Annotated in this window: 49 protein-coding genes (1 of these 49 running past the window's edge); 29 read left to right on the forward strand and 20 right to left on the reverse strand. The window is 71.7% G+C overall.

The features are described from left to right. The 4 genes in view from JK364_RS17390 to JK364_RS17405 are tightly spaced (at most 12 nt apart) and all read left to right on the forward strand, a layout consistent with a single transcriptional unit that may run on beyond the window. On the forward strand, nt 1-1002 hold the 3' portion of the coding sequence (locus tag JK364_RS17390) for an ABC transporter substrate-binding protein (protein WP_201852006.1). The gene continues 312 nt to the left of window position 1, outside the view; only the last 1002 of its 1314 coding nucleotides appear in the window; its start codon lies off the left edge, out of view; its stop codon occupies nt 1000-1002. A gap of 12 nt (nt 1003-1014) precedes the next feature. After that, nucleotides 1015-1968 (forward strand): carbohydrate ABC transporter permease, encoded by a 954-nt coding sequence (locus JK364_RS17395; RefSeq protein ID WP_201852007.1) that lies wholly within the window; start codon nt 1015-1017, stop codon nt 1966-1968. Next, nucleotides 1958-2818: a carbohydrate ABC transporter permease gene (locus tag JK364_RS17400; RefSeq protein ID WP_201852008.1), complete on the forward strand. Its 861-nt coding sequence runs from the start codon at nt 1958-1960 to the stop codon at nt 2816-2818. Before JK364_RS17395 ends, JK364_RS17400 begins: the two co-directional genes overlap by 11 nt. Before the next feature lie 4 nt (nt 2819-2822). Further along, nucleotides 2823-3617 (forward strand): sugar phosphate isomerase/epimerase family protein, encoded by a 795-nt coding sequence (locus JK364_RS17405; RefSeq protein ID WP_201852009.1) that lies wholly within the window; start codon nt 2823-2825, stop codon nt 3615-3617. A 100-nt stretch (nt 3618-3717) separates the two neighbouring features. Here the strand turns inward: JK364_RS17405 and JK364_RS17410 are convergent, their stop codons facing one another. Continuing rightward, complete coding sequence (locus JK364_RS17410) at nt 3718-4647, reverse strand: right-handed parallel beta-helix repeat-containing protein (protein WP_201852010.1); 930 nt, start codon at nt 4645-4647, stop codon at nt 3718-3720. 130 nt (nt 4648-4777) lie between these two features. Between JK364_RS17410 and JK364_RS17415 the strand changes: the two genes are divergently transcribed. After that, nucleotides 4778-7234, forward strand: coding sequence for a GH92 family glycosyl hydrolase (locus tag JK364_RS17415; protein WP_201852011.1), 2457 nt, complete (start codon nt 4778-4780; stop codon nt 7232-7234). 41 nt (nt 7235-7275) lie between these two features. On the opposite strand, the gene JK364_RS17420 is transcribed toward JK364_RS17415, so the two are convergent. Together JK364_RS17420 and JK364_RS17425 are read right to left on the reverse strand one after the other, a co-directional pair. Continuing rightward, complete coding sequence (locus tag JK364_RS17420) at nt 7276-7431, reverse strand: hypothetical protein (protein ID WP_372461956.1); 156 nt, start codon at nt 7429-7431, stop codon at nt 7276-7278. Further along, nucleotides 7428-9092, reverse strand: a complete 1665-nt coding sequence (locus JK364_RS17425) for a purple acid phosphatase family protein (RefSeq protein WP_230992095.1) — start codon at nt 9090-9092, stop codon at nt 7428-7430. The genes JK364_RS17420 and JK364_RS17425 overlap by 4 nt, the downstream gene beginning before the upstream one ends. A gap of 169 nt (nt 9093-9261) precedes the next feature. Between JK364_RS17425 and JK364_RS17430 the strand changes: the two genes are divergently transcribed. After that, nucleotides 9262-9765, forward strand: a complete 504-nt coding sequence (locus JK364_RS17430) for a MarR family winged helix-turn-helix transcriptional regulator (protein ID WP_201852012.1) — start codon at nt 9262-9264, stop codon at nt 9763-9765. Nucleotides 9766-9771: 6 nt separating this feature from the next. Here JK364_RS17430 and JK364_RS17435 read toward each other — a convergent pair whose 3' ends face one another. After that, nucleotides 9772-10620: a hypothetical protein gene (locus JK364_RS17435; RefSeq protein ID WP_201852013.1), complete on the reverse strand. Its 849-nt coding sequence runs from the start codon at nt 10618-10620 to the stop codon at nt 9772-9774. Between the two features lie 247 nt (nt 10621-10867). Here JK364_RS17435 and JK364_RS17440 point away from each other — a divergent pair, with 247 nt between their 5' ends. Together JK364_RS17440 and JK364_RS17445 are read left to right on the forward strand one after the other, a co-directional pair. Continuing rightward, nucleotides 10868-11458, forward strand: a complete 591-nt coding sequence (locus tag JK364_RS17440) for a TetR/AcrR family transcriptional regulator (protein ID WP_201852014.1) — start codon at nt 10868-10870, stop codon at nt 11456-11458. Continuing rightward, a complete protein-coding gene (locus JK364_RS17445; protein ID WP_201852015.1) occupies nt 11455-13011 on the forward strand; it encodes an MFS transporter in 1557 nt (518 codons plus the stop codon). The genes JK364_RS17440 and JK364_RS17445 overlap by 4 nt, the downstream gene beginning before the upstream one ends. 50 nt (nt 13012-13061) lie before the next feature. Here the strand turns inward: JK364_RS17445 and JK364_RS17450 are convergent, their stop codons facing one another. Together JK364_RS17450 and dgoD are read right to left on the reverse strand one after the other, a co-directional pair. After that, the gene (locus tag JK364_RS17450; RefSeq protein WP_201852016.1) at nt 13062-16439 is read right to left on the reverse strand and encodes a pyruvate carboxylase; all 3378 of its coding nucleotides are present in this window, start codon (nt 16437-16439) and stop codon (nt 13062-13064) included. 245 nt (nt 16440-16684) lie between these two features. After that, nucleotides 16685-17830: a galactonate dehydratase gene (dgoD, locus tag JK364_RS17455; RefSeq protein WP_201852017.1), complete on the reverse strand. Its 1146-nt coding sequence runs from the start codon at nt 17828-17830 to the stop codon at nt 16685-16687. A 136-nt stretch (nt 17831-17966) separates the two neighbouring features. On the opposite strand from dgoD, the gene JK364_RS17460 reads away from it, so the two are divergent. Next, a complete protein-coding gene (locus JK364_RS17460; RefSeq protein ID WP_201852018.1) occupies nt 17967-19586 on the forward strand; it encodes a GMC oxidoreductase in 1620 nt (539 codons plus the stop codon). Between the two features lie 25 nt (nt 19587-19611). Here JK364_RS17460 and JK364_RS17465 read toward each other — a convergent pair whose 3' ends face one another. The 4 genes from JK364_RS17465 to JK364_RS17480 all read right to left on the reverse strand — a co-directional run bounded on the left by JK364_RS17465 (nt 19612) and on the right by JK364_RS17480 (nt 23844). Continuing rightward, nucleotides 19612-21444, reverse strand: coding sequence for a glycoside hydrolase family 15 protein (locus JK364_RS17465; protein WP_201852019.1), 1833 nt, complete (start codon nt 21442-21444; stop codon nt 19612-19614). A gap of 208 nt (nt 21445-21652) precedes the next feature. Beyond that, entirely contained in the window at nt 21653-22591 is a 939-nt protein-coding gene (tgmB, locus tag JK364_RS17470; protein WP_201852020.1) for an ATP-grasp ribosomal peptide maturase, read from the reverse strand. Nucleotides 22592-22606: 15 nt separating this feature from the next. Further along, nucleotides 22607-22798, reverse strand: a complete 192-nt coding sequence (gene tgmA, locus JK364_RS17475; RefSeq protein ID WP_020874241.1) for a putative ATP-grasp-modified RiPP — start codon at nt 22796-22798, stop codon at nt 22607-22609. Nucleotides 22799-23052: 254 nt separating this feature from the next. Next, nucleotides 23053-23844 (reverse strand): class I SAM-dependent methyltransferase, encoded by a 792-nt coding sequence (locus JK364_RS17480; protein ID WP_201852021.1) that lies wholly within the window; start codon nt 23842-23844, stop codon nt 23053-23055. Between the two features lie 289 nt (nt 23845-24133). Here JK364_RS17480 and JK364_RS17485 point away from each other — a divergent pair, with 289 nt between their 5' ends. Together JK364_RS17485 and JK364_RS17490 are read left to right on the forward strand one after the other, a co-directional pair. After that, nucleotides 24134-25399 (forward strand): sensor histidine kinase, encoded by a 1266-nt coding sequence (locus JK364_RS17485; RefSeq protein ID WP_201852235.1) that lies wholly within the window; start codon nt 24134-24136, stop codon nt 25397-25399. After that, nucleotides 25396-26064, forward strand: a complete 669-nt coding sequence (locus tag JK364_RS17490; RefSeq protein WP_201852022.1) for a response regulator — start codon at nt 25396-25398, stop codon at nt 26062-26064. Before JK364_RS17485 ends, JK364_RS17490 begins: the two co-directional genes overlap by 4 nt. 19 nt (nt 26065-26083) lie before the next feature. Here JK364_RS17490 and JK364_RS17495 read toward each other — a convergent pair whose 3' ends face one another. After that, nucleotides 26084-27145: a mechanosensitive ion channel family protein gene (locus JK364_RS17495; protein ID WP_201852023.1), complete on the reverse strand. Its 1062-nt coding sequence runs from the start codon at nt 27143-27145 to the stop codon at nt 26084-26086. Between the two features lie 292 nt (nt 27146-27437). Between JK364_RS17495 and JK364_RS17500 the strand changes: the two genes are divergently transcribed. Next, a complete protein-coding gene (locus JK364_RS17500) occupies nt 27438-28646 on the forward strand; it encodes an MFS transporter (RefSeq protein WP_201852024.1) in 1209 nt (402 codons plus the stop codon). Between the two features lie 39 nt (nt 28647-28685). Here JK364_RS17500 and JK364_RS17505 read toward each other — a convergent pair whose 3' ends face one another. Next, complete coding sequence (locus JK364_RS17505; RefSeq protein ID WP_201852025.1) at nt 28686-29597, reverse strand: endonuclease/exonuclease/phosphatase family protein; 912 nt, start codon at nt 29595-29597, stop codon at nt 28686-28688. Between the two features lie 240 nt (nt 29598-29837). On the opposite strand from JK364_RS17505, the gene JK364_RS17510 reads away from it, so the two are divergent. Continuing rightward, nucleotides 29838-30845 carry a sulfotransferase gene (locus JK364_RS17510; protein WP_201852026.1) on the forward strand — a complete coding sequence of 336 codons (1008 nt, stop codon included), beginning with the start codon at nt 29838-29840 and terminating at the stop codon, nt 30843-30845. A gap of 129 nt (nt 30846-30974) precedes the next feature. Here JK364_RS17510 and JK364_RS17515 read toward each other — a convergent pair whose 3' ends face one another. Further along, entirely contained in the window at nt 30975-31901 is a 927-nt protein-coding gene (locus JK364_RS17515) for a LysR family transcriptional regulator (protein WP_201852027.1), read from the reverse strand. Nucleotides 31902-32237: 336 nt separating this feature from the next. Between JK364_RS17515 and JK364_RS17520 the strand changes: the two genes are divergently transcribed. Genes JK364_RS17520 through JK364_RS17545 form a run of 6 tightly spaced genes read left to right on the forward strand, consistent with a single transcriptional unit; the run spans nt 32238 to nt 39304 of the window. Next, entirely contained in the window at nt 32238-33218 is a 981-nt protein-coding gene (locus JK364_RS17520; protein ID WP_230992097.1) for an aminotransferase class I/II-fold pyridoxal phosphate-dependent enzyme, read from the forward strand. Next, entirely contained in the window at nt 33215-34243 is a 1029-nt protein-coding gene (locus JK364_RS17525) for a polyprenyl synthetase family protein (protein WP_201852029.1), read from the forward strand. The genes JK364_RS17520 and JK364_RS17525 overlap by 4 nt, the downstream gene beginning before the upstream one ends. A gap of 4 nt (nt 34244-34247) precedes the next feature. After that, nucleotides 34248-35249 (forward strand): UbiA family prenyltransferase, encoded by a 1002-nt coding sequence (locus JK364_RS17530; RefSeq protein ID WP_201852030.1) that lies wholly within the window; start codon nt 34248-34250, stop codon nt 35247-35249. 33 nt (nt 35250-35282) lie between these two features. Further along, the gene (locus JK364_RS17535; RefSeq protein WP_230992098.1) at nt 35283-37127 is read left to right on the forward strand and encodes a prenyltransferase/squalene oxidase repeat-containing protein; all 1845 of its coding nucleotides are present in this window, start codon (nt 35283-35285) and stop codon (nt 37125-37127) included. Beyond that, nucleotides 37124-38428: an FAD-dependent oxidoreductase gene (locus JK364_RS17540; protein WP_201852031.1), complete on the forward strand. Its 1305-nt coding sequence runs from the start codon at nt 37124-37126 to the stop codon at nt 38426-38428. The genes JK364_RS17535 and JK364_RS17540 overlap by 4 nt, the downstream gene beginning before the upstream one ends. A 12-nt stretch (nt 38429-38440) precedes the next feature. After that, nucleotides 38441-39304 (forward strand): TauD/TfdA dioxygenase family protein, encoded by an 864-nt coding sequence (locus tag JK364_RS17545; protein WP_201852032.1) that lies wholly within the window; start codon nt 38441-38443, stop codon nt 39302-39304. A 25-nt stretch (nt 39305-39329) separates the two neighbouring features. Here JK364_RS17545 and JK364_RS17550 read toward each other — a convergent pair whose 3' ends face one another. Continuing rightward, nucleotides 39330-40205, reverse strand: a complete 876-nt coding sequence (locus tag JK364_RS17550) for a lytic polysaccharide monooxygenase auxiliary activity family 9 protein (protein WP_201852033.1) — start codon at nt 40203-40205, stop codon at nt 39330-39332. A gap of 195 nt (nt 40206-40400) precedes the next feature. On the opposite strand from JK364_RS17550, the gene JK364_RS17555 reads away from it, so the two are divergent. Further along, complete coding sequence (locus JK364_RS17555; protein ID WP_201852034.1) at nt 40401-40850, forward strand: spore-associated protein A; 450 nt, start codon at nt 40401-40403, stop codon at nt 40848-40850. A 127-nt stretch (nt 40851-40977) separates the two neighbouring features. On the opposite strand, the gene JK364_RS17560 is transcribed toward JK364_RS17555, so the two are convergent. Beyond that, nucleotides 40978-41427 (reverse strand): nuclear transport factor 2 family protein, encoded by a 450-nt coding sequence (locus tag JK364_RS17560; RefSeq protein ID WP_201852035.1) that lies wholly within the window; start codon nt 41425-41427, stop codon nt 40978-40980. 324 nt (nt 41428-41751) lie between these two features. Between JK364_RS17560 and JK364_RS17565 the strand changes: the two genes are divergently transcribed. The 3 genes from JK364_RS17565 (at nt 41752) to JK364_RS17575 (ending at nt 45188) form a co-directional block, all read left to right on the forward strand. Next, nucleotides 41752-43080: a PucR family transcriptional regulator gene (locus JK364_RS17565; protein WP_201852036.1), complete on the forward strand. Its 1329-nt coding sequence runs from the start codon at nt 41752-41754 to the stop codon at nt 43078-43080. Nucleotides 43081-43248: 168 nt separating this feature from the next. After that, nucleotides 43249-43593 (forward strand): hypothetical protein, encoded by a 345-nt coding sequence (locus tag JK364_RS17570; RefSeq protein WP_201852037.1) that lies wholly within the window; start codon nt 43249-43251, stop codon nt 43591-43593. Continuing rightward, on the forward strand, nt 43590-45188 hold the full coding sequence (locus tag JK364_RS17575) for a sodium/solute symporter (RefSeq protein WP_201852038.1): 1599 nt from the start codon (nt 43590-43592) through the stop codon (nt 45186-45188). The genes JK364_RS17570 and JK364_RS17575 overlap by 4 nt, the downstream gene beginning before the upstream one ends. Nucleotides 45189-45200: 12 nt before the next feature. On the opposite strand, the gene JK364_RS17580 is transcribed toward JK364_RS17575, so the two are convergent. Next, on the reverse strand, nt 45201-45782 hold the full coding sequence (locus tag JK364_RS17580) for a CGNR zinc finger domain-containing protein (RefSeq protein ID WP_307841312.1): 582 nt from the start codon (nt 45780-45782) through the stop codon (nt 45201-45203). A 56-nt stretch (nt 45783-45838) separates the two neighbouring features. Here JK364_RS17580 and JK364_RS17585 point away from each other — a divergent pair, with 56 nt between their 5' ends. The 3 genes from JK364_RS17585 to ulaA are packed head-to-tail and all read left to right on the forward strand — an operon-like array spanning nt 45839 to nt 49459. Beyond that, nucleotides 45839-47050: an MFS transporter gene (locus tag JK364_RS17585; protein WP_230992099.1), complete on the forward strand. Its 1212-nt coding sequence runs from the start codon at nt 45839-45841 to the stop codon at nt 47048-47050. A gap of 28 nt (nt 47051-47078) precedes the next feature. Next, complete coding sequence (locus JK364_RS17590; protein ID WP_201852039.1) at nt 47079-47879, forward strand: PTS sugar transporter subunit IIAB; 801 nt, start codon at nt 47079-47081, stop codon at nt 47877-47879. A 23-nt stretch (nt 47880-47902) separates the two neighbouring features. Beyond that, entirely contained in the window at nt 47903-49459 is a 1557-nt protein-coding gene (ulaA, locus tag JK364_RS17595; RefSeq protein WP_201852040.1) for a PTS ascorbate transporter subunit IIC, read from the forward strand. Nucleotides 49460-49510: 51 nt separating this feature from the next. On the opposite strand, the gene JK364_RS17600 is transcribed toward ulaA, so the two are convergent. Beyond that, nucleotides 49511-51760 (reverse strand): ATP-binding cassette domain-containing protein, encoded by a 2250-nt coding sequence (locus JK364_RS17600; protein WP_201852041.1) that lies wholly within the window; start codon nt 51758-51760, stop codon nt 49511-49513. 135 nt (nt 51761-51895) lie between these two features. On the opposite strand from JK364_RS17600, the gene JK364_RS17605 reads away from it, so the two are divergent. Continuing rightward, nucleotides 51896-52630: a MerR family transcriptional regulator gene (locus JK364_RS17605; protein ID WP_201852042.1), complete on the forward strand. Its 735-nt coding sequence runs from the start codon at nt 51896-51898 to the stop codon at nt 52628-52630. A 57-nt stretch (nt 52631-52687) separates the two neighbouring features. Beyond that, nucleotides 52688-53170: a VOC family protein gene (locus JK364_RS17610; protein WP_201852043.1), complete on the forward strand. Its 483-nt coding sequence runs from the start codon at nt 52688-52690 to the stop codon at nt 53168-53170. 385 nt (nt 53171-53555) lie between these two features. Here the strand turns inward: JK364_RS17610 and JK364_RS17615 are convergent, their stop codons facing one another. Then, complete coding sequence (locus tag JK364_RS17615) at nt 53556-54506, reverse strand: serine/threonine dehydratase (RefSeq protein ID WP_201852044.1); 951 nt, start codon at nt 54504-54506, stop codon at nt 53556-53558. A 35-nt stretch (nt 54507-54541) separates the two neighbouring features. On the opposite strand from JK364_RS17615, the gene JK364_RS17620 reads away from it, so the two are divergent. Continuing rightward, entirely contained in the window at nt 54542-55192 is a 651-nt protein-coding gene (locus JK364_RS17620) for a TetR/AcrR family transcriptional regulator (RefSeq protein ID WP_201852045.1), read from the forward strand. Between the two features lie 58 nt (nt 55193-55250). Here the strand turns inward: JK364_RS17620 and htpG are convergent, their stop codons facing one another. Both htpG and JK364_RS17630 read right to left on the reverse strand, forming a co-directional pair. After that, entirely contained in the window at nt 55251-57209 is a 1959-nt protein-coding gene (htpG, locus tag JK364_RS17625; protein ID WP_201852046.1) for a molecular chaperone HtpG, read from the reverse strand. Between the two features lie 158 nt (nt 57210-57367). After that, the gene (locus tag JK364_RS17630) at nt 57368-57523 is read right to left on the reverse strand and encodes a hypothetical protein (RefSeq protein ID WP_201852047.1); all 156 of its coding nucleotides are present in this window, start codon (nt 57521-57523) and stop codon (nt 57368-57370) included. Nucleotides 57524-57671 lie beyond the last annotated feature (148 nt).

The following is a 57671-nucleotide window of genomic DNA, read 5'->3' on the forward strand; positions in this document are numbered from 1 at the left end:
GCCTCACGCGGCGCACACCGGCCGCTGGACGATCTCATCGCCGCGGACCCCGACTTCGACCTCGACGACTTCTACCCCGCCATCCGGTCCATCTCCTCGTTCGCCGGCCACACCTACGCCATCGGCTTCGACGTGGCACCGACCGTGCTCTACTACAACAGGACACTGCTGGAGCGGAACGGCGTCGATCCGCCGTCCCCGACCGAGCCCATGAGCTGGGACACCTTCCGGGATCTGGCCATCGAGCTGAGCAAGCCGAAGGACCAGTACGGCTTCACCTGCGCGCCGACCATCGACGACCTGGTGTCCTGGATCTACTGCGCCGGTGGCGATGTCCTCGACGGGGACCGTGACACCAGCCCCCTGGACGCCCCCGAGGCCCTGGCGGCGATCCACTACGTGGTCGGCCTGTTCGTCAAGGACCGGGTCACCCCGCCGATCGACAATCTGGTCGCCCAGAACGCCTCCGGCGCATCCCTGGCCAACTTCCTCCAGGGCAACGTGGCCTTCATGCAGAACGGCCCCTGGCAGGTGCTCAATGTCCGCAAGGCCCCCTTCACATGGGACATCGTGCCCTTCCCCGCCGGGCCGGCCGGATCCACACCGCGGGTGTCGGGCTCCAGCTTCGCCATTCCCTCCGGGGTCAAGGACGACGACCTCGACCTGGCGTGGCGACTGCTGAAGACCCTCACCAGCACGGGCGCGCTGAACATCTACGCACGGGCCGGGCGCAACAACCCCGCGCGGCTCTCCGCCGCGAGCGCCTTCGAACCGCCGCCCGCCAACCTCGGCATCGTCCAGCGGATCCTGAAGGGCGAGGTCGCCGGCGGCCATCCCTTCAACGTCACCACCAACTGGAACCGCGTCCGGCTGCTGCTGGGCCAGGACCTGCCCCGGGCCTTCCTCGGCCAGGTGAGCGTCCGCGACGCGATCGACGGTGTGATGCCACGGCTGAACGCCCTGATGCGCCAGCACCGGGACGCCGTCCGCCAGGCCACCTGAGGAAGGATCACGATGGCTGTCGAAACCCCCGCCGCGGCGACCGCGGCCCCACGGCGCCCCCCGCGTGGCCCGCTGCGCCGCCCCCGGTTCTGGCGGAACGGCTCGGAGACGCTCGCCGCCTGGCTGTTCCTCCTGCCCAGCCTGGCCGGATTCCTGGTCTTCACCGCCGGACCGGTGGTCGCGGCCGGGGTGATCTCGCTGCTGGACTGGAACCTGTTCAGCCCGCCCCACTTCATCGGGCTGGACAACTTCGCCCGGCTCGGCCCGGACACCACCTTCTGGTCGGCGCTCGGCAACACCGCGTACTTCACCTTCGTCAGTGTGCCGCTGACACTGCTGGTCAGCCTGGGCCTGGCGCTGCTGCTCAACCAGGGGCTGCGGCGCATGGCGGTGTTCCGGTCGCTGCTCCTGCTGCCCTACGCGACGATCACCGTGGCGGTGGCCTTCGTCTGGGTCTGGCTCTACATCCCGCACGACGGGCTGATCAACGCGGTGCTCGGTGTCTTCGGAATCGACGGCCCGGCCTGGCTGATCTCGGACGACTGGGCCATGCCCGCCCTCATCCTGATGAGCGTCTGGAAGAGCTTCGGCTTCGGCATGGTGATCTTCCTCGCCGGGCTGCAGGCCATTCCACAGCAGCTCTACGAGGCGGCCAGGGTGGACGGTGCCTCGCCCTGGCGGACCTTCCGGGCGGTGACGCTGCCCCTGCTGTCGCCCTCGGTGTTCTTCACCGTGGTCACCTCGGTCATCGGCTCCTTCCAGGTCTTCGACCAGGCGCTGGTGATGACGGACGGCGGGCCGGGATCCAGCACCACCACGCTCGTGATGTACATCTACCGGACCGGATTCCAGAACTACGAGCAGGGCTACGCGGCCGCGCAGTCGATGGTGTTGTTCGCCTTCATCGTCGTCATCACCGCGGCGCAGTTCCTGCTCCAGCGGAGGCTGGTGCACTATGACCTCTGACGTGCCCGCGCTCGCGGCCCTCCGCCGCTCGCCCGCGGCGGCCCGGCGGCTGCTGGTGTTCACCTGCTTCCTGGTCACCGCGGTCACCCTCACCCCCATCGTGATGATGGTGCTGGTGGCCTTCCAGTCCGACGCCGAGTCGATGGCGGCACGGCCGTCGTTCTGGCCCGGCAGCTGGCATCCGGAGAACATCGGCCGGGCCTTCGACCTCGTCCCGCTGGGCCGCTATCTGCTGAACACCGTCTTCTTCGCCGGGGGTACGGCGCTCCTGGAGACGGTCACCGCGGCCCTGGCCGCGTACGCCTTCGCCCGGCTGCGCTTCCGGGGCCGGAGCGTGCTGTTCGGCGTCTATCTGACCACCTTGATGATCCCCTCGCAGGTCACGCTGATCCCGCAGTTCATCCTGGTGGCGAAGTTGCACGGGGTGGACACCTGGCCCGGGATGATCCTGCCGCACGCCTTCACCGCGCTCGGGGTGTTCCTGCTCCGCCAGTTCTTCCTGGGCGTGCCCCGCGACTACGAGGAGGCCGCCCGTCTCGACGGCGCGAACCGCTGGCAGACGTTCATCCGGGTGATCGTCCCGCTGGCCATCCCGGCCATCGCCACGCTCGCGGTGTTCAAGTTCATCAGCCAGTGGAACAACCTGCTCTGGCCGCTGGTGATATCCAACAGCGACTCCACCAGGACCGCGGCGGTCGGCCTCCAGGTGTTCCAGTCCACCAACGGCACCCAGTGGAATCTGCTGCTGATGGCCGCCGCCATCACCACCGTGCCGCTCATCGTGCTCTTCTTCCTCACCCAGCGCTGGTTCGTCAAAGGCATCACCATGAGCGGGCTCGGAGGCCGCTGACACCATGACATTTATCTGGTCCGTGTTCACCAAACCGTGGTCCACGCTGCCCGGCGACACCCTGGGCGGGCTGGTGTCCGGCCTCGGCTTCACCGGTGCCGAGATCCCGGTCCGGGACACCGCGTACGTCACCCCGGGCGAAGCCGGACGGCTGCTGCCGGAGTTCACCGCGCGGCTGCGGGCGGAGGGCGTCGAGGTGATCAGCGTCGCGAGCGATCTCCGCGAACCCGTCTTCGCGGCGTGCCGGGAGGCGGGCGTGCCGATGATCCGGGTCATGGCCGAGCTGGGCCCCGACGGCTACGCCGCCTCGGTCCGGCGGGCACGGCAACGGCTGGCGGACGCGGCGCCGCTCGCCGAGGGATATGGCGTCCAGGTCGGGGTGCAGCCGCACCACGGGCGCTATGTGTCCTCCGCGCTGGGGGTGATGGACCTCCTCGACGGTCTGCCGGTCGAGCACTTCCGGGTGATCTGGGACGCCGCCCATGACGCGCTGGCGGGCGACGATCCGCGGGTCACCCTGCCGCTGGTCGCCGAGCGGCTCGGCATCGTCAACCTCAAGAACGCCGTCCATGTGCGCACCGAACCGGCCGGTGAGGCCGTCGGCGGGCACTGGAAACCCTGGTTCGTGCCCGGCCCCGAGGGGCTGGCCGACTGGTCGGCGGCGCTCGGGCAACTGGCGGAGCTCGGTTTCACCGGCCCGGTGTGTCTGTCCGGGCAGTACTCCGACCCCGGCGTGCCGGTCGAGAAGCGCCTGGTGGCGGATCTGGCGGCGGCACGCGGCGCGGCGGGCGCCGTATGACCGGGCGTCCGCCGTCCCGGAGCGAAAGGGAGAACGTATCCCGGGGGGAGCGGGAGAACCCCGCGCCCCCGCTCCCCCCGGCTCCTCCTCCCAGAGGCTCCTACGGCGGGCCCCCCGGCTCCGGGCCCCGGTAACCCGGACGGGACGAGGCGTCGATGCCCACCTCGTAGCGGATACCGGGGTGGAGGGTGTTGCCGTCGATCCGGGCGCCGGTCGAGTGGTGGGCGAGGCCGATGGCGTGGTGGGTGGGGGCGGCGAACTCATTGCCGGTGACGGTGGCGTTCCGCACGTCCTCGAACATCAGGGCCTGGGAGGCGCGCAGCGTCTCGCAGTGGTTGCCCCTGATGGTGAAGTCGCCGGTGGTGCCGTGGCCGTCGCCCTCGCCGTCGTTCGGGCCCTCGGCCATCAGACACATGTTGTCGATGTCCTCGCAGCGGTTGTTCTCGATGCGGACACGGTGGCTGGGCGGGGTGTCGCTGGCGAAGGTCTGCATGCAGTCGGCGTGCCGGCCACGGCTGTTGTCGGTGTCGCGGACGGTGTTGTGCGCGATGGTCAGATCGTCGCCGAAGAACCGGATGCCGTCGCCGTCCCCGCCCCTCGGGCCGATCACGGTGTTGTTCCGCACGGTGACGCGGTGGCCGGTCAGCTCGATCCCGGGCGCCTCCGGCCGGACGGACCGGAACCCGTCCACGATCACATCGTCGGCCTCGACGGTGATGCCGTCCACCGCGTCCCCGCCCCCGGCGTAGGTGATCGGGCGCTCCCGGCTTCCGCCCCTGGTGATGACCAGCCGCTGCCGGGACAGATCGCCGTCGAAGCAGACGGTGTCCCCTGGCCTCGCCCGGCGCGCCGCCTCCCGCGGGGTGGCGGCGCGCAGGGTGCAGCGCTCGGTCCCCTTCCCGACGGTGAGCGACGCCGTCGGCCCGGCGGCGCCCCGCTCCTCGGGCCACGACGGACGCGCCAGGGCGGCCAGGAGGGCGAGGACCGAGACGGCGAGAAAGCCGAGGACGAGTCTCCAAGTGATCCGCATGGCGGGCACCGTAGAGCGGGATCCCGGGGACCGGTCCCGCCGTCAGCCGTGCGTCGCAGGCGTCCGGTTCACTCCAGCGTCACCGTACGCCCCTAGATTCACTCCGACACATGGAAGGGCGTGATCCCCGATGGAGACGCACAGAACGCGGCGAAAGAGACTCGGATACCGATCGGCGCTGGTCGGCGGGGGAGTGGCGGTGGCGGTCGGCGCGCTGCTCGCCCCGCTCGTCGAGGCCCCCGCGGCGAGCGCGGCGTCCCGGGCCGACGAGGTACGTCACCCCGTCGACCACGTGGACCCGCTGATCGGCTCGGCCGGCGGCGGCAACACCTACCCGGGCGCCAACCTGCCGTTCGGCATGATCGCCTGGTCCCCGACCAGCACCACCGGCGACCAGACCAACACCGCGGCGGCGAACGGCTATGCGTACGACACCACCCGGGTCCGGGGCTTCAGCCTCACCCATGTCAACGGCGCGGGCTGCCACCCCGGAGCCGCGGGCGATGTGCCGATCATGCCGTTCGTGGGCGAGGTCGACAGCTCTCCCACCGCCGACACCAAGGACCAGAAGTACGCCGCCACCTTCTCGCACGAGAAGGAGAAGGCCGAGCCCGGCCACTACCGGGTGGGGCTCGACTCGGGCGCGGCCGCCGATCTCGCGGTGAGCGAGCGGGCCGGTGTCGCCGACTTCTCCTTCCCCCAGGACGCCCCGGCCCGGCTGCTGTTCCGCACCTCCAACTCGCTCAACGGCAGCGAGAACGCGCATATCGAGATCGACCGCGAGCGGCACAAGGTCACCGGCTGGGTGCTCACCGGCGCGTTCTGCGGACGGCGCGCCAACGGCGGGGAGAACAACCGCAAGACCTACTACCGCCTCTACTTCAGCGCCTCGTTCGACCGTGCCTTCTCCACCGTGGGCACCTGGGAGAACGACCGGCTCTCACCCGGCGCCACCACCGCCGACGGCGGCGAGGGCTATCTCACCGGCGCCGACCGGGCCGGGCGCGGCTCCGGCGGATACGTCGGCTTCGACACCGCGCGGGACAACGATGTCCGGATGCGGCTCGGCATCTCGTACGTCTCCCTCGCGGGCGCCGAGGCCAATCTCCGCGCCGAGATAGCGCCCCGGGCGAGCGTCGCCGACGTGGCCGCCGCGGGACGGGCCGCCTGGGACCGCACGCTGCGCGCCATCCGGATCAGCGGCGGCAGCGAGCCGCGCCGCACCGCATTCTACACCGCCCTCTACCACGCGCTGCAGCAGCCCAACCTGATCAGCGACACCGACGGCCGCTACCCGGGCATGGACGGCACACCGCACCGCGTAGAGCGCGGGCAGACGGCGCAGTACAGCAACTTCTCCGGCTGGGACCAGTACCGCGCCCAGGTGCAGCTGCTCGCCCTGCTCCAGCCCGAGGTCGCCGGGGACTTCGCCCAGTCGCTGCTCAACTTCGCACGGCAGAACGGCGGGGTGTGGGACCGCTGGGTGCACATCAGCGGCGCCACCCATGTGATGACCGGCGACCCCTCCGCCGCCACGCTCGCCACCTTCTACGCCATGGGGGTGCGGAACTTCGACGCCAAGGGCGCCTTCGACTCCCTCTACCGACAAGCCACCGTCCCGCACCCCGACGGGCTCTCCGACAAGGGCTGCCCGGGGCAGTGCGAGGGCCAGCGTCCGAACCTCGCCCAGTACCTGGAGTCCCGGTACGCGGCACAGGACACCTGCCACTGCTGGGGCGGCGCCGCGGAGACCCTGGAGGACTCCGTCGCCGATGACGCGCTCGCCCGCTGGGCCCGGCTGCTCGGCCGTACGAAGGAGGCCGACGAGCTCGGCGCGCGCGGCGGCTACTGGCGCAATGTGTTCAACCCCCAGGCCACCGGCGCGGCGGGATACATCCAGGCCAGGAACCGCGACGGCTCCTGGGTGACCCCCTTCGACCCGGCGTCCGACCGGGGCTTCGCCCAGGGCAGCGCGGCCACGTACACCTGGATGGTGCCGCAGGACGTCCCGGGGCTCGCCGGGGCCATGGGCGGCCGCGACAAGGCGGCGGCCCGGCTGGACGGCTTCTTCCACAAGCCCGACGGCTCCTGGTCGGTCCGCGGCGGCGATCCGCTCCGCTACGACCCCACCAACGAACCGGGCATCCACGCCCCCTGGCTCTACAACGCGCTCGGGCAGCCCTGGAAGACCCAGGAGACCGTGCGCCAGATCATCACCACCGTGTACGGCACCGGACCGAAGGGGCTGCCCGGCAACGACGACCTGGGCACCATGTCCGCGTGGTACGTGTTCGCGGCGCTCGGCCTCTATCCGCAGGCCCCGGGGCGCGCCGAGGCACTGCTCACCGGACCGCTCTTCCCCCGCGCGGTGATCGCCCCGGCGGGACAGCGGCGCGCCCTGACCATCGACGCCCCGGACGCGTCCGACACTCACCCCTATGTGCACGCGGTGCGGGTGAACGGCCGACCGCACGACACCTCATGGCTCGACGGCTCCGTCGTGCGCCAGGGCGGTTCGCTCTCCTTCGACCTGGCCGACCGGCCCGACACCGGCTGGGCCACCGACCCGGGCCGGCTGCCCCGCTAGGCGCTCCGCGGGGAGTGCCGCGAGGTGCGGTCGTTCATCCGCTAGGCCGTCGCGTCGGCGAACGTGTCGGCGCGGATATGGGCCATGGGCCGGCCCACCACCCGGTACCTGCCGTTGGGCACCCGGTCGGACCGGGACACGTGCACGGTGGGCGGGCCGGCCCACTCATAGCCCTTGTCGGCGCGGATCGCCGTCATCGGCGCCGCTCACCGTCGCTGCGGGTCCGCCGGAGCGTGAAGGTGTCCACGGGCTCCATACGGCCGTAGAGCCCTGTGACCGCGTAGTAGGTCACCGACATCGTGGTGGGGCCGCCCGGCCTGGTGCCGGGGTCGACGGTGAACGCGGCGAAGCCGTACGGGTTCACCCGGTCGCGCACCGCCGACCACGGGGCCGCCTCCGTCACATAGACCGGGGTCTTCCGGCCGTTCGCACCGGCGGCGCCGACACCGGTGATGACATTGCACCGCGGGGTGTCGAACAGGACGTCCATCGACGGGATCGAGGTGCCACCGCCACCGATGACCATGTGGACCGTTCCCTCGCCGGTGTCCACCAGATCGGTACGGGTGGCGGCGGGGGTCGGCGTCATCGTGTCGTTGGACTCCCGGCCGCGGATCGGGTGGGAGCGCTCGTAGTGGTGTTCATGGCCGCAGACGACCAGGTCGACGCCGTACTTGTCGAAGAGCGGCAGCCACTCCTGCCGGATGCCGAGGTCGGCGCCGTTGCCCGGGTGGTCGGCCGTGGAGACGACCACCTGGTGCATGACGACCACGATCCAGTCGATGTCCCGGTCGGCCCGGGTCCGGGTGAGCTCGGCCTCCAGCCAGCGCCGCTGCGCCCCGCCGGAGTAGCCCCGCACATAGGTGTTCCCGGCGTCCTGAAGGGCCACGTCGTCATTGGCCAGGCTCACGACGCGCACCGAGCCGACGGTGAAGGCGTACCACAGTCCCTGGGTCTCGTCGTCGCCGCCGTTGCCGGGCAGTGAGAAGTACGCCTGGTAGGCGTCGAACCCGATCGGCCCGTTGCCCAGCTCGTTCTCGTGGTTGCCGGCCGCGGGCATCCACGGCCGGAACCGCGAGGACCGGCTGGTCATGGCGAACCAGTCCGCCCAGGTGCGCAGCCGGTCCTCGGACAGATTGGCGTAGCACAGATCGCCGTTGATGAGGTGGAACAGGGGCGCGACCCGCTCGACGGCGGTGGTCACGTCGTTGGCGTACGGCGAGCCGAGGTTGTCGTTGAGATAGGTGAGCTTCTCGGTGATCTTCGGCGGCTTGGGACCGTTCAGCTTGCCCACCGTGGGCGTGCCCTGGTCGCCGAAGCTGGTGAAGGTGAACGGCGCCCGGCCGCCCGGCCCGGTGCGGAACGACCCCGCCTCCGGCGTCGCCCCGTCGTGGACGGCGGCGTAGACGTAGTCGGTGCCGGGGCGCAGCCGGCTCAGCCGGGCGTGGTGGACGTACATGCTCTGCTGGGACTTGGCGTCGCGGTAGAAGGTGGTCCGCGCGGTGACCTCGGTGCCCATGCCATGGGAGGGGGTGCCGAGCATGACACGCGGCCGTTTCACCGGGACCGGTGTCTGCCAGGACACCACGACCTCCCGCGCGGCGTCGGCCCCGAACTGCAGATGCAGCCCGCTCACCGGCGGCATCCCGGATCCCTCGGGCCGGGTCCACAGCACCGGCGAGGCCGCCACCGCCTCCTGCTGGGACAGATATGTGCCCGCACCGGCCGCCGCGGCGCCCGCCACGCCCAGCAGCCCCCGGCGGCTCATCCGGGACGTGGTCGATGTGGTGGCCGCCGTCGCCGGTCTGGTGGCCGACGCTGCCGATGTGGTGGCCGTGTTCTTCGGTGTCGTCGTCATGGGGCGAAGCTCCCACGCACCCGCCGTCGCCGGACACCGCGGCGCCATGAACAGCGCGGTACGGCGGGCTACCGGCGGACGACCGGACGGCGAACCCCGACAACCATCTCGGTGCACGGTGGCGGATGTGCGTTGCCAGGGGCGGTGGCGGCGGCGCAGGCTGGTGTCCGTGAACGATCGGGACGAGGAGCTGCGCGGGCTGGACGCGGTGCTGCAGGAGCTGCGCCACGCCCGCCACGGGCTGTACGGACCGCTGGTGCGGGAGCGCTTCCTGGGCGGACTGCCCGCCGGTGTCACCCCGACCGGCTACCGGGTGCTGCGCTTCGTCGAGGCCAGCTCCCCACCGCCGCCCACCGTGTCCGACATCGCCGCCCTGCTGCTGTCCGACCGGGCCCGCGCCGTGCGCGTCGTGGACCGGCTGACGGCGGCGGGGTTGGTGACCCGGGTGCGGGACACCGTGGACCGGCGGATACGAAGGGTTGCGCTGACCGACACCGGGCGCCGCCATGTCGCCCTGGCGGCCGCCCGGCGGACCCGGCTGCTGGGCGAGGCCATCGCGGACTGGCCGGACGAGGACCTCGCCCGGCTGACGGACTGCCTGGAGCGGCTCAACGCCTCCGTGGCCCGCCATCTGCCGGTGCCCGGCGCGCCCGAGGCGTCCGGCGATCGGTGACGTCGGCTACGACTTGGACGCCCGGAAGTTCCGGAACAGCAGATAGGTGTCGAGGATGTCCGACGAGGCGCTTTCGACCGAGCGGTAGATGCCCCACTTGGGCCGCTGGTAGTCGTCCTGGTCGGGCATCTTCACATTGGACATGCTGCCCTGGACCGCCACCGGGGCGCCGGACCCGGTGCCGTTGCGCACCACGCAGGCCGCCTTGCCGTTCGAGCCGACGGTGAACGTCCACTCGATGGTGATCCACTTGTTGCGCAGCGGCGCGAGGTTCGTCGAGGCGATGTCCGGTGAGCCGGAGTTGGCGTACGCACGGGCCCGCAGCGTCTCCGTGCTGCCGCTCCGGCCCAGATCCAGGGTGATGTACGGACCGCCGTTGTCCACCGGGGTCTTGGTCTGGAAGATGTGGGTGAACTTGCTGGTGCCGTGCAGCGAGGTGGGCATGAACATCTCGTAGCTGAGGCTCCATGTCTCACCGTCGCGCATCTTCACGGTGGAGCCACCCTGGACCATGCCCTTGGACTCGGTGCGCTGACGGTCGCCGCCCCCGGTGGTGTCCCGGTCGTCCTTCCAGATGTTGAAGCGGTAGTGGTCACCGTCCTCGACGATGACGTACTTGCGGTCGGGGTGAGCGCCGCCGCGGTCGGCCTCGATGCCCTCGAACGCCTTGAGCCCGTCGCCGGACGGGTCAGGATGCCAGAGCAACTGCGCGGCCGCGGCGCGCGAGGCGGCGGAGGCCGGGGTGGCGCCCGAGGTCAGCTGTCCGAGGGCGATCGGTGTTCCGACGGCTGCCGCGGCCATCGAACCGAGGACCCGGCGGCGGCTCAACGGGTGCGGAGCGGGGGATTCTGCCATGGTCGTTGACTTCCTTCCTGATTCGGTAAAGGAGTGGCGTGCTCATGGCGCACCACGCAGATTGGACCGGACCAAATGGACCGTCAAGGCTCACGGGCGGTTCTTTACCCGAGAATGGATTCAGCAGGCTGAACAAAATCCGCCGCCTTCTGGTGCATATGGCACCATCTCCGTCCCTCATTTTGAGCGTTTGTTCGTTCTTGTGAACTCGTAGACACTGTCTATGTGCTTCTGGTAGACAGTGTCTATGGCTGAGCGTGAGCAGGACACGGGTCTCCGGTCCCGGTTGGTGGACGTCGGAGTGGAGCTGGTGGACGAGGAGGGCGTCGGGGCCCTCTCGCTGCGGGAGATCGCCCGCCGGGCCGGGGTGTCCCACGGTGCCCCGCGGCGGTATTTCCCGACCCACCTGTCCCTGCTGTCCGCCATCGCGCGCCGCGGCTTCGAGAGCCTGGCCGCCCAGGCCGGTGCGGCGATCGCCGCCCATGAGGGCGATCCCCGCGAGCAGTTGACGGCGCTGGCGCGGACCTGGCTCGACTTCGCGCTGACCAACCGCGGCATGTTCGAGCTGATGTTCCGTCACGATCTCCTGGAGAGCGGCCACTTGGGCCTGCGGGAGACCAGCCTGCCGCTCTTCGCCACCCTCGTCGACCTGGTGGCCGGGGCGCGGCCGGACTCCGGCCCGGAGCCACGGATCGTCGCGGGCGCGCTGTGGGCGAATCTGCACGGCATCGCCCAGCTGTGGGGCTGGGGCAGCCTTCAGCTCGCGGTGGGAGGCGACGATCCCGAGCCGCTGCTGCGGGCCGCGCTCGACGCCCACCTCGGCCCGGAGGCCCGATGAGCGCCCCGCTGAGCTCCCCGCGCGGACGGCGCCTCATCCTCGTCGCGAGCGTCACCGGAGCCGTGATCGTCGCCCTGGACGGCACTGTGCTGACCGTCGCCCAGCCCCGGCTGCAACGGGACCTCCATGCCACGTTCGCCCAGGTCCAGTGGACCAGTACCGGGTATCTGATCGCCGTGGCGAGTCTGCTGGTGTTCGCGGGCCGCCTCGGCGACCGCTACGGCCATCGGCGCGTCTTCGCCATCGGGATGCTGGGCTTCGGCGCCGCCTCGGCGGGCATCGGGCTCGCGGGCGGTATCGGCTGGGTGATCGGGCTGCGGGTCGCCCAGGGGGTTTTCGGGGCGCTGCTGCAACCCGCCACCCTCGGGATGCTGCGGGCCGCGTACCCGCCCGACCGGCTCGGCCGGCCGGTCGCGGTGCGGACCGCCGCCATCGGGCTGGCGGCCGTGGCCGGTCCGCTGGTCGGCGGGGCGCTGACCACCCACCTGGGGTGGCGGGCGGTGTTCTTCGTCAACGTCGCGCCCGCCCTCGCCATGGGTCTTGCGGCACTCGCCATCAGCGCCCCGTCGGCGCTCGCCGTCCGGGCCCCGTCGGCACTCGCCGTCCAGACCCCGGCGGTGCTCGCTGTCCGCGTCCCGGCGGCGCCCCGTGAGACCGCCCGGCCGCGGCTCGATCTGCCCGGTGCGGGCCTGCTCGCGGTGGCGCTCGCCGGGCTGGTGCACACGCTCGTCGGCATCCCCGAAACCGGCTGGACGGTGGCGACCGCGCTCGGGCTCGGGTGCGCCGTGGCGGCCGGAGGGGCCTTCGTACGGCATGAGCGCCGGACGGAGGATCCGCTGGTGCCGCCGGGCGTGCTGCGGTCGGCCACCGTCGGCCCGGCGCTCGGTGTGCTGGTGGCCGCGTCGGCCGCACTGTTCGGGGCGCTGTTCCTCGGCACGTACTACCTCCAGGACGTGCTCGCGCTGGATCCGCTCGGCAGCGGGCTGCGGGCGCTGCCGCTCGCGGTGATGATGGTGCTGGGCGCGCCGGTGGCGGCGATGCTGACGCGCCGTCAGGGTGCCCGCCGGACGGCGGTGGCGGGGATGGTCCTGGTGGCGGCCGGTGTGCTGCTGATGTCCCGGCTCGGCCGGGGCTCGGGCGCCGAGGCGATCGGTGGCTGCTTCCTCCTGCTGGGCGCGGGTTTCGCCACCGTGATGGTCACCGCGACCACCGTCGTCGTGCGGGACGCGTCCGTGGACACCGCCGGGGTGGCGGGCGGGCTCCAGCAGACCGCCATGAACATCGGGCCCGCGCTGGGGGTCGCCGCGGCGACCACGCTGATGAGCGTGGCCGGGCGGGGCGACACCACGGGACAGCCGCCCGGCGACGGACCGCGCTGGGCGGCCGATGTCTTCCTCTCGGCGATGGGACCGGCGCTGACGGTCCTCGCGGCCGTGGCCGCGGCCGGTGCGCTGTTGGCCACCGGGCTGCCCGGCCGTGCGGCGGCGCGGCGGTCGGAGGATCGGCCGGTGGAGCCGCTCCCGGACGAAGCCGCCGCCACCGGCCACCCCTGACCTGAGGGCCGGGGGACCGGTGGCGGCGGCGCGTGGCAGGTGCTCCCGGCTCAGCTCAGGGCGACCAGCAGATCGCCGCCCTCCACCTGTTGAATCGTGTTGATGGCGATGCGCGACACGGTCCCGCCCTTCGGGGCGGCGATGGTGGCCTCCATCTTCATCGCCTCGATCGTGCCGATGGTGGCACCGGCCTCCACCTGGTCGCCCTCGGCCACCGCCAGCGTCACCACACCCGCGAAGGGCGCCGCCACATGGCCGGGGTTGCTCCGGTCGGCCTTCTCGGTGGCCGGCACATCGGAGGCCGCCGAGTTGTCCCGCACCTGGACCGGGCGCAACTGCCCGTTCAGCGACGCCATCACCGTGCGCATACCGCGCTCGTCGGCGTCGCCGATGGCCTCCAGCTCGATCAGCAGCCGGACACCGGGCTCGAGGTCCACCGTGTACTCGTGCCGCGGGCGCAGCCCGTAGAAGAAGTCCTTGCTGTCCAGCACGCTGGTGTCGCCATGGGCCTGCCGGTGCGCCTCGAACTCCTTGGTCGGGCCGGGGAACAGCAGCCGGTTCAGCGTGGCCCGCGGATCCTTCTCCAGTTGCTCCCGGTCCTCCGCGGACAGTTCCGCGGCCACCGGCTTGGCGGCGGCGCGGCCCTCCAGCGCCTTGCCGCGGAACGGCTCGGGCCAGCCGCCCGGCGGATTGCCCAGCTCGCCGCGGAGGAACCCGATGACCGAGTCCGGGATGTCGTACCGGCCCGGCCGCGCCTCGAAGTCCTCCGGCGACACCCCCGCCCCCACCAGGTGAAGCGCGAGATCGCCGACCACCTTCGACGACGGGGTGACCTTCACCAGATGGCCCAGGATCCGGTCCGCGGCGGTGTACATCGCCTCGATGTCCTCGAAGCGGTCGCCGAGGCCGAGCGCGATGGCCTGGGTGCGCAGATTGGACAGCTGACCACCGGGGATCTCATGGTGGTACACCCGTCCGGTCGGCGAGGCGAGGCCCGCCTCGAACGGTGCGTAGATCTTGCGCACGGCTTCCCAGTACGGCTCCAGGCCGCCGATCGCCTCGAGGTCGAGCCCGGTCGGCCGGTCGGAGTGGTCGGTGGCGGCCACGATCGCCGACAGCGACGGCTGGGAGGTGGTGCCCGCCATGGAGGCCACCGCGCCGTCCACCGCGTCCGCACCGGCCTGGACCGCCGCGAGATAGGTGGCGAGCTGACCGCCCGCGGTGTCATGGGTGTGGATGTGCACCGGCAGGTCGAACTCCCGGCGCAGCGCGGAGACCAGCTTCGCCGCCGCCGGGGCGCGCAGCAGCCCCGCCATGTCCTTGATGGCCAGCACATGCGCGCCCGCGTCCACGATCTGCTCGGCGAGCCGCAGATAGTAGTCGAGGGTGTAGAGCCGCTCCGCGGGATCGGACAGGTCGGAGGTGTAGCAGAGCGCCACCTCGGCGATGGCCGAGCCGGTCTCCCGTACCGCGTCGATCGCGGGCCGCATCTGCCCGATGTCGTTCAGCGCGTCGAAGATCCGGAAGATATCGATCCCGGTGGCCGTGGCCTCCCGTACGAAGGAGGTGGTCACCTCGGTCGGGTACGGCGTGTAGCCCACGGTGTTGCGGCCGCGCAGCAGCATCTGCAGACAGATGTTGGGCACCGCCTCGCGCAGCTTGGCCAGCCGCTCCCAGGGGTCCTCGGCGAGGAAGCGCAGCGCCACGTCGTAGGTGGCCCCGCCCCAGCACTCCAGCGACAGCAGCTCCGGCACGGTCCGCGCCACCACCGGGGCCACGGCCAGCAGGTCCTTGCTGCGGACCCGGGTGGCCAGCAGCGACTGGTGCGCGTCCCGGAAGGTGGTGTCGGTGACACCGATGGTGGGCGACTCGCGCAGCCATCGCGCGAACCCCTCCGGGCCCAGCTCGGTGAGTCGCTGCTTGGAGCCGGCGGGCGGCTCGGTCCCCGGCACCGGGGGCAGCTTGGTGGTCGCGTCGATCAGATGGGGCCGCTCGCCGTGGGGCTTGTTCACCGTGATGTCGGCGAGATAGGTGAGCAGCTTGGTGCCGCGGTCGGCGGAGTGGCGCGCGGTCAGCAGATGCGGCCGCTGTTCGATGAACGACGTGGTGACCTGCCCGGCCCGGAAGTCCGGATCGTCCAGCACCGCCTGGAGGAAGGGGATGTTCGTGGACACCCCGCGGATGCGGAACTCGGCCACCGCCCGCCGGGCGCGGCCGACCGCGGTGGCGAAGTCCCGCCCCCGGCAGGTCAGCTTGACCAGCATCGAGTCGAAGTGGGCGCTGATCTCCGCACCGGAGTGGGTGGTGCCACCGTCCAGCCGGATGCCCGAGCCGCCCGGGGAGCGGTACGCGCTGATCATCCCGGTGTCCGGGCGGAAGCCGTTGGCCGGGTCCTCGGTGGTGATCCGGCACTGCAGCGCCGCACCCCGCAGATACACGGTGTCCTGGGAGAGGCCGAGGTCGGACAGTGTCTGACCGGCGGCGATCCGCAGCTGCGACTGGACGAGATCCACATCGGTGATCTCCTCGGTCACCGTGTGCTCGACCTGGATCCGCGGATTCATCTCGATGAACACATGGCGGCCGTCGCGGTCCAGCAGGAACTCCACCGTACCGGCGTTGCGATAGCCGATCTCCCGGGCGAACCTCACCGCGTCCGCGCAGATCCGGTCCCGCAGCTCCGGATCGAGGTTGGGCGCCGGCGCCAGCTCGATCACCTTCTGGTGGCGCCGCTGCACCGAACAGTCGCGCTCGAACAGATGGATGACACCGCCCTGCCCGTCGGCGAGGATCTGCACCTCGATATGGCGGGGCTCCACCACCGCCTTCTCCAGGAAGACCGTGGAATCGCCGAAGGCGGACTCGGCCTCCCGCGCCGCCGCCTCGATGGACTCGCGCAGCGTCTCCCGGCTCTCGACCCTGCGCATCCCGCGCCCGCCACCACCGGCGACGGCCTTGACGAACACCGGGAAACCGAGCTCGTCCGCGGCCCGGACCAGCTCGTCCACATCGGTCGACGGCTCGGAGGAGCCCAGCACCGGCACCCCGGCCGCGCGGGCCGCGGCCACCGCGCGCGCCTTGTTCCCGGTGAGCTCCAGGATCTGCGCACTGGGCCCCACGAACGTGATCCCCGCCTCCTCGCACGCGCGCGCGAGGTCGGGGTTCTCGGACAGGAAGCCGTATCCGGGGTACACCGCGTCCGCGCCCGCCTGGCGCGCCGCGTTGACGATCTCCTCGACGGAGAGATAGGCCCGCACCGGATGGCCCGGCTCGCCGATCTCGTACGCCTCATCGGCCTTCAGCCGGTGCAGTGAGTTGCGGTCCTCGTGCGGGAACACGGCGACGGTTCTCGCGCCCAGCTCATAGCCGGCGCGAAAGGCGCGAATGGCGATCTCACCACGATTGGCGACCAGCACCTTGCGGAACATGCCCGATCCCTTCTACCTGCCCGGTACCAACACACACGCTTGTCGGCGAACCCTACTGCCGCCTGCCACGTGGGACGCCCGGGGTGTGATCGAGTTCTCGTGGATGGCGGGCAGCAGGGCATCCGGTCCACTCATCCATGGTCACCGGGGATACCCAGAGTGGCCCGGTGGCCACGCCGGGTGGCGCCGCTTCGATGCTGGGATTCCTCGTACGGGACCAGCGCCCTACGGTCTGCGGACCGGGCTCACCACTCGGCGAGCGAGCCGTCCGCGTGGCGCCACACCGGATTCCGCCAGGCGTGGCCACGGCGGTCTGCGGCGCGCACCGCGGCCTCGTCCACCTCGATCCCGAGCCCCGGGCGGTCGGTGCGCGAGAGCTGCCCGGCGGTGAACCGGAAGGGCTCCGGATCGGCCATGTAGTCCAGGAGTTCGGCGCCCTGGTTGTAGTGGATGCCGATGCTCTGCTCCTGGATGAGGAAGTTCGGGGTGGTGAAGGCCAGTTGCAGACTGGCGGCGAGCGCCACCGGGCCGAGCGGGCAGTGCGGGGCGAGCTGGGCGCCGTGGGGCTCGGCGAGGGCGGCGATGCGCCGCAGCTCGGAGATGCCGCCCGCATGCGAGATATCGGGCTGGAGGATGGCCACCCCGGCCCGCAGCGGGGCGATGAACTCGCGCCGCGAGTACAGGCGCTCACCGAGCGCGATGGGGATGGGCGAGGCGTTCACCAGGTCCGGGACGATGTCCATGTGCTCGGAGAGCACCGGCTCCTCGACGAACAGCGGCGCCGCCTCGGCGAGCAGTGGCAGCAGCCGGCGGGCGTTGGCGGGGGAGACCCGGCCGTGGAAGTCGAGGCCGAAGTCGCGGTCGTCGCCGAGGACCTCACGGGCGGTCTCGGCGCGGCGCACCGCGGCGCGTATCTCCGCGCGGGTGGCGACCGGGGTCATCCGGCCGCAGCCGTTCATCTTGACGGCGGTGAAGCCCGCCTCGATCTGCGCGGTGAGCGCGTCGCGGATCTCCTCGGGCTCATCGCCGCCGATCCAGGCGTAGGCGCGGATCCGCTCCCGCACCGGACCGCCGAGCAGCTGGTACACCGGTACGCCGTAGTGCTTGCCCTTGATGTCCCACAGCGCCTGGTCGAGCCCGGAGACGGCGCTGGAGAGGACCGGTCCGCCACGGTAGAAGCCACCCTTGGTCATCACCTGCCAGTGGTCCTCGATCCGCATCGGGTCCTGGCCGATCAGATACTCCGTGAGCACCTCGACCGCGGCGCGGACCGGCTCGGCCCGCCCCTCGACCACCGGCTCGCCCCAGCCGACCACCCCCTCGTCGGTCTCCACCCGGACGAACATCCAGCGCGGCGGGGCCAGGAATGTCTCGATACGAGCGATCTTCACGGGCGGGTCCTTCCCTGGGAGGGGCGCGGCTGCGAGAATAAACGATAAATAACGAGAACTTCGCATGCCTTCGGGTCCGAAAAAGACCTTGTGTCACGCCATGGCGAGTTCCGGCGATTCCGCCCATCATGCCGCCATGACAGCAAACCTGACGCGTCGTCACATTCTTGGGCTGGCCGCCCTGCAGAGCGCGGCGGCCCTCGGACTCACCCGTATCGGCCTCACCCCGGCGGCCGCCGCCGAGCGCGCCGACCACTACCCCGCCGTCGTCATCGGCTCCGGCTACGGCGGGGCCGTGGCCGCGCTCCGGCTCGGCGAGGCGGGCATCAGAACACTCGTCGTGGAGATGGGGCGGTTATGGGACGCCCCGGGCCCCGACGGCCGGGTCTACTGCTCGATGACCGCCCCCGACCAGCGCTCCATGTGGTTCAAGAGAAGAACCGAGGCACCCCTGTCCACCTTCCTGTGGCTGGACGTCATCAACAAGAACATCACCCCCTACCCCGGCGTCCTGGACCGCGTCCGCTACCCCGGCATGTCCGTCTACGTGGGCCGCGGGGTCGGCGGCGGCTCGCTGGTCAACGGTGGCATCGCGGTCACCCCGCCGCGCTCGTACTTCCAGCAGATGCTGCCGCAGGTGGCCGCGGACCCGATGTACGACACCTACTTCCCGCTGGCCAACCGCATGCTCGGCGCCACCACCGTGCCCTCCGCGTGGTTCGAGGCCACGGAGTGGTACACCTACGCCCGGGTCGCCCGCGCCCAGGCCGCCAAGGCGGGCCTGAAGACCGTCTTCGTGCCCAACGTCTACGACTTCGACTACATGCGGCGCGAGGCCGACGGAACGGCGACCAAGTCCGCGCTCGCCCAGGAGGTCATCTACGGCAACAACTTCGGCAAGCGCAGCCTCGACAAGACCTATATCGCCGCCGCGCTCGGCACCGGCCAGGTCACCCTGCAGACGCTGAGCCGCGCCCGCGCCGTGCGGCGGGCGCCGGACGGCACCTATGTCCTCACCGTGGAGCGCGTCGACACCACCGGCACCGTCGTCGCCACCGACGAGATCACCTGCGGCTCGCTCTTCCTCGGCGCGGGCAGCCTCGGCACCACCGAACTCCTGCTGCGCGCCCGGGAGACCGGCGCCCTCCCCGAGCTGAGCGCCGAGGTCGGCCGGGGCTGGGGCGGCAACGGCAATGTCATGCTCGGCCGCGCCAACCACGTATGGAACCCGACCGGCGCCCAGCAGTCCACCATCCCGGTGATGGCGATCGACGACTGGTCCAACGCCACCAATCCGGTCTTCGCCGAGATCGCCCCGCTGCCGGCCGGCCTCGAGACCTGGGTCAGCCTCTACCTCGCCATCACCCGCAACCCCGAGCGCGCCACCTTCACCTATGACGCGGCGAAGGACGCCGCCGTACTCAACTGGACCCGCGCCCAGAGCGCGCCCTCCGTGGCCGCGGCCAAGGCGCTCTTCGACCGCGTCAACTCCGCCAACGTCACCATCTACCGCTATGACCTCTTCGGCGACACCCGGGCCTTCGCCGACGACTTCTGCTACCACCCGCTGGGCGGCTGCGTCCTGGGCCGGGCCACCGACGCGTACGGCCGGGTGACCGGCTACGACGGGCTCTATGTGACCGACGGCTCCCTCATTCCGGGCTCCATCGGCGTCAATCCGTTCGTCACCATCACCGCCCTGGCCGAGCGCACCATGGCCCGGGTCCTGGCCGAGGACCCCGTCGGTGGCCGATGAACCCGCCGGGGGCGTGCCCGGGGCGTCAGCCCAGCGCCCGGTCCAGGTTGAACGCGGCGCTGATGAGCGCGAGATGGGTGAACGCCTGCGGGAAGTTGCCGATCTGCTCCCCGGTACGGCCGATCTCCTCGGCGTACAGCCCGACATGGTTGGCGTAGGTGAGCATCTTCTCGAAGGCCAGCCGCGCCTCGTCCACCCGGCCGGCCCGGGACAGCGCCTCGACGTACCAGAACGAGCAGATCGAGAAGGTGCCCTCCTCACCGCGCAGCCCGTCCGGGCTCACCGTGGGGTCGTAGCGGTACACCAGCGAATCGGCCACCAGCTCCTCGCCCAGCGCGTCCAGCGTGGACAGCCACTTGGGGTCGGTGGGGGAGATGAACTTCGACAGCGGCATCATCAGCAGCGAGGCGTCGAGCACCTCCTCGCCCTCGCGCTGCACGAAGGCGCGCCGCTGCGGCGACCAGCCGCAGCGCATGATCCGGCGGTAGATGTCATCGCGCGCCGTCGACCAGCGGGACATGTCCGCGGGCAGTCCGCGGTGGCGGGCGATGCGCATCGCCCGCTCGATCGCGACCCAGCACATCAGCTGCGAGTACAGGAAGTGCTGTGGACCGGCGCGGGTCTCCCAGACGCTCATATCGGGCCGGTCCCAGTTGTCGCACACCCAGCCGACCAGCTTGCACACGGCGTCCCAGTGGTCGCTGGACAGCGGCTGCCCCCACTTGTCGTAGAGGTAGAGGGAGTCCACCAGCGCCCCGTAGATGTCCAGCTGGAGCTGGTGGACCGCCGCGTTGCCGATCCGGACCGGGGAGGAGCCCAGATGCCCTTCCAGGTGGGGGAGCATCTGCTCGGGGATCTCACTGCGGCCGTCGATGCCGTACATGATCTGGAGCGGGCCGCCGGGGCCGTCCCCCAGGGTGATGCCCTCGGACAGGAAGCGCACGAACGCCTCGGCCTCCTGGGTGAAGCCCAGCCTCAGCAGTGCGTAGATGCAGAACGCGGCATCGCGGACCCAGAGGTACCGGTAGTCCCAGTTGCGCTCGCCGCCGATCTGCTCGGGCAGGCTGGTCGTCGGGGCCGCCACGATGGCGCCGGTCGGCGCGTAGGTGAGCAGCTTGAGGGTGAGCGCGGAGCGGTGCACCATCTCCCGCCACCGCCCGCGGTAACGGGACTGCGCGAGCCAGTGGCGCCAGTAGCGGACGGTGGCGTCGAACAGCTCCTCCGCCTCCGCCTGCGGGCAGTGCCGCGGCTGCACCGTACCGCCGATCCGGTCCAGCGCGAACACCGCGGCCTCGCCCTCGACCAGCTTGAACGTGGACACCGCGTCGAGCCCGTCGACCTCCACGGTGACGCCGGAGGTCAGCGCCAGCGACAGCTCCGGGGATTCGAAGATCGTGAGCCCCTGCTCGGTGCGCACCGTGTGCGACCGCCGGCCGTAGTCGAACCGGGGCGCCACCCGCGCGGTGAAGGGCAGCGATCCGCGGACGCACAGCACCCGGCGGATCAGCCGGTGCCGGTCCGCCTCGCGCGAGTCGTCCACGATCGGCATGAAGTCCTGGACCTCGGCGACCCCGTCGTCCGCGAAGAAGCGAGTGATGAGGATATTGGTGTCCGGGAAGTAGAACTGCTTCGTCCGGGCGGGCACCTCGGGTGTGAGCTGGAAGGAACCGCCGCGGTCGGCGTCGAGGATCGACGCGAACACACTGGGGGCGTCAAACCGGACCGGGCAATACCAGTCGATGGTGCCGCGCGTGTCCACGAGCGCGGCGGTGCGCAGATCGCCGATCAGACCGTGCTCGGCGATCGGCACATAGCGGGACGCGTCCGTCGGGTGGCGGATGCTCTCGGCGACGGTCATCGGAACCTCCCGCGCTGGAGGGAGAGGCTGGAGACCCCTGGGTTGCGCGGACTCTCACTTCACCATACGACCGACGGACCGGTCCGGCGCAGTGCCCGGCCCACCAGGGCGCCCCCGGTACCGGCGCCGCCCGCGGACGCTGCCTCCGCGTCACCGGTCGTCACCATTTGTGGTCGCGGGAGCCGGTATCCGGCGCGGGTCCCGGCCCTCAGCGCGGGGCGGCGCCGGGGGCCGCGAGCCAGGACGCCACCGCCGCCGCGATGGGCTGACCGGTCTCGAGCTCGACAAAGCCGAATTGGCCGCCCTGGTTGCACTCCAGGAACCACCACACGCCCTCGGCGTCCTCGGCGAAGTCGAAGGCCCCGTAGGCGAGGCCGGTGAGCGTCATGTACTCATGCACGGAGCGCGCGATTCTGGCGGGCACGTCCACGGGTTCCCAGCGGTGTCCATGACAGCCATAGCGCCCGTCCACCTGGCCGGAGGCGGCGGTCTTGCGCGCGGCGAATAACTGACTGCCGACGCAGATCAGCCGGATGTCCGCCGCTTTGGGAACGTAGCGCTGAAGAAGGGTCGCCCCGGCCGCGACATCGGAGAAATCCGTGTCCGGTCCGATACGGGTGGTGGGCAGCGTGACCGGCGGATCGACGGACGGCGGACCGGAGGCGGATTTCACCACGATGTCCGAGTACTGGACGGCGAAATCGCGCGCCGCGCGCGGATAGGTGGTGACAAGAGTCGAGGGCACGGCGAAACCGCTGTGCTGGGCGACCCGCAACTGGAAGGGTTTGTGGCGAGCCGGTTCGGCGGCCGCGGGATGGTTCATCCAGTGTGCCGGTGTCGCGTAGAGCATCCCGTACAGGGCCTGTCCGCACTCGGCCGTCAGCCACTCCGACGGATTCGCCGCGTGCGCCGCCGGCCGCCCCGGCCTGCGCACCCAGATGGACCGCACACCGTGGATGCTGACGAGGCGTCCCTCCGTCGACAGAAATCCCGTGAAGTCGCCACGGTCGAATTCGACCGACAGGGCGGCCTGATCCGGAAGGTCGGCCGGATCGAAACGCATCAGAGGGACGCCTTGTTCGCGCAGCTCCGCCACCACCAAGTCGGCAGTGACATCCTGGCGACAGGTCAGGATGAGTACCGTCATCGATGTGTGCGCAGGTCAGTCGTCGAAGTGCGTCTTGGAGCCGGCCGTGGACGTGGTCGTGCCGGTCGCCAGCAGCACCGCTCGGTCGGCGATGGCCGGACGGCCGTCGGAGAGGACATTCAACTGCAGGGCGGCGTTATAGGCGTAGGGAACACTGGCCGACGACCGCTCGGCGGGGATTGCGTGCTTCAGTACGAAGGGCTGCATGAGTGACCTCTTGGTGCTCCATGTATTCGTCTATCCACCACGCAACAGTACGTACTAAAAGTCTACGGCACTCCCTAGCAACGATTTTGTCCTGTCTAGGGCGATATGAAGTGTGTCACAGGCTTCCAAGGCAACATATGCCTCAGGAATTGCGTCTTCGAATAGTCGGGCTGTGCCCGGAGGGAGCACCGGATCCGCCTCGGTGTTCCGAGGCGGACCACCGGGCTTGACACCGGGCTTGACCGTCCGTCGGGTCAGGACGTCCGTCCGTCCTCGCGGTGGGTGACGCGGATCTTCGACTGGCCGTGCGGCAGCTCCTCCCAGTCCGCCATGAAGCGCGCGGCCAGACCGTGTTTCTCCGCCAGGGCGATGAGCGTCTCGGTGCGGTAGTAGAAGTCCTCCCGCAGCACCTGGTGTTCCACGCCCTCGGTGCGGTCGAAGGTGAAGTCGAACCAGCCGCCCGGCGCCATGACACGGCCGACGTGGGCCAGGCACTCCTCTATGACCGGCAGCGGCGAGTGCGAGAACACGCTGTGCGCGTGCACCACGTCGAAGTGGGCGTCGGGCAGGAACCGCAGCGTCAGATCGCGGACCGGGGTGAGGTTGGGGAGACGGTCCTGCAGCCCCTGGCGCACCAGCGTGTCCTGCGCGGCCGCCAGGATGTCGGGCGAGATGTCGATGCCGTAGTAGTGGCCCGGCTCCAGATGGCTGATGAACCGCCAGCCCGCCCGCAGATTGCCACAGCCGATCTCCAGCATCCGGTGCTCCGGGCGCAGCCCGTGGCCGAGGAGATAGTCGAACTGCATCGCGCCCAGCGCCAGCCACCGCTCATGGCTGTGGCTGCCGACCGCCGCCTCCGGACTGGTACGGGTGTCCGACCGCATCACCGCGCGGTAGTACGCGACGTGGTCCGGGTAGCGGTAGCGCAGCCAGGCGTCCCGGGTGGCGCGGACCAGATGGCGCGGTACGCGCTGCGGATGGCGCAGTGCGTAGGAGACCCGGTGGCCGAGGGCGGAGCGGTTGACGGTGAGGTTCTTGGTGGGCATGGGGACTCTCTCGGGCTCGTGGTGGGGGCGCGGCGGCCTGGCGGCCCATGTGTTCCCGCGTCGTCGTGGTCGGTACCAGCCTCGGCGCGGTGGCGGCGGCGGGGATCGGCGGAGCGGCCCCGGTCAGGAGGCGGTCCGGGTGATCGCCGTATCAACCGATCGGATGATGCGGCGCCCGGTCCGGCGCGTTAGGACTGGCTGAGGGAGTGAATCGAGGAGCAGGGGAGGGGCCGGGGTGCGGTCGGCGGTCAGGGCGGTCGGGCGGGCCGGGTGGGCGCCGCTGTCGGGGGTGTGGTCGGCGTGGTCCGGGCGGTCCGGGTCCGACGGGCCGGACGATCCGGACGAGCGGTGGCTGACGGCGGTCCTGCACATCGCGTTCTTCCTGCTGCTGGGGTCCTCGCTGATCCGCTATCTGATCCGGGACACCGGCAGTGCGCCCAACGGCTGGGTCATCGCCCTGTTCGTGGCCTTCGGCGCGCTCTATCTGCCCGGCCGGTGGCCGGCGCCCGCGCCGAGCCCCGGCCGCCGGCCCTCCGGCCGTTATCTGGTCTGGCTGACCGCGGTGCTGGCCGCATGGGTCGCGCTGCTGGTCCTCGCGCCGAGCGCCGCCTGGTGTGCCATGCCGCTGTTCTTCACCGGTCTGCACACCCTGCCCACCCGGTTCGCGGTGCCCCTGGCCGCCGTGCTCACCGCGCTGGTCGTCGCGTCCAAACTGCGGTTCATGCACGACGGCTTCGACCCCAACGCGCTGATCGCGCCGCCCGCCATCGCCGCCGTGGCCGCCGCCGTCCTCATCCATCTGCGGCGCCAGTCGGCCCGGCAGCGGGTGCTGATCGACGACCTGGTCCGCACCCGCCGGGATCTGGCCGCGACCGAGCGGCGGGCGGGGATCCTGGCCGAACGCCAGCGCCTGTCGTCCGAGATCCACGACACCCTCGCCCAGGGCCTGTCCAGTCAGCGAATGCTGCTCCAGGCCGCCGACCGCACCTGGGAGACGGACCCGCAAGCGGCCCGGGGCCATATGCGGAACGCGGCGGAGATCGCGTCCCGAAGCCTTGTCGAGGCCCGCCGGTTCGTCCAGGACCTGGCCCCGGCCGACCTCGCGGAGGGCTCCCTGGCCCAGGCGCTCGGGGCCCTCGCCGAGCGGGAGAGCGGTGCCGGACCGGCGGTGGACTTCCGGCTCGACGGACCGCTCGGCCCGCTGCCCGCGCGGGTGGAGGCGGCGCTGCTGCGCGTCGCCCAGGGCGCGCTGGCCAATGTGCGGGAGCACGCCGGGGCGAGCCGGGCCGCGCTCACCCTGACCTGCCTGGGCGACCAGATCTGTCTGGACATCGCCGATGACGGCCGTGGCTTCGACACCGACGCCGTCGCGGCCCCCGGCGCGGACCGGTCGCGCGGGCACGGGCTCCCGGCCATGCGGGCCCGCGTACGGCAGCTGGGCGGCACGCTCACCGTCGAGTCCGCACCGGGCGAGGGGACCGTCGTCTCGGCCGCGATCCCCGTCGAACCCGTTTCCGCCTTCGTCCCCGACCGCACCGTGGAGACCACGCCATGAGCCGGACCCCGTCCCCGTCCCCGACGCCGTCGGCCACCCCCGCCATCCGGCTGCTGCTCTGCGACGACCACGCCGTGGTGCGGGCCGGGCTGCGGGCGCTGCTGGCCAGCACCGACGGCATCGAGGTGGTCGGCGAGGCGGGCAGCGGTGAGGAGGCCCTCGCCATGGCCACCCGGCTCCGGCCCGATGTGGTGCTGATGGATCTGCAGCTCGGGGAGGGCATGGACGGGGTGACCGCCACCCGGCGGCTGGTCTCCGGCGACCCGCCCGCGCCGCGTGTCCTGGTCCTCACCATGTTCGACACCGACGCCGACATCACCCGTGCCATCGAGGCCGGGGCCACCGGCTATCTGCTCAAGGCCGAGCGGCCGGAGGAGCTGTTCGCGGCGATCCGGAACGCCGCCTCCGGCCGTACCGCGCTGTCGGCCCCGGTCGCCGACCGGGTGCTGGCCCGGATGCGCAGCCCGCGCCCCGGGCTGTCCGAGCGGGAGCGCGACATCCTCCGGCAGCTGGCCCGCGGCCTGGGCAACCGGGAGATCGCCCGGGCCCTGTTCATCAGCGAGGCCACGGTCAAGACCCATCTGGGACGGATCTACGGGAAATTGGGGGTCGAGACCCGGGCCGGGGCGGTGGCGGTGGCCACCGAGCGGCGGTTGCTGCCCTGACGGCTGACGGCTGAGAGCGTCAGATCGCGGGCCGGCCCGACAGCGGCGCCCGGTCCTGGTCGGGCAGCACGAGCGTCCGCGTGGGCAGCGGGATCTCGATGCCCTCGGCGCGGAACCGGCGGTGCAGCTCCTTCATGAACTCATGCTTGATGAGGTACTGGTCGCTGAACTCCAGAGCCCGCAGAAACACCGAGAAGTCGATGCCGGACTCTCCGAAGGTGTGGAAGCGCACACTCGTCTCGTGGTCGACGACCCCGCCCTCGACCCCGGACATCACCTTCCCGGCGACCTCGATGGTCACCCGCTCGACATGGTCCAGATCGCTTCCGTAGCCGACCCTCGCCTGGACCATGACCGACATCTGCTGCTCGGGCTGGTGAAAGTTGGTCATGATGGTGTTGCCCAGCTTGGCGTTCGGGATGATGACGAGGTTGTCCGACAGCTGCCGTACCGCGGTGTTGCGCCAGTTGATGTCGACCACGTACCCCTCCTCCCCGCTGCTGAGCCGGATGTAGTGGCCGGGCTGCACCGTCTTGGAGGCCAGGATGTGCACCCCCGCGAAGAGATTGGCCAGCGTGTCCTGAAGGGCCAGGGCGACCGCCAGACCGCCCACGCCCAGGGCGGTGAGCAGCGGAGCGATCGAGACGCCCAGCGTCTCCAGCAGGATCAGCACACCCATCGCCAGGACGGCGATCCGTGTGATGTTGACGAAGATGGTGGCCGTTCCCGCCACCCCGGAGCGGGACAGCGCCAGCGAGCGCACCATACCGGCCACCACCCGCGCCGCCGTGACCGTGCTGACCAGGATCAGCACGGCCTTCAGCGTCTGATTGACGTCATGGCCGACCGTGGGGGCCAGCGGCAGCGCGGCGGCCGCGGCGGCGACACCGGCGGCCATCGACGCCCACGGGGCCAGGGTGCGCAGCGTGTCGACGATGATGTCGTCACCGCTCCACCGGGTGGCGCGGGCCCGCTCACCCAGCCAGCGCAGCGCCACGCGCAACAGCACACCACCGGCCGCGCCGCAGACCAGCGCCGCTCCGACGACGATGACATCGTGCAAGGTGAGAGCCCGGTTCATCGGCCACCGTCCGCTGTACCGGAAGGCGCGTCAGAAGCGGCCGTGCGGCATGCCGTCGTCGGTGCGGCCTCCGGTCTGGAGTTCTGTGGTCTCACCTTGTCACCTGTTCGTGCCTGGGTTCTACGGGCGGTGCCGGGCGTACATGTGTACGGCTCCGGCGTAAGGTGCCATCCTGCCGCATGCGATGCGGGCCGAATGACGGGATGCGCCCCTACCGCACGTAACCCGCCAGGCAGGGGGCGGCGCGCCACCGCGTTTGACGGACAGGTGTTTTGTGGTGGAATCGGGTCGTATGGATAGCCGCCGCGGTGACGTGGACGACGGGGAGCGGGGATGGCCGTTCCTGGCGGCCGCGTACGCCTTCGTGGTCACGATGTGCGGTACGACGCTGCCCACCCCGCTCTACTCGCTCTACCAGCGGGAGTTCGGCTTCTCCTCGTTCATGGTCACGGTGATCTTCGCCGTGTACGCGGCGGGGGTCATCGTCGCGCTGCTGCTGCTCGGAAGTGTGTCCGACTTCATCGGACGACGGCCCGTCATGCTCGCCGCGCTGGTGCTGTCGGGGCTGAGCGCGATGTGCTTCCTCCTCGCCCAGGGACTGCCGGAGCTGTTCGCGGGCCGCACCCTGTCGGGGCTGTCCGCCGGTCTGGCCACCGGCACCGCCACCGTGACGGTGATCGAGCTCGCGCCCGAGGGTCGGCGCCGTGCCGCCACCCTCCTCGCGACCGGGGCCAACCTGGGCGGGCTCGGGCTCGGCCCGTTGCTGGCGGGGGTGCTGGCGCAGTACGCCCCGGCGCCGCTGAAGCTGGTGTTCGTGGTGGACCTGGTGCTGGTGGCGGTGGGCGCCGCCGTGGTGCTCGCCCTCCCGGAGACCGTACGGACGCGGAGCCGCCCGCCGCTGAGGCCGCAGCGGCTGCGGGTGCCCAGGGAGATGCGCTCGACGTTCGCGGCCGCGGCCATGGCGGGGTTCGCGGGCTTCGCCACGCTGGGCCTGTTCACCTCGGTGTCGCCCACGTTCCTGAGCGAGGTGGAGGGGGAGCGCAATCTCGCGGTCGCCGGTGCCGTGGCGTTCTCCGTGTTCGCCGCCTCGATCGCCGGACAGGCGCTGGGGCGGCGGCTGGGCCCGGGACGTTCGCTGCCCGGGGGATGTGCGGTGCTGGTGGCCGGTATGGCGGCCATCGCCGTCTCGCTCGCGATCGCGTCACTGGAACTGCTGGTGCTGGGGGCTGTCGTCGCCGGGACGGGGCAGGGGCTGTCGTTCCACGCGGCCGTACGGGTGGTGACCGAACGGAGCCCGGCCGACCACCGCGCCGAGGTCACCTCCGCCCTGTTCGTGCTGATGTATCTGGCGATCTCGATTCCGGTGATCGGCGTGGGCGCGCTCACGGTCGTGGTCGGGCTGCGGTCCGCCGGGCTGATCTTCACGGGCTGTGTGGCCCTGCTGGCCGTGGCCACCCTGCTGCGGCTGCGGGCGCTCTCCGCGGAGGGGCCGGGCCGCTGAGGCCCGGCCGCCCTGGCCCGCCGCTGAGGGAGCCCCGCGCTACAGCTCCAGGACCGTCCGCACCGGCAGATGGTCGCTCGGGAACTGGCCGTCCCGCGAGTAGGTGTCGATGACGGCGTGGCGGGTGCGCACACCGGGTGAGGTCAGGATCCAGTCGATCCGGTCGCCGTCCGGGACCAGCGGGCCGAAGCCGTGGAACGTCCCGTACAGCGGGCCGCGCCGCTCGGCGGCATCCCAGGTGTCCACCAGCGTGCCGCCGCCCAGCATGGCGTCGTAGACCGGGTTGCCGTGGGCCGCCACATTGAAGTCACCGGTCACGATGCGGGGGAGCGCGGAGTCCAGACCGCCGAGCCGCTCGGTGATCAGCGCGGCGGAGTGCTCACGGGCGTTCTGGCTGCGGTGGTCCAGATGGGTGTTGAGGGCGTAGAACTCCCTGCCGGTCCGCCGGTCGTGGAAGCGCACCCAGGTGACCATCCGGACCACGGCCCCGCCCCAGGTGTTGGAGCCGATGACATTCGGGGTGTCGGACAGCCAGAAGTGGTCGTACTCGAGGGGTTCGAGCCGCCCGGTGTCGTAGAAGACGGCCATGAACTCGTCCCGGCTGCCCCCCATCCGTCCGGTGCCGATCCACGAGTAGCGCTGCCCGAGGTCGTGGGCGATGTCGCGCAGCTGGCCGTACAGCCCCTCCTGAGTGCCCAGCAGATGGGGCCGGGCCTGCCGCAGCAGCTCCCGCATGACGGGGCGGCGCTGCCCCCAGGAGTTGGGCTCGGCGTCGCTCGCGTAGCGCAGATTGAACGTCATGACGGCCAGCCGGGGACCGTCGGCGGGGGCGATCGGGGTGACGGGGGCGGCCGCGGCCACGTTCTGCGGCTGGGAGGCGAGTGGCAGCGCGACGGCCGCGGCGGCCGCGGCGCGCATACCGTGACGGCGGCTGATCACAGGTGCGGGCATGGCTCCTCCAAGGTCTTGAAGGTGCGGTGACGGCGTCAAGTGTCGGACCCCGCGGTGTGGAGGGCGTGTCCTGCGGTGGCCGTCCGGTGGAACGTACGGTCACACCGAGCCGACCTCAAGTGCGCCGCGGAGAACACCGGTGACGAGGGATCCCACGAGTGACGGAAGTGGCCGGGGGTGCGCGGGGGTGGCGATGGGTAGGGAGGCCGGTAGTCGTCGGAGACGGAAGGGGCACCTGGGGTGACCGTACGGCCGCTGACCTTCGTCGTGGGGACCGGACGATGCGGTTCGACCGCTCTGTCGCGGATCCTGCGGCTGCATCCGGATCTGCTGAGCGTGAGCGAGCTGATCGCCTCGCTGGAGCCGGACGCGCTGCCCGAGGCGCCGCTGACCGGGGCGGAGTTCTGGCGGATCCTCGCCACTCCGCGCTCGTTCGCCAACCGCGTCATCCGCGACGGCATCCCGCTGCCCGAGTACCGGTATCCGCATGTCAAGGGGCGGTTCTCGGTGGCGGACGGTGGCATTCCGGCGGTGTGCATGATGACGCTGCCTCACCTCACCGACGACCCCGACGCGCTGTTCGACGCCCTGGAGCCGGAGCTGTCCCGGCGGCCCGCGGCGCCGGTGGCCGATCACTACCGGGCGCTGTTCGGGCTGATGGGGGAGCGGTTCGGCCGGCGGGCCGTCGTGGAGCGGTCCGGCTATTCGCTGCGCTCGGTGCCCCGGCTGAGGGAGGTCTTCCCCGAGGCCCGGTTCGTCCACCTCCACCGGGACGGCGCCGACTGCGCGCTCTCCATGAGCCGCCACCCCGGATTCCGGCTGATCCAGCTGATGACGGAGCGCGCCACGGGCACCGAGGACCTTCCGGCCGGTCTCGCGGCGCTGCTCAGCGACGACGAGGCCGATCTGCGGCCGCTGTACGAACGGCCGGTATCCGTGGCCGAGTTCGGTGAGCTGTGGTCGAGCACGATCGTCGAGGGGCTGGGGCATCTGTCGCGGCTCCCCGCCGCGATCCGGATGTCCCTGTCGTACGAGGGCCTTCTCGACGCGCCCGAACGCGAGCTCACCCGGCTGGCCCACCACCTCGGGGTGGAACCCCTCCCGGAGTGGCTGGCGGCCGGACGCGCGCTGCTCGACGGCGACCGCCGGGGCACGGCCGCCGCGACCCTGCCGCCCGCCGAACTGACCGCCCTCCGCGAGAGCTGCGCCCCCGGCACCCGGGCCCTGAGCCTGGCCCAGGGTGGGTGAGAGGGGCTTCGAGCCTGCCCCACGGCGGGGGAGAGGGGCTTTGAGCCTGGCCCACGGCGGGGGAGAGGAGGCCACAGCCTGGTGCGCGGCGGATGAGAGGGCCCCGGGCCGGATGCGACAGGCCCGGCGTCAGGCCGTCGCCACCTCGACGGCACCCCCCGACTGCTCGACCGCCACCGCCCGCAGCGCCTCCAGCAGGGCGGCCACCGCGGGTACCCTGGCCGCCTCCGGCCGCAGCAGCGCGCAGACATGGCGCCGGGGCCAGTCGTCCAGCGGGCGCGGCTCGACCCGCGGATCGGGCCGGGGGAGCAGCCCGAGGCCGTCCATCAGGGCGATCCCCACCCCGTCGCCCACCAGGCCGAGGGTCGTCGCCTGGTCATCGGTCGTGGTCACCACCCGGGGCTCGAACCCCGCTTCCGCGCAGCGCCGCAGCAGCCGCTCGCGGTCCCGCTCCAGGATCCACCGCTCCCGCGCCAGATCGGCGAGGCGGACGCTGCCCCGACCCGCGAGCGCATGGCCCCGCGGCAGCAGCACATGGCGGCGGTCGACCAGCAGCGGAATCCGGCGCAGCGGGGTCGCCGCGGGCTCCGCCGCCTCTCCCGGCTCGTCGTCGGCGACGATCGCCAGATCCGTCTCGCCCGCGTCCAGCAGCCGGTACGCGTCATGGGAGGCGGTCTGGCCCAGCTCGACCTCCACCTCGATACGGGAGGCGCCCAGCCGGGCCAGCGCCGCGGGCAGCACGGCGACACAGACGCTCTGCACGGAGGACATCCGCACCCGGCCACGGGTGCGGGCGGCGAGCGCCTCGAACTCGTTCTCCACATCCCGCAGCCCGGCCAGCACTCCCCGGGCGCGCTCGGCGAGTCTGTGGCCCGCGGGCGTGAGCCGCACCCCCCGTCCCGCCTTGACCGTCAGCGGCACGCCCACGGCACGCTCCAGCGCGCGCATGTGGTAGCTGATGGCCGGTTGGGTGTAACCGAGGTGGTCCGCCGCGGCGCTGTACGAGCCGGAGCGACAGACCTCTGCGAGCACGGTGAGCTGGCGAAGTTCGATCACCACCAGAAGATAGAAATCGTTTATCAATTCCCGAAAGACTTTAATTGGACGCGTGATCGATAGGCCGTCAAAATCATGGTGACGGATTACGCCCGTACTCGCCCATTGAACTGACCGATCGGACACGGCCCCACCCGCACTGGCTGACCGTACGGTCATAGCCCGCCCACGACGGTTTCCTTCCCACCGATCCGGCCGGACCGGCAACGGGAACCGGGCGCGGTGACTTTCCTCCCTCCGCCCGAATCCCCCGCTGGAATGGATGGATGGTGCCCGATGCATGATGGCTGGAATCGCATGACTCCGGTGGTCGCGGAGAACAATCCCTTCCATCAGATGTCGCTCAACGAAACCGTTCACCCTCCGCTTCCGGAAGTGGTGGACGCCGTCCTGCGTACCGCGCGGACCGCCCACCGTACCCTGGATGCCCTCGGCGGCGGGCTCTGTCAGGCCCTCGCCGCACATCTGGGAGTGGAGCCGGAGCACGTGCTCGCCGGACCGGGCTCCGGCGCGCTGCTCCAGCAGCTCTTCTCCACCCTCACCGGACCGGACACCGACACGGTGCACGCCTGGCCCTCCTGGGAGGCGTACCCGATGATGGCGGCCAACGCCGGATCCACCACCGTCCGGGTGCCGCTCACCGGATACGACCATGACCTGAAGGCGATGGCCGACGCGGTCACCGACCGCACCCGCATGGTCCTCCTGTGCACCCCCAACAACCCCACCGGCACCGCGCTGGAGCAGGACCGGATCCTTCGCTTCCTGGACCGGCTCCCCGCACACGTCACCGTCGTCATCGACGAGGCGTACCGGGACTTCGCCGACCCCGGCGCCATCGCCGACGGCATCGCCCTGCACCGCGCCGATGAACGGGTCTGTGTGGTACGGACGTTCTCCAAGTCGTACGGGCTGCTCAGCCTCCGGGTCGGCTATCTCGTGGCGCATGAGCCCGTACTCGCCCCGCTCCGCACGATCCTGCCCTTCTACCGGGTGAGCGCCGTGGCGCAGGAGGCCGCCATCGCCGGGCTGGGCGCCCATGAGCGGGTGCTCCGGCAGTGCGCCGAGACCGCCGAGGAGCGCGACCGGCTGCACCGGATCCTGCTCGACCAGGGCTGGGAGGCGCCCGCGAGCCAGGGCAACTTCCTGTGGCTGCCCATGACATCCGGTGTGGAGCGCTTCACCCAGTTCTGCGCGGACCACGGCGTGGTGGTGTGCGGCAAACCGGGCGAGGGGATACGGGTGACCGTCGCCGAGCCCGAGGCCAACCAGGCGTTCGCCGAGCTCGCCGGGAAGTACCGGGAGGCGTCCCGGTGACCCCGCCCGACGTCGCGGTCACCGAGGTGGCCGACCCGCTGGCCGGGGCCGCCCCGACCATGGAGCTCCTGCTGCGCGAGCTCGACCGGCGCTGGCCGCGGGAAGCCGAACGCCTCCACCAGATCTCCCGGTACGCCCTGCTCCCGGCGGGGAAGCTGCTGCGCCCGCTGCTGCTCATGGAGTCGGCCGAGGCGGTGGGCGGCGGCGGCCCGGCCGTCGTTCCGGCCGCGCTGAGCGTGGAGTACCTCCATGTGGGATCCCTCGTCCACGACGACGTCATCGACGGGGACACCATGCGGCGGGGCCGGCCGTCCGTCGTGGCGCGCTACGGCACGACCGACGCCATCGTCACCGGGGACGCCCTGATGCTGGGCATGTTCGGCGTGCTCACCGACGGCGCGGAGGACGCCGGCGGGCTGCCGCCGGGTCGGGTACTCGGGGCGGTGCGGGTCTTCGCCCGGGCGGGCGTCGACCTGTGCCGCGGCCAGGCGATGGAGGGCGAACTCCGCGGGGATCTCGGCTGCGGACTCGACCGGTACCTCACCATGAGCGCCCTGAAGACCGGGGCGCTGTTCCGGGCCGCCTGCCGGGGCGGGGCGATCCTGGGCGGCGGATCCCCCGCCCAGCAGCACGCGCTCACCTCCTACGCCGAACATCTGGGGCTGGCCTTCCAGATGCACGACGACCTGCTGCCGTACACCAGCGACAGCCGCACCACCGGCAAGTCCGCGCTCAGCGACATCGCGGCCGCCCGGCCCACCTTCCCCGTCCTGCTCTGCCACGCCATGGCCGGCGCCCCGGCCCGCGCCCGGCTGGAAGCGGCGCTCGGCGGCGCCCTGCCCGCCGCCGACGCGCTGCGGACGGTGCACGAGCTGCTGGAGACGACCGGCGCGCTCACCGCCGCGCGGGACCGGGCCACGGCCGAGGCCGACCGCGCCAAATCCTGTCTGGAGCCGCTGCCCCGCTCCCGGGCCACCGCCGTACTCGCGGCGGTGGCCGATCTGTCGGTCAGCCGGGACCGGTGACGCCGTGGCGGCCCCACGCACCGCACTCCTGGCCCATCTGCAGACCTGGCGCCCGTACACCCTCTGGTACCCCGGGCTGGTCGGGCTCGCCGGAGCCACGCTCGCCGGGGCGCACCCCACCACGGGGCAGCTGACGGTGGCCTGGGCCGCGCCGACCCTCGGGTGGGTCGCCGGCCACTATCTCGGCGACTACTACGACCGTGACCTCGACGCGCTCAGCAAGCCCCAACGGCCCATTCCCTCGGGGCGGTTGAGCCCACGCGCGGCCGTGGCCACGGGCATCGGCTGCATCGTGGCCGTCGCCGCGCTGGCCTTGTGGGCGAACTGGCGCGCCGTGGCCGTGGCCGCCGCCGCCATGGCGGGCATCGTGGCGTACAGCCGGGTCCTCAAGGGGCGGGACCTGCCGGGCAATCTCATCCGCGGCGTGCTGACCGCGCTCACCGTGCTCTTCGGCGCGATGGCCGTCCAGCCGTGGCCACCATGGCGGGCGCTGCCCTTCGCGCTGGTGTTCCTGGCCCATGACACCGCGTCCAACCTCGTCGGCACCCTCCGCGATGTCGACGGCGACCGCGAGGGCGGCTACGCCACCGTGCCGGTGCGCCGGGGCCTCCGGCGCGCCACCCACACCGCCGCCGCGCTGTATCTGGCCGCCGTGGCCGTGGCCTGCGCCGCCACCGGGCTGGTGCCCAGGGACACGGCCGGGTATCTCGTACTGCTGTCGGCGGCGGCGCTGTGCGGCGCGGGCGCCTTCGGGCTGCTGCTGCGGTCACCGGGGCACCTCGCCCCCGCGCTGGCGCTGCGCGCCCACGCCGTCCTCGTCGCCGAACGTCTGGTGCTGGCCGCGGCGGTGGTGGCCGCGGGCGCCGGAGCGGCACCCGCCCTGGCGCTGCTGACGCCGCTCCTCGCGGTCAGCGTCATCACCCAGAGCCGGATGCGATCCCGCCACGAGTTCCCCGCGCCGCACCTGGCCGACGGCGGGCCCACCCTCCCCGATCCCCGCCCCTGAGACGGCGCGCCACCAGCAGAAGGGTCCGATCGCATGCCCGCTTCCGCCTTGACCGAGAGCGTCGGCACGGCCGTCACCACGGGTGCCGAGGCGCTCCTCGCCCACCGGCGCGACGACGGCGCCTTCGTCTTCGGCGCGCACCACGCCTCCCCGCTGAACACCGCCGGAGCCCTCACCGCACTGCACTTCGCCGACCCCGAGGGCTCGGCGGAGACCATCGAACGCGGTGTCACCTGGCTGTGCGAGACCCAGCGGGACGACGGCGGCTGGGCGATGCGCTCGGTGCCCACCGAGCCCCTCACCACCGCGCTCGCCGCCGCGGCGCTCCAACTGGCCGCGCCCCGCCGGGCGGCGTCGGCCGTACGCGCGGCACGGGCCCGGTTCGAGGAGCTCGGCGGCTCCGCGGCCGTTCCGGAACCCGCGATGACCGCCCTCATCCGCCAGTTCCACACCTTCGCCGGCCTGCCCCACGAGGGCACCCAGCGCCGACTCCCCCTGGAACTGCTGCTCTTCCCCGGCCTCAGCCGCCGCCTGCTGAGCCTGCGGCTGCCGATCTACGCGAGCCAGGCGCTCGCCCAGTCCGCCCACCGCCGCCGCGGCCCGGCCGGCCGCGCCCTGGACCGGCTGGCCCGGCCGAGGGCCCTGGCCATCGTCCGTGACGCGTACGAACGCGAGGGCGCCACCGGCGGGTTCAGCACCGACCCCTGGCTCACCGGACTCATCTGCCTGGGCCTCGCCCGCTCCGGCCAGGCGCCCGACCTGGTGGGCGCCGCCGCCCGCTGGCTCCGCTCGGCGGCCAACCCCGACGGCTCCTGGGATCTGATGCCCCTCGATGTGACCTGGACGAACTTCGCCACCGCCGCGCTGATCGAGGCCGGTAACGCCGACGACCCCCAGCTGATCGGCACCCGCGAGATGCTCCACCGCCACCAGCAGCCCGAGCCGTTCGACGCGCTCGGCTGCCCGGCCGGCTACTGGGGGTTCTCCAGCCCGCGCAGCTGGCCGATGGCCCTGGAGACGGCCGAGTCCAGTGCCATCCTGCTGCGGCTGCCCGGCGGCGCGGACGATCGCCATGTGCGGGCCGGGCTGGCGTGGCTGACCGCCACTCAGGACGCCGCCGGATCCTGGAGCCTCGCCGTACGGAACAGCAAACCCGGTGGCTTCGGGCCCTGCCCCCAGATGACCGCCAAGGTCGTGGGCGCCCTGCTCGACTCCGGGGCCGGCGCCGACGACCCGCGCGTGGTCAGGGCGGTGCGCTGGCTGGTCGGCCGGCAGCGCCCCGACGGCTCGTACGAGGCCATGTGGTACCGCGGCGGCACCCCCGGCACCGCCGCGGCGCTGGAGGCGCTCAGCCGGGCGGGCCGTACCGAGGAACACCACCGGGCGGCGGTCCGGGCCAGGGACTGGCTGCTGCGCACCCGGCACCCGGACGGTTCGTGGAGCACGGGGGAGCGCACCGGGCCGGGCACCCCCCGGCGGGGCACCGTCGAGGAGACCGCCTGGGCGCTGCGCGGGCTGCTCGCCGCCGGGCTGAGCCCCACCGACCCGGCCCTCGCGGCGGCGGCCCGCTGGCTCGTCGACGCCCAGCGGGCGGACGGCGGCTGGACCCCGGCCCCGGTCAACGAGTACGTCCGCGGCTGTGCGCGCTACGCCGACGACGGCATCGCGGCGGGCCTGGCGGTGCGGGCCCTCGCCCACTACCGCTCGGCGGAGGCCGCGGAGGTCGTGGAAGCCACTCGCGGAACCGGCCCTCGTGAAACCGGCACCCGCGGAACCGGCGCCCGGGAGACCGGCACTGGCGGAACCGGCACCCGGGAAACCGGCCCTCGCGGAACCGGCGCCCGGGAGACCGGCACTGGCGAAGGAGGCAGCCGATGAGCCCCGATGTGCTGGTGTGCGGGGCGGGCGTCGGCGGTCTCGCGGCGGCCCGCGCGCTCGGCGGCCTCGGACTGGACGTCCTGGTGGTCGACAAGCAGCCGAGGATCCGCCCGATCGCCAAGGGCGAGGTGCTCCAGCCGGGCGCGCTGCGCCTGCTGCGCTCCTGGGGCGTGGAGAAGCGGCTCGACGCCCAGGGCGCGGTCCGGCTCGGACGGCTGGTCGTCCGCGATCCGCGCGGCACCGCGCTGATGTCCCTCGACTACGGCCAACTGCCCGCCCCCGACCAGTGGTTGCTGGCCCATGACCACACGGCCATCCTCGCCGCCCTGGCCGAGAGCCTCGGGCCGGGTGTGGAACTGCGCCGGGGTGTGCGCGCGGAGGCGCCACTGCGCGACGACTCCGGCCGGATCACCGGACTGCGGCTGGCCGAGGGCGGCAGGGTCCACGAGGAGCGGGCCCCGCTCGTGGTCGCCGCCGACGGCATCTCCTCACGGCTGCGGTCCTGGGCGGGCATCGAGGCCCAACGGGTCGACTACCCGCACCGGCTGGTCTCCTTCGACATCGGTGACGCCGACGCGGCGGCGCGGGCCGACGACTTCTCCGCGTATGTCACCGACCGGGGGCTGCGGCTGCTCTATCCGCTGCCGGGCGGCCGGCTGCGGCTCTACCTCCAGGCCGGGCCCGATGAGCTGCGCGGCGTCACGGCACGCGGGGAGCTGGCCGACTGGGCGGCCGGGGCGCTGTCCCAGGTGCCCGCCCTGGAGCCGCTGACCGCGCCCCTGCTCGCGCATCTCGACAGCCGCCAGACACTGCCCGTCGGACGGCTGCTGTCGCCCCGGCTGGCCGGCCATGGCCTCGCGCTGGTCGGCGAGGCCGCGTACGCCGTCCATCCGATGGCCGCGCAGGGCATGAACACCGCCATCACCAGCGCCGGTGCCCTCGCCGAGCGGCTGTCGGGCCATCTGGAGCGCATGGGCGAGATGTCGGCCGCGGCGGTGGACGGCGCGCTGCGCGACTACCACGACCGGCAGTCGCCCCTGCTCGCCCAGGCGGCCACGACCAGCGGCAACGCGGCGCGGATGGTGACCGATCTGTCGTGGCGCGGCCGGGTCCTGGGCCGCCGGGCCGTCCGTCACACTGGCGCCAACCCCCGGCTGCTGCACACCGTCACCCACAACATGTCGGGCCTCGGCCCGCGCCCGCTGACCCTGCTGGACCGGCTGCAGCAGCTCGGTCTCCTCCCCGATCCGCGCGCCCACCGAGCGCCGGCCGCACCGGCCGGCCGACCGCAACCCATGTGAGGACGGTTTCCCATGCCCACTCCCGAACTGGTCGTGACCCCCGTCTCCGGAGCGCTCGGCGCGGAGATCCGCGGTGTCGATCTGACCGAGCTCACCGACGAACTCTTCGAGCGGATCCATGAGTTGCTGCTCAAGCACCTCGTGGTCTTCTTCCCGGACCAGGAACACCTCACCCCGGAGGCGCATATCGCCCTGGGACGGCGGCTGGGAGAGCTGGAGGTCCATCCGTTCCTGCCGAAGGTCGACGGCCACCCCGAAATCGTCGTGCTGGACGCGGACCAGGGCGCCAAGGCCGACGAGTGGCATATCGACGTCACCTTCCAGCCCAATCCGCCGGTCGCCTCGATCCTCCATCTTCAGGTGTGCCCCGCCTCCGGAGGCGACACCATGTGGAGCAACCAGTACCTGGTCTACGAGACGCTCTCCGAGCCGATGCGCGAACTCCTCGACGGGCTCACCGCCGTCCATGTCCTCAACACCCCGCAGACCGGTGAGCACTCCGCCGAACACCCGGTAGTGCGGATCCACCCCGAGACCGGCAGGCGCTCGCTGTACGTGACGCGCATGTGGACCTCGCACATCCCGCAGCTCAGCCGCCCGGAGAGCGACGCCCTGCTCCAGTACCTCTTCGAGCACTCCGAGTCGCCCCGGTTCAACTGCCGCTACCGCTGGCAGCCCGGCGCCGTCGCGATGTGGGACAACCGCGCCACCCAGCACCTGGCCGTCAACGACTACACCGAGCCGCGCAGGGGGCAGCGGGTGACCGTCCTCGGCGACCAGCCCACCGGCGACACCCCGCGCTGGAAGGAGTACCGGCCCGCGCCCGACGAGCGCTACTACCCGCGCCACGTCACGGCCCGGCACGGCTACCGGTGACGAGCTGTCAGTACGGAAGGGCAGGTCAGCGGCTCGGGCGTCGCCGTCGTACGGTGGCGGCGACACCCGCGCCGAGCACCAGCACGGACGCGCCACCGGCGAGCAGCACCGGAGTGGTGTCGCCGTCACCCTCGTCGGCGGCGGAGGAGGCGGCCCGGGCGGGCGTGGCGGCGGCACGGGAGGGCTCCGTGGGCTCCGTGGCGGACTGAGCCGGCGGGGCGGCGGCCTCGGACGACGGGGCCGCGCCCGAGGAGCCCTTCGCCGGGGCCCTCAACACGACATCGGAGCAGGAGTAGTAGGTGTCCGGGGTGCTGGTGTTCCGCCAGATCGTGTAGAGCAGCTGACGGCCGGTCCGGTCGGCGGGCAGCGTGGCCTTGATGTGGTACGCGTCGTCCACCAGCGCGGGGTCCTTGGCCGTGGCGAACGGCTTCGCCTCCAGATCGGACCACTTCAGCGGCCGCGCCGGGTCGTAGCCCTCCTTGGTGAGATACAGCTCGAAGGTCCCCGTGTGCGGGATGGTCGACCGGTAGGTGAGCGTGAGATCCGCCCCGGCCGACAGCCGCGTCGAAGGCCAGTCGGCGCGCGGCAGGTCCAGACCCCGGTACGCCTCCAGGCCCCCGCTGCACAGCTTTCCGTCCGGGATCCGCTCCCGGTCCTCGCCCGCCACCCCCGCGATCCGCAGATTGTCCCAGTCCGCGGCCTCCGGGCCGTTGGCGGCTCGCGCCGCCCGGCACGCCGCCGACCGCGCCGCGCCCCCGCCCTCGGGGGAGCAGGCGAACGTCCGGCTCACCGGATCGGTCGGTGCCCCGTGCGCCTGTGCGGGCGGAGCGGCCAGCGCCGTGAACAGACAGGGGAGGGCCCCGAGAAGAGCGCCCACGGCGGCGGTGCGGTACGAGATCATCCGGTGCGGCCCTCCGGGTCGGTGCGGCGACGGGCGGCTCGCCCGTCCAGGGGAGTACGGGAAGCCCGGTCCGTGCGTTCAACGGGCCGCCGGAAGCCGCGTCATGACGGCGTACAACCATCCGCCATCTCCATATGTCTCCCTAGGCAGACGCAAACAGCGCCTACGCCCATGAAGAATCATTAAGGGGGACAAATGAATCTTTCTCGCCGTATGGCCGCCACCGCGGTCCTCGCCACCACCGCCATCGCGGGCACCGTGGCCCTGACGCCCCAGGCGTCCGCCGCCGCCACGGCCTCGTACAACGGGGTGTGCGGCAGCGGGTACAAGGTGGTGAACTCGGCGCCCATCGGCTCCAAGGGCACCGTCTTCCTCACCTACAACTCCGCCAAGGGCAAGAACTGCGTGGTCACCGTCCGGAACGCCACGGGCAAGCCGGTTCCCATGTTCGCCTACCTGTACGTTCAGGGCGCCGACGAGTCGGCCGAGGACGGCGGCGCGTACACCTCGTACGCGGGCCCGGTGTACGGCGACGGGCGCGGCAAGTGCGTGGACTGGGCCGGGGGCATCGACAACCAGTCCACCTGGACCTACGGATCGAACTGCGGATCCCTGAAGGCCTACCGCGTGACCAAGGGCTGGTAAGCCCCAAGCCACACGGTCGGCAGAGCCGACGGGGGATCACACGGGGGAGCGGCGGTCACCTCATCGAGGTGGCCGCCGCCATCGTCGTGCGGCGCGAAGTCGTGCGGCGCGGACCGCGCCGGTTGGCTTACGCCTGGCGCTCGGTAAAGGCCACCGCGTGGGTGTCCAGGACGATGTGGAGCTCCGCGAGGCGGTAGGCGGCGCCGTCGGAGCGGACCGTGCAGCGGACCACACCGCTTGCGATCGGGGTCACCTGGCCGTCGGTGATGTTGGTGGTGTACATGTAGGACACCACCGAGATGTCATCGCCGTCGACCCGCTCGATGTGGATGTTCGAGGCGTTGTGGCGCAGCGGGTAGCCGGCCGCCTCGCGGTGCTGCCGCTGCCAGGCGATCACCTGCTCGCGGCCCCGGTTGTCGGAGGCGATGAACTCCTCGTACGGGGATGTGCCGGTGTCCGAGCGGGAGGTGATGTGGACGTCCTCGGTCAGCAGCTCGGGCCAGACGTCGAACTGCCCCTCGTCGAAGGCGAACCACCAGCGGTGGATCAGCTCATGGACCGCCAGACGATCGAGCATGCGGAACTCTCCCCCCGAGGATTCAAGTGATCGACAGCATATCGATCGCCCGGGTGCTCACCGCCACCGGACTGCCTTCTGGACGACGGGCTGCGCCGGGCGCTCGGGGTTCGGCGGCCTCCGGCGCCGGTCCGCGCCGCGACCCACTCCGCGCTGCGGCTTCGGGCCGTCGTCGGGCGGGCGCGCGGAAGAATTCGCGGAAGGCACCGACCCACCGGTATGCCAATGGTGCAATAGCCATGCAGGCTCTGGTATCAAACCTGGCCGTGGCCTCACGCTGCCGCGTTGAGCTGCGCATTGCCCGTCACAGGTGGAGGAACGCCCATGCACCCAGTCACCGGCTCCCGCGCTTCCGTCCCCGCCATGGGCCGCGCCCCCCGCCCGTCCGCCGACCGGGTCCGGACGCCGCCCCGGATGCCCGCCGCCCGTCCGCCGATCCGGTCGCGGGCCGACGGCGAGACCGTGGCGCTGCTGCACCGCGCCGCCCGGGTGCTCATCGAGGAGGTACCACGGCTGACGGACCGTATCGTCGCGCTGATGAAGGAGCGGGAGCCCGCCTACCGTTCCACCGTCGTGGACCCGCACGAGGTGTGGCGGGAGGTGCACGACTCGCTCAGCCACAATGTGCGCTCGCTGGTGCACCCCAAGGAGACGCGCGAATCGGCCCGGTCCTGCGCGTGGCGGATCGGCACCGACCGCGCCGCCCAGGGCTTTCCGCTGGACGCGCTGTTGCACGCGTACCGCATCGGCTGCACCGTCGTCTGGGAGCAGCTCCTGGAGACCGCCTCGAAGGAGGACCCGCTCGGCGCCCAGTCGCTGGTCCATGTCGCCGCCGATGTGTGGAACTTCGTCGACGAGCACTGCACCCTCGTCGCCACCGCGTACCAGGAGGTCGAGCGGCAGCTCTCCTGGCACCGGGAGAACCGCTACCGGATCATCGTCGCCGCCCTGCTCGACGGCACCGCCCGGGTGAGCGACTTCCCCGAGGCGGAGCAGGTCCTCGGCCTGCCCGAGCAGGGGCGTTACGCGGTCGTGGCGCTGGAGGACGCCGACGCACCCTGCCGGACGCCGCACTCCGTCAAGGCGGGCGACGGACTCCGTACGGTCTGGCATACGGCGGAGGGCGCCGCCCACGCCATCGTGCTGCTCGGCCAGGGTGATGGCGCCGGTGTCAGCGAGGGCGACACCGGCACGGAGCGGCTGGTGCGCGGGCTGGAGGTGCCGCCCGGCGCACGGGCCGGGGTCAGCCCCGCCGTGACCGGCCTCGCCGCGATCAGCACGGCCCGCCGGCTCGCCGATACGGCGCTGCGCACCCGCCCGGCCGCCGGGTCGGCGGCGCTGCTGGAGGAGCGCTATCCGGAGGCGCTGGTGGTGTCCTCCCCGGACCTCGGCACCGCGCTCGCCGAGCGGATGCTCGGACCGGTCCTGGCCCTGGAGTCCGCCGACCGGGAGCTGCTGCTGACGACGCTGGCCGCCTGGCTGGAGGCCGGAGGATCGGCGCGCCGCGCGGGCGGGCTGCTGTTCTGCCACCGCAACACGGTGCTCAACCGGCTGCGCCGCTACGAGCAGTTGACCGGGCGTTCGCTGGACCACCCGCGCGAGGTCATGGAGTTGTCGCTCGCGCTGTCCGCGCACCGGCTGCTGACGCCCTGAGATCCACCCGTCCGCCTGAGCCGATGTGGGCGTGCACAACGGCCCCGCGCCGATCATGTGCGCCCGTCACACGGTCCGCCGGTTGGGCTGTACGCGACCCTTCTGACCTGCTGTCGTGGCGTTTCCGTCCCGGCGACCCGGGACGGAAGCCGCACAAGGAGCCGCGACATGTCCGACCGCGACCACCCCTGGGGTCCGTTCCCGTCCGTCCCGTCCCGCACCGCGTCCCGCACCGCCACGTTCCCACCCCGCCCCGCGGCGCCGCCTCCGCCGGACCGGCGCTCACCGTGGCAGCGGCCGTGGCCCTGGTCGGCGCGGGCGGCCTGCACCGCGCTCACCTGTCATGTGGCCGCCGTGGTGGTCAACTGCGCCGCCGAAGGCGTCGTCAACCTCGGCGCGGGCGGCGGGTTCACCGTGGGCGCCATGCTGATCGGCCTGGACACGGCGGTGCTGCTCACCGTCCTGGCCCGGGCCCACCGCCGGGCCGGCGCCACGGGGGAGGGGGAGCGGTGAGCTTCCTGGACCCCAGAACGCTCGCGTTCGTGCTCTTCGCGGGCTTCATGGCCGTCTCGTTCCTGCTGTGCATCCTCGCGGCCACCGGCAACGACGACCCCACCGAGTTCTACCTGGGCACCGGCGCGCTCAGCCCGATGCAGAACGGCCTGGCCATCGCGGGCGACTACATCTCCGCCGCCACCGTGCTCAGCACCACCGGCACCATCGCCCTGGCCGGATTCGACGGGGTGCTCATCGCCACCTCCACCGTGCTCTCCATCCTGATGTTCATGCTGGTCCTCTCCGGACCGCTGTGCGGACGGGGGCGGTTCACCCTCGGCGACGTCCTCTCCGAGCGGCTGAGCGAGCGCCCGGCCCGCATCGGCACCGCCGTCGTGGTGCTGGTGGTCGTCATGCCGCTGCTGCTGGTCCAGCTCAACGGCGCGGGCGCCATGCTGGCCCTGCTGCTCGGCATCCCCGGAAGCGGCGCGGTCACCGGCTGCACCATCTTCATCGGTTCGCTCATGGTCTGCTACGCCGCCCTCGGCGGGATGAAGGGCACCGGATTCGTCCAGATCCTCAAGACGGTGCTGCTGCTCGCCGCGTTCGTGCTGCTCGCCTGTCTGGTGCTGAAGCGCTTCTCCTGGAACCCGGCCACCCTCTTCGACGCCGCGGCCGACGCCAGTGGCTACGGCGACGGCTTCTGGCAGTCCGGCCGCCAGTACGGGGACTCCCTCAGCGGCCGACTGGACGTCATCAGCGTCCAGCTCACCCTCGCCCTCGGCGCGGCCTGCATGCCCCATCTCACCATGCGACTCCACCCGATCCGCGGCATACGGGCCGCCCGCGCCGCCACCACCTGGGCGGTGGGCGCGGTCACCACCATCCTCGGGTTGATCGTGATCGTGGGCGCCGGTGCCACCGCCGTCGTCGGCGCCCGCGCGCTGCGCGCCTCCGACCCCACCGGCAGCGACTCGTTGCTGCTGCTGACCCTCGCCCTGGACCCGGCGGCGCAGGAGGCCGACCAGAGTCTGCTCTTCTCCGTGGTGGCCTGCGCGGTCGTCGCCACCACCCTCGCGGCGGTCGCCGGACTCACCCTCGCCGCCGCGGCCTCCCTCGCCCATGACGTCCTGGCCAAGGTCGTCTTCAAGGGCCGTCTTTCGGCGAACCGGGAGCTGGCCGCCGCCCGTACGGCCATCGTGGTCGTCGGCGTCGCGGCCGTCGTCCTCGCCATCGTCACCCAGCACTGGAACCGGCAGGTCCTGATCTCCTTCACCTTCGCGGCCGCCGCTTCGGCCCTGCTGCCCGTCGTGCTCTACGGCACCCTGTGGCGCGGCTTCACGGTGAACGGACTGCGCTGGGCGCTGTACGGGGGGCTTCTGCTCACCGCCGTGGCCATGGCCTTCTCCCCGGCGATCTCCGGCAACCCGCTCGCGGTCTTCCCGGAGCGCGACTTCCACTGGTTCCCGCTCCGCAATCCGGGCCTGTTCACCATTCCCGCCGGCTTTCTGCTCGGCTGGCTCGGCTCCCGGTTCGGCGGCCGCGGACGGCGGGCCCGGCATGTCCAGGACCCGGCGCGGGGGGACACGTCCTACGCGATGCACCCCGGATGACGCGTGGAACCCTTACGGAGTCCGGGATCCGGCCTTCGCCTTGGCGCGCCGGTGGGCGGCCACCCGCTCACGGGTCGCGCACCGGCGTGAGCAGTAGCGGCGCTCCGGTCCGCTGCCCACGGTGAGGAAGACATCGCCGCAGCCGGGGGAGGAGCACAGACCGCCGGGCGGGCGCTGGCCCTCCCAGAGCAGCACGGTCAGCGCCATGCACGAGGAGGCGAGCAACCACTCGCCCCAGGGCGCCTCGTCATCGCTGTCCAGGTGCGGATGCCAGGGCGAGCGGCCGTCGTGCGAACTGAGCCGGAGCGGGCCCGTGCCCTCCCGCAGCAGCCGGTTGAGCACCCCGGCGGCCTCGTCGACCCGACCGGCGGCGAACACCTCGCGCAGCCGCAGCGCGGCGGTGCGCATCCCCGCGACATCGTCGGCGGTGAGCTCGAGCGGGCCGGACTCACCGTGGGCGAGCAGGAGTCCGGTGATCGCGGCGGGATCCGGGCTCGGCCCCGCGGTCAGGGCGTTGACGAGGGCGGCGGTGCGCCGGGCGGTGGCCCGCACCGAATGCCGGGTCGACCAGTCGTCGTTCGAAGGCGATGACACGACGCCAATGTAACGCACCTGGCGGAGTTTTGCGTTAGCTCCGTAACGTGCTGTGCATGCCGGGGCGTTACGCGATGGGGTGCTATCTGGGAGGGGCGGCCGCCGCCCGCGCGGGGGACGAGATGTCCGGTCCCGCGCTGCTGCTGGCCGGGCCGGTGCTCACCGGTTCGCCCTCCTCGGGCCCGGCGCTGCTGGCGGGGATCATGGCCGCGGCGGCGGTCGGCGGACCCCTCTTCGGGGTGCTGCTCGACCGCTCGACCCGGCCGGCCCGGCCGCTGGCCGCGGCGCTCGCCCTCTACGCGACGGGGCTGGCCGCGGTCCTTCTGGGCCTGGGACGGGTGCCGTTCGCCCTCACGGTCCTCCTCGCGGTGGGTGCGGGGCTGCTGGGACCGGCCCTGTCCGGCGGATGGACCTCCCAACTGCCCCGGGTGGTGGCGCCGCCGGACCTGCCCCGCGCCACCGCGCTCGACGCGCTGACGTTCAGCCTCGCCGCGCTGGTGGGGCCCGCACTCGCCGGGGCCGTCGCGGGGGTGGCCGGGGCGCCGGCCGCCGTGGTGGTGTCCATCGCGCTGATCGGCCTCGCGCTGCCCGCCGTCCGGGCGCTCCCCGCGCCCGCGCGACCCGCCCCGTCGGCCCCACCGCCGGGCACGTCGGTCGTCGCCGATCTCACCGCCGGGCTGCGCGTCATCGTCCGCAACCGGCCCCTGGCCCGAGCCACCGTCACCTCCGTGGTCTCCTGCGTAGGCCAGGGCGCGCTGCTCACCTGCTGGCCGCCGCTCGGCGCGGCCGTGCTCGGCGGCGCCGACCGTGGCGCCCTGCTGCTGTCCGCCACCGCCGCATCGGCCATCGTGGCCAACGCGGCCCTCTCCCGCCGCGCCCGACCGCCGCACCCGGACGCCGTGCTCCTCGGCGGAGCCCTGTTGCTCATCCTCGCGCCGCTGCTCGCGGCCACCGGCCACCCGGCCGCGCTGATCGCCGCCGTGCTGCTCACCGGCGCCGCGGAGGGGCCCCAGCTCACGGCCCTGTTCGCGATCCGCCACCGGGAGGCGCCCGAGCGGCTGCGCGGCCAGGTCTTCACCACCGGCGCCAGCCTGAAGATCACCGGCTTCGCCCTGGGCGCGGCCCTCGCCGGTCCGCTCGCCACCTGGTCGCTGCCCGGCGCCCTGGTGGCCGCCGGGGGGTGCGAGGCGCTCGCGGTTCTCGTGTTCGTATGCTTGCCGGACACTGCGGAGGCCATCGCTCCGCTTCCGCCCCCCGGGGCTGTGTGACAGAGCCATGTCAGCCATGATGACCTGCATGGAAGATCTGAAAGACCTGCTCCCCGTCGAGGCCGTCCGGCTCGACGTACGGGCGGCCGACTGGCGTGCGGCGATAGGTGCCGCCGGCCGTCTGATGGTGGAAACGGGAGCCACCACCGACGAGTACACCCGCGAGATGGTCGCCAACGTCGAGGAGAACGGGCCGTACATCGTCATCGCGCCGGGCGTGGCCTTCGCCCACTCCCGGCCGTCCCCGGCGGTGCTGTCCACCGGGATGTCCTGGGTCCGGCTCGCCGGGCCCGTGGAATTCGGGCATGAGTCCAACGACCCCGTCACCCTCGTCGTCGCCCTGGCCGCCCAGGACTCCGCGGCGCACACCTCCGCGATGGCGAGCCTGGCACGCCTCCTGGGCGACCCCGGCACGGCGGCCGCCCTCGCTGCCGCGCCCACCCCGGAGGCGCTGCACGCCGTACTGGCCGGGGAGCGCACGGAGGACGGCTCCGGGCCGGAGCCGTCCGAGCCGTCCGCCGCCCCCGAGCCCCGGGCGGGTTCGCTGCACAAGATCCTCACCGTCTGCGGCAACGGCGTCGGCACCAGCCTGTTCCTCAAGAACACCCTGGAGCAGGTGCTGGACCGCTGGGGCTGGTCGAGGTTCGTCACCGTGGAGGCCACCGACACCATCTCCGCGAAGGGCAAGGCGTCCGAGGCCGTGGCCCTGCTGACCTCCCGTGAGATCGCCAGGACCCTGGGCGATGTGGGACGGCCGGTGAAGGTCGTCCAGGACTTCACCAGCACCGCCGAGGTGGACGCGGTGCTCCGGGACACGTACGACGTCTGAACGACGGGGACTGAGGAAGCACCATGGGCTGGTTTGTCACCCTTGCCACGTTTCTCGTCAATGAGATTCTGAGCGAGCCCGCGTATCTGATCGGCATCATCACCGCCGTCGGACTCATCGCGATGAAGAAGAGCACCGGGCAGATCATCGGCGGCGCCATCAAGGCGACCCTCGGCTTTCTGCTGATCGGCGCGGGAGCGGGGCTGGTCACCGACTCCCTCGCCCCGCTGGGCACCATGATCCAGGGCGTCACCGGCGCCCACGGCGTCATCCCCACCAACGAGGCCATCGTCGGCATCGCCCAGGACCAGTTCGGCTCACGGGTCGCCTGGCTGATGATCCTGGGCTTCGTGGTCAGCCTGCTGCTGGCCCGGTTCACCCCGCTCCGCTATGTCTTTCTGACCGGGCACCACATGCTCTTCATGGCCACGCTGCTGACCGTGGTCCTGGCCAACGGCGGCCGCTCGACCATCGCCGTGGTGGCCGTCGGCGGTGTGCTGCTGGGCATCATGCTGGTCGCGATGCCGGCCTTCGCCCACCCCTGGACCAAGCGCGTCACCGGCAGCGACACCGTGGCCATCGGCCACTTCGGCACGGCCGGGTACATCGTGGCGGGCGCGGCCGGAAAGGTGGTCGGCAAGCGCAGCCGCTCCACCGAGGAGATGAAGCTCCCCGAGGGGCTGCGCTTCCTGCGCGACTCGATGGTGGCCACCGCCCTGTCGATGCTGCTGATCTACCTGGTCATGGCGGTCCTCCTGCTCGTCAAGGAGGGGCAGAAGGCCGCCTTCAAGGCGTTCGCCACGGGCACCGGCGGCGCCGTGGCCACCGGCACCGGCAACTACCTGATGCAGTCCGTGATGCAGGGGCTCCAGTTCGGCATCGCCGTCGCGGTGATCCTCTTCGGCGTCCGTACGATCCTCGGCGAACTCGTCCCCGCCTTCCAGGGGATCGCGCGGAAGGTCGTCCCCGGCGCGCTGCCCGCGCTGGACGCGCCCATCGTCTTCCCGTACGCGCAGAACGCGGTGCTGATCGGCTTCATCTCCAGCTTCACCGGCGGGCTGATCGGCCTGGCCCTGCTCACCTGGATCTTCAACCCGGCCTTCGGCCTCGCCCTGGTGCTGCCCGGTCTGGTGCCGCACTTCTTCACCGGCGGCGCGGCCGGGGTCTACGGCAACGCGACCGGCGGCCGGCGCGGCGCGGTGGTGGGGGCGTTCCTCAACGGGCTGCTCATCACCTTCCTCCCCGCCCTGCTGCTCAAGGTGCTCGGCGCGTTCGGCGACCAGAACACCACCTTCGGCGACGCCGACTTCGGCTGGTTCGGCGCGCTCATCGGCAACGCGGGCAAGGCCGGTGGCGCCGCCGGGCTCGTGGTCATCGTGCTGCTCGGCCTCGCGGTCCTCGGGGCCGCGATCCTGGTGCAGAAGCGGGTGGTCGACACCGGCTGGGACCCGGGCGCGGCGCGCGACGCCCTGATGCCGCGGGAGAGCGTGGTGGTGCCCGCCGAGGCGGGCGCCACCACGGCCGCCTACGCCAAGATCCCGCCGCCCGCGGGCGCTCCCGCACCCCCGCCCGCGCCCTGACGCGCCGTGCCGCCCCGGTGGTCCCGCCGACGGGACTACCAGGGCGGGTGCTCACGTCCGCTTGACGTAGTCGCGCAGGTGGACGGCGGTGAGGGAGCCGCCGGTGTCCACGAGGTCGGCGGGGGTCCCGGTGAACACCACCTGACCGCCGTCGTGGCCCGCCCCCGGACCCATGTCGACGATCCAGTCCGCATGGGCCATCACGGCCTGGTGGTGCTCGATGACGACGACCGTGTTGCCCGCGTCGACAAGCCGGTCGAGCAGGGCGAGCAACTGGTCCACATCGGCGAGGTGCAGTCCGGTGGTCGGCTCGTCCAGAACGTACGTCGAGCCGCTCCGCGCCATGTGGATGGCCAGCTTCAGCCGCTGGCGCTCACCCCCGGAGAGCGTGGTGAGCGGCTGGCCCAGCGCCAGATAGCCCAGTCCCACCGCGGCCAGCCGGTCCAGGACCACCCGGGCCTGACCGGTGGTGAAGAACTCCAGCGCCTCGGCCACCGACATGCCCAGGACATCGCTGATGTTCCGCCCGCGCAGCCGGTACGTCAGCACCTCGGGCCGGAACCGCTTCCCCTCGCAGTCCTCGCACACCGAGGCCACCTCGGCCATCATGGCGAGGTCGGTGTAGATCAGCCCGATGCCCTTGCACCGCGGGCAGGCGCCCTCCGAATTGGCGCTGAACAGCCCCGGTTTGACGCGGTTGGCCTTGGCGAACGCCGTCCGGATCGGATCGAGGAGCCCGGTATAGGTGGCCGGGTTGCTGCGGCGGGAGCCACGGATCGCCGACTGGTCCGCGACGATCACCTCCTCCCGCCCGGACAGCGACCCATGGATCAGGGAGCTCTTGCCCGATCCGGCGACACCGGTGACGACGGTGAGCACACCGAGCGGGATGTCCACGCTCACATCCCGCAGATTGTGCAACCGGGCGCCCCGGACCGGCAGTTGCCCGGTCGCCTGCCGCACCTTCTCCCGCAGCCGCACCCGGTGGTCCAGATAGCGCCCGGTCAGGGTGTCGGAGGCGGCCAGGCCCGCCAGGTCGCCCTGGTAGCAGACGCGTCCGCCCGCCACCCCGGCGCCGGGCCCCAGGTCCACCACATGGTCGGCGATCCGGATGGTCTCCGGTTTGTGCTCCACGACCAGCACCGTGTTGCCCTTGTCCCGCAGCTGGAGCAGCAGCCGGTTCATGCGCTCGATGTCATGTGGGTGCAGGCCCACCGTGGGCTCGTCGAAGACATAGGTGACATCGGTCAGGCTGGAGCCCAGATGCCGGACCATCCGCACCCGCTGGGCCTCGCCGCCGGACAGGGTGCCGGACTCCCGGTCCAGGCTCAGATACCCCAGGCCGATCTCGACCAGGGAGTCGAGGAGCGCGCGCAGGCTCTCCAGCACCGGCCCGACGGAATCGTCCCGGATGGAGCGTACGAACTCCGCCAGATCGCTGATCTGCAGGGCCGAGCAGTCCGCGATGGAGCGGCCGTCGATCCGGCAGGACCGGACGGCCTCGCACAGCCGGGCGCCCTCACACCCGGGGCACTCGGCCAGGGTCATGGCCCGGTCGGCGAACGCGCGCATGCGCGACTGCATCGTCTCCCGGTCCTTCGCCAGGTACTGCCGGCGAACCTTGGTCACCAGCCCCTCGTAGGTGAGGTTGTTCTTCCCCACCTTGATCTTGGTGGCCGGTTTGTGGAGGAAGTCCTCCCACTGGGCCGGGGTGTAGTCCCGGAGCCTGGTATCGGGGTCGAAAAGGCCGGAGGCCGCCATAACCTGCCAGTGCCAGCTGTCCACCTCGAATCCGGGGACGGTGATCGCCCCCTCCTTCAACGACTTCTCCCTGTCGATGAGTTGGCCGATGTCGATGTCGGTGACCCGGCCGAGCCCCTCGCACCGCGGACACATGCCCTCGGCGGTGTTGAAGCTGAAGGCGAGGGGAGGGCCGACGTACGGGCCGCCGATCCGGCTGAACAGGATCCGCAGCAGGGTGTGGGCATCGGTGGCGGTGCCCACGGTGGAACGGGAGTTGGCGCCCATCGGCTCCTGGTCCACGATGATCGCCGCACTCAGATTCCGCAGCGAGTCGACGTCCGGACGGCCGAGCGTCGGCATGAAGTTCTGGACGAACGCCGTATAGGTCTCATTGATCAGCCGCCTCGACTCCGCGGCGATGGTGTCGAAGACGAGCGAGGACTTACCGGATCCGGAGACACCGGTGAAGACCGTGAGCCGCTGCTTGGGAATGTTCACACTCACGCCCTGGAGATTGTTCTCCCTGGCTCCACGGACCTTGATTTCGCTGACATCCATGCCTTCAAGTGTTTCATTGAAGTGCCCGTTGAGACTTTTTCCGGCTTTCTGCCCAACCCCCGCCGGACACACCTCGATGGAGTCGACGCTAACCTTCAACTCGCCCGTGAACCCTCGAGTCGAAGGTGACGAACCGTGAGCCGTACGGACGCCGCGCTGCGCCCCGTCGATCTGGCCCGTATGGCGGGTGTCTCCACCCAGCAGATCCGCAACTACGTCGACGCCGGCATCCTGCCCCCGGCCACCCGCACCCCCGCCGGATACCGCAGACTCGACGACCGGCACCGCAGAGCCCTGGTGACCTACCGGGCCCTGATGCCGGGATACGGCACGGAGACCGCCCGCGCGGTCATGCGGGCCGTCCACGACGGGGACGTCGCCCTGGCACTCACCCTGGTCAACGCCGGACATGCGGCGCTCCATGACCAGCGGCTCTCCCTCGAGGCGGCGGGGAAGGCGCTCGAAGCGGTCGCCGAGCAGACCCCGGACGCGTCGGCGCCGTCACGCTCCGGACCGCTGCGCATCGGCGAGGTGGCCGCCCGTCTGGGGTTGCGCACCTCGGCCCTGCGGGTGTGGGAGTCCGCCGGTCTGCTGCGCCCGCGGCGCGAGAGGAGCACCGGCTACCGCGTCTACGGGCCGTCCGACGTCCGGGACGCCCGGATGATCGACCTGCTGCGCCAGGTCCGCTATCCGCTGCCCCAGATCCGGCCCGTCCTCGAGGGGCTGCGCCGCACGGGCGGCAGCGAGGCCCTGCGCACGGTCATCGCCCGACGTCAGGAGGGGCTCGCCCAGCGCGCCACGGCGATGCTCGAGGGCTCCTGCCGGCTGCATCACTACCTCACGGAAAACGGGTCGGCCGAGGACCGATGAGTTCCCGGCGGGGGCGCGGTCTGAAGGGGTAAATGCTCCCCAGCGCAGGAGGTACCGATGGCCAGCGACGGATTCACCACGTGCCTGTGGTTCGACGGCCAGGCCGAAGAGGCGGCGCAGCACTACATCTCGATCTTCAAGAACTCCAGGCTCGGACGGATCACCCACTACACCGGGGTCGAGCCCGGTGGCCCGGCGGGGAGCGTGCTGACCGTCGAGTTCGAGGCCAACGGACAGAAGTTCGTGGGGCTCAACGGCGGGCCGCAGTTCACCTTCAGCGAGGCCATCTCCTTCCAGGTCCACTGCGCGGACCAGGACGAGGTGGACTACTACTGGGGCAAGCTCTCCGAGGGCGGTGAGGAGGGCCCCTGCGGCTGGGTGAAGGACAAGTTCGGGGTGTCCTGGCAGATCGTCCCCACCGCCCTGCTCGGCATGATCGCCGACTCGGACCCGCAGAAGGCCAAGCGGGCCACCGAGGCGATGATGAAGATGGGCAAGCTCGACATCGCCGCGCTGCGGGCGGCGTACGACGGCGCGTAGTCGATGACGGCGGGCGGCCGGGCGGCGCCCGTACGGCATCCGGTCAGGCCGCCGTACGGGCGCCGCCCGGCCGCCGTACCGCTACGGGGTGTCCGCCGCGTGGCAGGGGCTTTGCCCCTGGACCCCGGGGTCTGGGGCGGAGCCCCCACGCGGCGGAGCCGCATATCGTCAGGTGTCGGGAAGGGGCGGGGAGGGGAACAGCCCGCCGCAGGCGTCACGATCCGTCGGACACCGCCTCACCGGCCTCGCTGAAGTCCGGTGCGGTCGGGTGTGCCCCGAAGGGGCGCGGGGCTGTGTCGATATGCGGCTCCGCCGCGTGGGCGCGACCAGCCACGACGCGGCCGCGGATGAACGACCACACCTCGCACCACTTCCCGCGGAGCGCTCAGCGGCCGTGGGCGAGGTCCGCGGGGTCGGTGTTGGCGCCGCAGAGGAGCACCGCGACCTTCTCCCCGGGCCGCGGCCGGTACGCGCCGGAGGCCAGGGCGGACAGCGCCGTGGCCGCCGCGTGCTCGACCGCGATCCTGCGGTCGTCCCACAGCGCCTGGCGCGCGGAGACGATCGCCTCGTCGGACACCAGGACGGACCGCACCCCGTCCTTACGGGCCCACTCCAGCGCGGCCGAGGACACATGGCGCGCCCCCAGCGAGTCCGCCGCCACCGAGTCCACCGGGACGTCGACCACCGCACCGGCCTCCAGCGCGGCGTTCAGGGCCCGGCAGCCGTACGGCTCCACGGCGACGACACCCACCCCGTGCTCCAGGGCGGACACCGCGACCCCGGTGAACAGTCCGCCGCCCCCGACCGCCACCACCACGGTGTCCAGGTCGGGCCGGGCCTGGAGGATCTCCTCCAGCACGGTGCCCGCCCCGGCGGCGATCAGCGGATGGTCGTACGCGTGCGACAGCAGGGCGCCGGTCTCGGCGGCGTGCTTCTGGGCGGCGTCCCGCGCGTCGGCGTACTCGGTGCCGATCCGATGGACCTCGGCGCCGAGCCGGCGCAGCCGGTCCACCTTCACCGCGGGCGCGGTCTCGGGCACGAACACGGTGGCGGGCACGGAGTGCCGCGCGGCCGCCCAGGCGCACGCGAGCCCGGCGTTTCCACCCGAGGCGACGACGGCACCCGCGTCCGGCAGGGTGCCCGCGTCCCGGTGGGCCCTGATGAAGTTGAACGCGCCCCGCGCCTTGAAGGTGCCCGTGTACTGCAGGAACTCCAGGGCCAGCCATCCCTCGGCCGCACCCCATGCCCCCTGCTCCACCGGCGCGAGCGCCACGGGCCGGATATGTCCCGCGACCCGCTGGGCCGCGGCTTGTACGTCCTCAATGGAAACAGTCACTGAAACACTGTAACAACCACTGGTACGCTCGGCCTGTGCGAAACAACCGGGACCGAGCCGACCAGCCCACCCTGGAGGCCATCGCCGAGGCCGCTCTGACCGTCGTCGACGACGAGGGGCCCGAGGCGCTGAGCTTCCGCAGGGTGGCGCAGCTGCTGGGGGTCTCCCATGCCACCGTCTTCCGCCGCTGCGGCGACTTCGACGGTCTGGTGAACGCGTGCGCGGACCGGCTGGCCGCGCGGATGCCGCTGGTGGGGCGGGACCAGGACTGGGCCACCGCCACCGAGGCCCGCTTCGCCGCGTTCTACGAGGTGCTGATCGAGCACCCCGGTCTGGTGGCGCTGCGGTCGGGCCGCGCCTGGTGGGGGCCGCATCTGCTGAGCCGCCTCGTGGAGCCGCAGCTGGCGCACAACATCGCCGCCGGAATGTCCCCCGAGGCCGCGATCCGCGTCTACCGGCGGCTGTATCTGCTCACCCTCGGCGCCGTCGCCTTCGTCGACCACCGCGACGCCAAGCGGGTGCGCACGGCCGCGCGTACCGCGCTCGCCGCGCTGGAGCCCGAGGACTTCCCGGCCCTCACCGGAAACCTGGACGTCGTCGTGGACGCGTTGACCGACCACGAGGTCTTCCACGGCGCGCTGCGGCAGCTGATCGACGCCTCCGCGGCGGCCTGCCTCGGACGGTGACCGACATGAAGCGGGGCGGGCCCCGAGTGGACCCGCCCCGCCGCACGCCGAGGCGTGGCTACAGCGTCTGCTGCACCCGCTCCGCCACCAGCTTGATGAAGCGCGACGGATCGCTCAGCTCACCGCCCTCGGCGAGCAGCGCCATGCTGTAGAGCAGCTCGGCCGTCTCCCCGAGACCGTTGTCGTCACCGCTGTCGTCCTTGCGCTCGGCGTGGGCCGTGCGCAACCCGCTGACCAGCGGATGGGTGGGGTTCAGTTCCAGGATGCGCTTGATCTGGGGCAGGCTCTGGCCCATGGAGCGGTAGATGTTCTCCAGGGCCGGGGTGACATCGAAGGTGTCCCCGACGATGCAGGCCGGGGAGGTGGTCAGCCGCGAGGACAGCCGCACCTCCTTGACCTGCTCGCTCAGCGTCGACGTCATCCAGGAGAGCAGCTCGGCGAAGTCCTTCTGCCGCTGCTCCCGCTCGGCCTCCGCCTCCTCGTCCTTCTCGTCCTGGGAGTCGAGGTCGACCTGCCCCTTGGCGATGGAACGGAGCTGCTTGCCGTCGAACTCCGGCACGGCGTCGACCCACAGCTCGTCGATGGGGTCGGTGAGGAGGAGCACCTCGAAGCCCTTGTCCCGGAACGCCTCCATATGGGGGGAGCTCTCCACGATCGACCGGGACTCGCCGGTCATGTAGTAGATGTGCTCCTGCCCGTCCTTCATGCGCTCGGCATAACCGCGCAGCGTGGTCGGCTGCTCGGCGTCATGGGTCGAGGCGAACGAACACACCTCGAGGATCGCCTCGCGGTTCTCCAGATCGCTGAGGAGACCTTCCTTGAGAACGCGGCCGAATTCCTTCCAGAAGGTCGCGTAGCGCTCCGCGTCGGAGGACATGATGTCCTTCACCGTCGAGAGCACCTTCTTCACCAGACGGCGCCGCATCAGCTGAATCTGGCGGTCCTGCTGAAGGGTTTCCCGCGAGACGTTCAGCGAGAGGTCCGCGGCGTCCACCACGCCCTTGATGAAGCGGAGGTATTCCGGCATCAGCGCTTCGCAGTCGTCCATGATGAAGACGCGCTTCACATAGAGCTGCACACCCCGCTTGCGGTCCTGCATATACAGGTCCTGCGGTGCCCGGGCCGGAATGAACAGCAGCGACTGGTATTCGAAGGTGCCCTCCGCCTGCATGCGGATGGTCTCGAGCGGATCGGCCCAGTCATGGCTGATGTGCTTGTAGAACTCGTGGTATTCCTCGTCGGTGACCTCGCCCTTGGGACGGGCCCACAGCGCCTTCATCGAGTTGACGGTCTCGAGCTCGGGCGCCTTCTCGTCGCCCTCCTCCGCCTGCTCCGTCTCGTCCGCCGTGGCCGGGGCCTGGGCGGGGGCCATCCTGATCGGCCAGGTGATGAAGTCCGAGTGCTGCTTGACGATCTCCCGGATCTTCCAGGGCGAGGCGTAGTCGTAGAGGTGGTCCTCGGTGTCCTCCGTCTTGAGCTTCAGTGTCACGGAGGTGCCCTGGGGGGCGTCGTCGAGCGGCTCGATCGTGTAGGTGCCCTCGCCGCTGGAGATCCAGCGGGTGCCCTGGCTCTCCCCGGCGTGACGGGTCTCCATGGTCACCTCGTCGGCCACCATGAAGCTTGAGTAGAAGCCCACTCCGAACTGCCCGATGAGATCCGCGGAAGCGGCCGCGTCCTTCGACTCCCGCAGCTCCTTGAGGAATTTCGCGGTGCCGGAGTTCGCGATCGTGCCGATGAGCTCCACGACCCCCTCATGCGACATGCCGATGCCATTGTCGCGGACGGTCAGCGTGCGCGACTCCTGGTCGATCTCGATGGCGATATGGAGATCAGAGGTGTCCGCCTGGAGGTTTTCATCGCGGAGCGATTCGAGGCGCAGTCTGTCCAACGCGTCGGAAGCGTTGGAGATGAGCTCGCGCAGAAAGACGTCCTTGTTCGAGTAGATCGAATGGATCATCAACTGCAGAAGCTGTCGTGCCTCGACCTGAAACTCGAAAGTCTCTACCCCTGTAGTCAACTGTTTCCCCTCGTGAGATAAGTGTCGACGCCTTCAAGCACAGTGCGTCATCGGCAGCTTATCGAAGGTGAGGGGTGTCGAGCGGCCTTCCGGGCAGATGACGGACGGCCGCTCACGGAGCCGGATGCGGTGGCCCCGGTCGACGGGGCCGGAGCGCGTCAGCCGCCGCCGCGCACCTTGCTCCAGTCCAGGGCCTCGGCGGCCTCGCGCTGGATTTCCTCGGCCGCCTCCCGGGCCTCCGCGGGGACGTCGCCGTGCTCCGCCACGAGGCTGTCGTAGATCGGCGCGAAGTCTGATTTGTCTGTCACGGTCATGTGGCGCACTTCCTTGGGTACGGATTCCGGGTCGGTTCCCGGCTACCCGATCTATCAAACAGGCATGCTTTGGCGTCGATCACAGGGGGGCTTCCGGCGATCCACGGGCTCCCGGCGATCCACAGGTGCCCGGCGCGCCGGAACGCGC

The sequence above is a fragment of the Streptomyces endocoffeicus genome, from assembly GCF_016741935.1.
GTDB lineage: Bacteria > Actinomycetota > Actinomycetes > Streptomycetales > Streptomycetaceae > Streptomyces > Streptomyces endocoffeicus.

Bases quoted from the DNA above. Each gene is read 5' to 3' on its own strand.
- JK364_RS17410 (WP_201852010.1), bottom strand. From the start codon at position 4,647: ATGCGGATCACTTGGAGACTCGTCCTCGGCTTTCTCGCCGTCTCGGTC.
- JK364_RS17395 (WP_201852007.1), top strand. From the start codon at position 1,015: ATGGCTGTCGAAACCCCCGCCGCGGCGACCGCGGCCCCACGGCGCCCC.
- JK364_RS17560 (WP_201852035.1), bottom strand. From the start codon at position 41,427: ATGCTCGATCGTCTGGCGGTCCATGAGCTGATCCACCGCTGGTGGTTC.
- JK364_RS17520 (WP_230992097.1), top strand. From the start codon at position 32,238: ATGTCGCTCAACGAAACCGTTCACCCTCCGCTTCCGGAAGTGGTGGAC.
- JK364_RS17400 (WP_201852008.1), top strand. From the start codon at position 1,958: ATGACCTCTGACGTGCCCGCGCTCGCGGCCCTCCGCCGCTCGCCCGCG.
- JK364_RS17480 (WP_201852021.1), bottom strand. From the start codon at position 23,844: ATGCCCACCAAGAACCTCACCGTCAACCGCTCCGCCCTCGGCCACCGG.
- JK364_RS17600 (WP_201852041.1), bottom strand. From the start codon at position 51,760: ATGGATGTCAGCGAAATCAAGGTCCGTGGAGCCAGGGAGAACAATCTC.
- JK364_RS17570 (WP_201852037.1), top strand. From the start codon at position 43,249: ATGTCCGACCGCGACCACCCCTGGGGTCCGTTCCCGTCCGTCCCGTCC.
- JK364_RS17420 (WP_372461956.1), bottom strand. From the start codon at position 7,431: ATGACGGCGATCCGCGCCGACAAGGGCTATGAGTGGGCCGGCCCGCCC.
- JK364_RS17405 (WP_201852009.1), top strand. From the start codon at position 2,823: ATGACATTTATCTGGTCCGTGTTCACCAAACCGTGGTCCACGCTGCCC.
- JK364_RS17505 (WP_201852025.1), bottom strand. From the start codon at position 29,597: ATGCCCGCACCTGTGATCAGCCGCCGTCACGGTATGCGCGCCGCGGCC.
- JK364_RS17590 (WP_201852039.1), top strand. From the start codon at position 47,079: ATGGAAGATCTGAAAGACCTGCTCCCCGTCGAGGCCGTCCGGCTCGAC.
- tgmA (WP_020874241.1), bottom strand. From the start codon at position 22,798: ATGCAGCCCTTCGTACTGAAGCACGCAATCCCCGCCGAGCGGTCGTCG.
- JK364_RS17460 (WP_201852018.1), top strand. From the start codon at position 17,967: ATGACAGCAAACCTGACGCGTCGTCACATTCTTGGGCTGGCCGCCCTG.
- JK364_RS17550 (WP_201852033.1), bottom strand. From the start codon at position 40,205: ATGATCTCGTACCGCACCGCCGCCGTGGGCGCTCTTCTCGGGGCCCTC.
- JK364_RS17425 (WP_230992095.1), bottom strand. From the start codon at position 9,092: ATGACGACGACACCGAAGAACACGGCCACCACATCGGCAGCGTCGGCC.
- JK364_RS17545 (WP_201852032.1), top strand. From the start codon at position 38,441: ATGCCCACTCCCGAACTGGTCGTGACCCCCGTCTCCGGAGCGCTCGGC.
- JK364_RS17495 (WP_201852023.1), bottom strand. From the start codon at position 27,145: ATGAACCGGGCTCTCACCTTGCACGATGTCATCGTCGTCGGAGCGGCG.
- JK364_RS17585 (WP_230992099.1), top strand. From the start codon at position 45,839: ATGCCGGGGCGTTACGCGATGGGGTGCTATCTGGGAGGGGCGGCCGCC.
- JK364_RS17610 (WP_201852043.1), top strand. From the start codon at position 52,688: ATGGCCAGCGACGGATTCACCACGTGCCTGTGGTTCGACGGCCAGGCC.
- JK364_RS17540 (WP_201852031.1), top strand. From the start codon at position 37,124: ATGAGCCCCGATGTGCTGGTGTGCGGGGCGGGCGTCGGCGGTCTCGCG.
- JK364_RS17465 (WP_201852019.1), bottom strand. From the start codon at position 21,444: ATGACCGTCGCCGAGAGCATCCGCCACCCGACGGACGCGTCCCGCTAT.
- JK364_RS17630 (WP_201852047.1), bottom strand. From the start codon at position 57,523: ATGACCGTGACAGACAAATCAGACTTCGCGCCGATCTACGACAGCCTC.
- JK364_RS17440 (WP_201852014.1), top strand. From the start codon at position 10,868: ATGGCTGAGCGTGAGCAGGACACGGGTCTCCGGTCCCGGTTGGTGGAC.
- JK364_RS17415 (WP_201852011.1), top strand. From the start codon at position 4,778: ATGGAGACGCACAGAACGCGGCGAAAGAGACTCGGATACCGATCGGCG.
- JK364_RS17535 (WP_230992098.1), top strand. From the start codon at position 35,283: ATGCCCGCTTCCGCCTTGACCGAGAGCGTCGGCACGGCCGTCACCACG.
- JK364_RS17445 (WP_201852015.1), top strand. From the start codon at position 11,455: ATGAGCGCCCCGCTGAGCTCCCCGCGCGGACGGCGCCTCATCCTCGTC.
- JK364_RS17555 (WP_201852034.1), top strand. From the start codon at position 40,401: ATGAATCTTTCTCGCCGTATGGCCGCCACCGCGGTCCTCGCCACCACC.
- ulaA (WP_201852040.1), top strand. From the start codon at position 47,903: ATGGGCTGGTTTGTCACCCTTGCCACGTTTCTCGTCAATGAGATTCTG.
- JK364_RS17435 (WP_201852013.1), bottom strand. From the start codon at position 10,620: ATGGCAGAATCCCCCGCTCCGCACCCGTTGAGCCGCCGCCGGGTCCTC.
- tgmB (WP_201852020.1), bottom strand. From the start codon at position 22,591: ATGACGGTACTCATCCTGACCTGTCGCCAGGATGTCACTGCCGACTTG.
- JK364_RS17565 (WP_201852036.1), top strand. From the start codon at position 41,752: ATGCACCCAGTCACCGGCTCCCGCGCTTCCGTCCCCGCCATGGGCCGC.
- JK364_RS17450 (WP_201852016.1), bottom strand. From the start codon at position 16,439: ATGTTCCGCAAGGTGCTGGTCGCCAATCGTGGTGAGATCGCCATTCGC.
- JK364_RS17490 (WP_201852022.1), top strand. From the start codon at position 25,396: ATGAGCCGGACCCCGTCCCCGTCCCCGACGCCGTCGGCCACCCCCGCC.
- JK364_RS17500 (WP_201852024.1), top strand. From the start codon at position 27,438: ATGGATAGCCGCCGCGGTGACGTGGACGACGGGGAGCGGGGATGGCCG.